The organism is Shinella zoogloeoides (genome assembly GCF_003574625.1).
GTDB classification, from domain to species: Bacteria; Pseudomonadota; Alphaproteobacteria; order Rhizobiales; family Rhizobiaceae; genus Shinella; species Shinella zoogloeoides_A.
Genome location: NZ_QNUJ01000009.1, coordinates 1 through 54,470, shown reverse-complemented (window position 1 = coordinate 54,470; position 54,470 = coordinate 1). Strand labels below are relative to the sequence as shown.

Below are 54,470 nucleotides of genomic sequence, written 5' to 3'. Positions count from 1 at the left end.
CGGAATTCTCCCCGGGCGACACCGTCCGCGTCAACGTGCGCGTCACGGAAGGCTCGCGTACCCGCGTTCAGGCCTATGAGGGCGTCTGCATCGCCCGTTCCGGCGGTGGCCTCAACGAGAGCTTCACCGTTCGCAAGATTTCCTACGGCGAAGGCGTCGAGCGCGTCTTCCCGATCTACTCGCCGCTCGTCGAAGGCGTCGAAGTCGTCCGCCGCGGTAAGGTCCGCCGCGCCAAGCTCTACTACCTGCGCGATCGTCGCGGCAAGTCGGCTCGTATCGTCGAGAACACCGGCACGCGCGCCCGCAAGCTGAATGACGCCGAGCGCCAGGCCATTGCCGAGGAAAAGGCACGTCTGGAAGCTGAAAAGGTTGCAGCCGCTCAGGCGCTTGCCGCCGAGAAGGCCGCCGCTGAAGCTGCCGAAGCCGCAAAGGCTGCGGAAGCCGCCGCCGAATAATCCGGCCGCGCATCCCGTCATGAAAGCCGTCGGCGCCAGCCGGCGGCTTTTTGTTTTACGGAGAAGCCTTAACGCGCAAGCGGCATGCTTGCCTGCCGCCCTGCACCTGTGACAGTGTTTCGCCGCCACAATTCAGGAGCGTATTTCGATGTTTTCCCGCCGCGCCGTTCTCGCAGGCCTTGCTGCCGTTGCCCTCGCGCCCGCCATGGCATGCGCTTCGGACCTTCCCGATCTCGGCGGCAGGACCGTCGTGGTCGTCACGGAAAACGCCTATCCGCCGCTGCAGTTCGTCGATCCCAAGAGCGGCGAGCAGATCGGCTGGGAATATGACGCGATGAACGAGATCGCCAGGCGCCTCGACTTCAAGGTCGAGTACCAGAACACCTCCTGGGACGCGATGATCCAGGCCGTCTCCGACAACCAGTACAATATCGGCATGACCGGCATCACCATCAAGGACGACCGCAAAGAGAAGGTGGACTTCTCCGATCCCTACATGCGCTCGCAGCAGTTCATGCTGGTGCGCGCCGACGAGAACCGCTTTTCCGACGCCAAGAGCTTCGCCGCGCTCAAGGACGGCCTGATCGCCGCCCAGCCCGGCACCTCGCCCTTCTACACCGCCGTCTACGAGATCCTCGACGGCAACGAGCAGAACCCGCGCATCAAGCTGTTCGAGACCTTCGGCGCGACGGTGCAGGCGTTGCAGGCCGGCGACGTCGACCTCGTCCTCACCGACAGCGTCGCGGCCAAGGGCTATGTCGATGCCTCGGGCGGCAAGCTCAAGGTGGTCGGCGAACCGCTCGGCACGGAGGATTTCGGCTTCATCTTCCCGAAGGGCTCCGACCTCGTCGCCCCGGTCAATGCGGCGATCGCCGCGCTCAAGGCCGACGGCACGCTGGGCGCGCTCGATAAGAAGTGGTTCCTCGACTACAAGATGGGGGAGTGACGGGCGGCCATGGCTCCCGTTTCCCCCGGCGCGGCGAAGGGTGACTATCCCTGGTGGCTGGTCGCGCTCGCCGTCATCGCGCTGGCGCTTGCGGGCGTCATCGTCGCGAACGATCTCTACCGGCAGGTCTTCGGCGTGGTGCTGAAGGGATTGTGGGTCACGATCTTCGTGACTCTCGTCGCCTTCCTGCTCGCAACGCTGCTCGGGCTCGGCGTCGCGCTGATGGCGCTCTCCGAAAGCAAGGCGCTGCGCCAGGTCGCGCGCTTCTACACGGAGGTGATCCGCGGGGTGCCGATCCTCGTCCTCCTGTTCTACATCGCCTTCGTCGGCGCACCGGCGCTGGTGGCTGCCGTCAATTTCATTCTCGGCCCGCTCGTTGCCGTCGGCACCATGGAGCCGGTGCAGGTGCGCGACCTCTCGCTGATGTGGCGGGCGATCATCGCGCTGATGATCGGCTATTCCGCCTTCATCGCCGAGGTTTTCCGCGCCGGCATCCAGTCCGTGGACAAGGGGCAGGTCGAGGCGGCCAAGGCCCTCGGCCTCTCGCGCTTCCAGCGCTTCCGCCTCGTCGTCTTCCCGCAGGCGATCCGCGTGATCCTGCCGCCGCTCGGCAACGATTTCGTGGCGATGGTGAAGGACTCGTCCCTCGTCTCCGTGCTCGGCGTCGCCGACATCACCCAGATGGGCAAGGTCTATGCCTCCGGCTCCTTCCGCTTCTTCGAGACCTATTCCATCGTCGCCTATGTCTATCTCTTCCTGACCATCGGCCTTTCGCTGGCGCTCCGGGCGCTGGAAAAGCGGCTTAGGCGCGGCATCGCGCCTTGATTCTTCGCAATTGCCGAAAGGCGCAAAAATCGCTATATGCGGGTTCATGGAATCCAAGTTCGGATGCACGGAAAAGCATGTCGTCGTGCTGCAGGATCACAAGCGCCTGCCGGCACGCTTCTTTGCGCGTGTCTTCGGGGCGCTCATCAGCCGCCTATCCTGATCGCCGCTTCCAGACGCGATCCCGCAGCCATGCGCTGCGGATTTCCAGAACCCCCTCAACATGCCAGCGGATGAAGAGCCATGAGCGCACCCCGTACCCTCTACGACAAGATTTTCGACGACCACATCGTCAGCCGCCAGGAAGACGGCACCTGTCTTCTCTACATCGACCGTCACCTCGTCCATGAAGTGACGTCTCCCCAGGCTTTCGAAGGCCTGCGCATGACCGGCCGCAAGGTTCGCGCGCCGGAGAAGACGCTCGCCGTCGTCGACCATAACGTCCCCACCTCGCCGGATCGCCACCAGGGCATCAAGAACGAGGAAAGCCGCATCCAGGTCGAGGCGCTTGCGAAGAACGCGGCCGATTTCGGCGTCGAATACTATTCGGAAAAGGATGTCCGCCAGGGCATCGTGCACATCGTCGGCCCCGAGCAGGGCTTCACGCTGCCCGGCATGACCATCGTCTGCGGTGACAGCCACACCTCCACGCACGGCGCCTTCGGCGCGCTGGCGCACGGCATCGGCACGTCGGAAGTGGAACACGTTCTGGCCACCCAGACGCTGATCCAGAAGAAGGCGAAGAACATGCTGGTGCGCGTCGACGGGAAGCTTCCCGAAGGCGTGACGGCGAAGGACATCATCCTCGCCATCATCGGCGAGATCGGCACGGCCGGCGGCACCGGCCACGTCATCGAATTCGCGGGCGAAGCCATCCGCTCGCTGTCGATGGAAGGCCGCATGACGATCTGCAACATGACGATCGAAGGCGGCGCCCGCGCCGGCCTCATCGCGCCGGACGAGAAGACCTTCGAATATATCAAGGACAAGCCGCGCGCGCCGAAGGGCAAGGCGCTTGAAATGGCGCTCGACTACTGGAAGACGCTCTACACCGAAGAAGGCGCGCATTTCGACCGCGTCGTCGTGCTCGACGCGGCCAACCTGCCGCCGATCGTCTCCTGGGGCTCCTCGCCCGAGGACGTCGTCTCCGTCGAAGGTGTCGTGCCGAACCCGGATGATATCGAGGACGAGACCAAGCGTTCGTCCAAGTGGCGCGCGCTGGACTATATGGGCCTGAAGCCGGGCACCAAGATCACCGACATCGCCATCGACCGCGTCTTCATCGGTTCGTGCACCAATGGCCGTATCGAGGACCTGCGTGCCGTCGCCGCCGTCGTCGAAGGCAGGCAAGTGGCCCCCACCGTCAATGCCATGATCGTTCCAGGCTCCGGCCTCGTGAAGGAACAGGCCGAGCGGGAAGGCCTCGACAGGATCTTCAAGGAAGCCGGCTTCGACTGGCGCGAGCCTGGTTGCTCCATGTGCCTCGCCATGAACGACGACCGCCTGAAGCCGGGCGAGCGCTGCGCCTCCACCTCGAACCGCAACTTCGAGGGCCGCCAGGGCTTCAAGGGCCGCACGCACCTCGTCTCCCCCGCCATGGCCGCCGCCGCCGCGATTGCCGGTCATTTCGTCGATATCCGCGACTGGCAGTAAATCCAGGCGTTTGCCGATATGCTGAAAGGCCGGGAGCATGCTCCCGGCCTTTTCCTTTTAGGAGTATCCCGATGAAGCAGCTTCTCCTGCTCCGCCACGCCAAGTCCGCCTGGCCGGACGGCGTCCCCGATCACGACCGCCCCCTCGCCGACCGTGGCCGCCGGGACGCTCCCCGCATGGGCGCCTACATGGCCGAAACGGGCCTCCAGCCGGATTTCGCGTTGATCTCCTCCGCACGGCGCACGCAGGAAACATGGGCGCTGGTGGAACCGGCCCTCGCGAAGCCATGCCCCTCCCGCACGGTGCCGTCGATCTACGAGGCCGAGCCGCAGGCGATCCTCACGGTGATCCGCGACGCGCCGCAGGAAAGCGAAAAGCTGCTCGTCATCGGCCACAATCCCGGTTTCGAGGATCTGGCAAAACTGCTGGCGCCGACAGGAGATGCGGATGCAATTAGCCGGCTAAGGATGAAATTCACAACGGCTGCTCTTGCCGTGATTGTGCTGAACATCGAACGCTGGGTCGAAGCCGCACCCGGCAAGGGCGGCCTCGAATCCTTCATTACGCCGAAGACGCTGCCATAAGGAGCGCCGCCATCTCGGGTATGGTGGAACGGGCGGCCAAGGCCACCCGCTTTCCGCCTCAGAACGTCGCCGTCATCGGGTCCGGCCCGATGCGCTTGCCGTCTTTTTCCAGCGTCGCGAAGGTCGCCATGTCCTCGGCGTCGAGCTTGAAGTCGAAGACCTTGAAGTTCTCGGCGATACGCGAGGGCGTCACCGATTTCGGGATGACCACCAGCCCGTTGTCGATGTGCCAGCGGGTGATGATCTGCGCGGGCGTGCGGCCATGCTTTGCGGCGACCTTGGCGACGACCGGGTTTTCCAGCAGCGTGCCCTGGCCGAGCGGGCTCCAGGACTGGGTGACGATGCGGTGCTTGTCGTGATAGGCGCGGGCCTCCTTCTGCGGGAAGTCGGGATGCAGTTCGATCTGGTTGATGACCGGAGTCACCCCCGTTTCGTCGATCAGGCGCTGAAGGTGCTCGGGATAGAAGTTGGAAACGCCGATGGAGCGGGCGCGGCCTTCCTTCTGGAGCTGGATGAAGGCCTTCCAGGTCGCCACATACTGGTCGCGCTTCGGCGCCGGCCAGTGGATGAGGTAGAGGTCGACATAGTCGGTGCCGAGGCGCTTGAGGCTGGCATCGAAGGCCTTCAGCGTCGCGTCATGGCCCTGGTCGGAATTCCAGAGCTTCGTCGTCAGGAAGATTTCGGAACGGTCGACGCCGGAGGCGCGGATACCCTCGCCGACACCTTCCTCGTTCTCGTAGATCGCCGCCGTGTCGACATGACGATAGCCGGTGGCGAGCGCCGCCTTGACGGCGGTCACGGCCGTCTCGTTCGGGGTCTGCCAGACGCCGAGGCCGACCTGGGGAATGCTGTTGCCGTCGTGAAACAGGATTGTCGGTTGATCGCTCATCAGAATGTCTCCATGAAAAGGGATGGCGTGCTTGAACCCGAAGGGCTTCCCGTGGCGCCTTGCAGCCCGGCGACGGTCGAGGCAGATATAGGCGCGCCGCACGTCATTTCAAAGAACGCGAAGAACGGTTCCGCGCCGGAGATAGGGAAGAATGCGCAGCATGTCGCGCCGGGCGATGGCGACGCACCCCGCCGTCGGCTCGTAGCCGGGACGGATGAGGTGGAAGAAGATCGCCGAACCGGCATTGCGCCGGCGCGCCGACACGTTCCAGTCGAGCACGAGGCAGATGTCGTAGAGCTCGTCCTTGCGTGCCAGTTCCTCGTGGCTCGGCCGGAAGGGCGCGTTGACAGGCCGGTTGTAGCTCGGATGCTTCGGTTCATCGCACCAGAGCATGGACGGGCGTATGCGCTTTATCGGCAGGCCGGTCTTCGGCAGGGACAGGCGGTCGCCGCGCATAAAACCGGAAAGAAGCGGCATGGCGGCAATGGGCGTCGCCCCGTCCCCCTCTCGCTTGCGGTTCGTGCGGCCCGAGCGGCCGATGGCGGCGGGGATGCGCAGCGGCCCCACCTGCACGATGGCACGGGTCTTGCTGCCCGGCGCGGGGCGCACGAGGATCGTCTTCACGCAATGTTCAGGAGATGTGATCCGGTTCATTTCCGTCCGCCATATTCGCGCCATGCGGCAACCTGATCGGCTAAGCCACAGGCGGGCTTGCCAAAAGCGCCAGTTCCCTTACTTTCCAGAGGAATGCCGAGAGGTAAAGCATGACATCCCGCACGATCCTACTTGTCGACGACGACAACGACCTTCGCGAGACGCTCGTCGAGCAGCTTTCGCTCTACGAGGAATTCGCGACGCTCGAGGAAACGACGGCCGGCAAGGGCATCCAGACGGCGCGCAGCAACCAGATCGACCTGCTCATCATGGATGTCGGCCTGCCCGACATGGATGGCCGCGAGGCGGTGAAGCTCTTGCGCAAGGGCGGCTTCAAGGCGCCGATCATCATGCTGACGGGCCATGACACCGATTCGGACACGATCCTCGGCCTGGAAGCCGGGGCCAACGACTATGTGACCAAGCCCTTCCGCTTCGCCGTGCTGCTCGCGCGTATCCGCGCACAGCTCCGCCAGCACGAGAGCAGCGAGGACGCTACCTTCACCGTCGGCCCCTATACGTTCAAGCCCGGCCAGAAGCTGCTGACGCTGGAGAACGGCCAGAAGATCCGCCTCACCGAGAAGGAGGCGGCAATCATCCGTTACCTCTACCGCGCCGACCAGAAGGTGGTGACGCGCGACGTGCTGCTGGAAGAGGTTTGGGGCTACAATTCCGGCGTCACGACCCATACGCTGGAGACCCATGTCTACCGCCTTCGCCAGAAGATCGAGCGGGACCCTTCCAATGCGGAGATTCTCGTGACAGAGAACGGCGGGTATAAAATCGTTCCGTAATCAGTAAGGAGCGCCCGACGTGGCTCTCAGCGACGACATCGCCCTTCTCTCCCGCGTGCCGCTCTTCGCCGGCCTTTCCGACGACAAGCTGCGGCTGATGGCCTTCGGCGCCGAGCGCCGGCGGCTGGTGGAAGGGCAGACGCTGTTTCGCGAGGGCACGTCCGCCGATTGCGGCTTCGTCGTCGCCTATGGCGCGTTCCAGCTGACATCCACGCTTCGGGACGGTTCGACGCGTAATGAAGGCACGGCGGGCGCCGGCACGCTTCTCTCGGAACTCGCCATGATCTCCGCCGTCGAGCGGAAATATACGGCGGTCGCGCTGGAGGACAGCGAGGTCATCCGCATCAACCGCCCGCTCTTCCGGCGCATGCTGGAGGAATATCCCGACGTCGCCGTGCTGGTCGATGCGCGCATCCGCGAGAACCTTGCGGCGATGATCACCCGGATGCGGGGGCTGGCGGGCCGCTTCGCCTGAAGCTCCGTAGCGGGCTGGATTGGCCGTTCACCCTAACCTCTCCCCGCAAGCGGGGAGAGGGGACTTGCCCCACGAACGGTTGCTGATTGGGGAAAACGGCGCGACATACCTCCTTCGCCCCGCTTGCGGGGAGAAGGTGGCCGGCAGGCCGGATGAGGGGCGGTTTCCGCAGGTGATCATCCTTGTCCGAAAGACGCCAGCGTGAAACCTCTCGCAAGCACCCTCAGAAATCGAATTCCGCGATAACCGGCACGTGGTCGGACGGCCGTTCCCAACCGCGGGCCTCGCGGATCACCGAGATGCTGGTAAGGTGCGGGTCGAGATCGGCGGAGGACCAGATATGGTCGAGGCGGCGGCCCTTGTTGGCGGCCTGCCAGTCGGCCGAGCGGTAGCTCCACCACGTATAGAGCTTTTCCTCCGCCGGCACCTTGCGGCGCATCAGGTCCACCCAGGCCCCCTTCGTCATCACGTCGATCAGCCCCTCGGTCTCGATGGGCGTATGGCTGACGATCTTCAGGAGCTGCTTGTGCGACCAGACGTCATGCTCCAGCGGCGCGATATTGAGGTCGCCGACGAGGATTGAGGAAATGCCCGCCTCGGCCTCCGCGTGCAGCAGCTTCATCTCCTCGATGAAATCGAGCTTGTGGCCGAATTTCGGATTGATCGTGCGGTCAGGCTCATCGCCGCCGGCCGGCACATAGAAATTGTGCAGGCGGATCGACTTGTTCCGGTGATGGAAGACCACCGAGACATGCCGCGCATCGCCGACGCCGCAATAGTCGCGCCGCTCGACGATCTCCGTCAGCGGCAGGCGCGAGACGGTGGCGACGCCGTGATAGCCCTTCTGGCCATGCATGACGATATGCTCGTAACCGAGCGCCTTCAGCGGCTTTGACGGGAACTGGTCGTTCGGACACTTCGTTTCCTGCAGGCACAGGACGTCCGGCGAATAGGTCTTCAGGAAATGCTCGACGAGCGGCATGCGCAGCCGCACCGAGTTGATGTTCCATGTCGCGATCGAAAGTGTCATGCCGGCCCCCGGGAAATCGTCCGGGGGTCTTAAAGCATTTTGCCGGCGAGTGGAACCACTTCACGGCGCGCAGGAAGGCTTTCGCGCCGTCAGTTGCGGCCGCGGTTGCGGATTTCATCGTAGGGGATCGAGAAGACCTTGTCGTCGAGCGGCACGCCGGTCTTGACGTTGAAGATCATCACGGACGTGTCCTTGCCCTGGGCGTCGGTGATCGTCCACTGGCGCAGGTCATAGGTCTTGGGATCGAACATCATGGTGATGGTCGAATCGCCGAACACGCTCTTGTCGCCGAGGACGATGGTCGTCAGGTCCGCCTCCTCCTTCACGCCGCGCACCATCTTGGAGGAAAGGTCGATCCTGTTGGCGAGCAGGAGGTTCAGCGGCGTCTTGGAGAGCGGGTAGATGTCCCAGGTCTTGAGCTTGCGGTTGCCGATGACGACGGACTTGCCGTCGGCAATCACGCGCATCGGCGAGGGATCCTCATAGTTGAAGCGGATCTTGCCGGGACGGTCGATATAGAACTTGCCGCCGGTCTGCTCGCCGCGCGGGCCGAACTGTACGAACTCGCCCATCATCGTCTTCACGGAGGCGAAGTGATCGGCGATCTTCTGCGCGGTGCCGCTCGCCTGCGCGGAGGCGGGCGCGGGTGCGAGCACCGAGAGGCCGGCCGCGAGCGTGAAGGCCAGAAGGCCGGTGAAGCCGCGGCGGGTCAGTGTGCCGGCCGGCCGGCCGTGTTCGGATCGGATCATGTCGGTCTCCTTCATGCGTCTGTCATGCGAGCCAAACGCGGCGCCATAATGGCACTGGCTCCTGACGTGAGACTTGCCGGAGAAAACGCCGCGGAAGGCCCCGCGTTCCCGGTCATCGTCCCGAAATTTCGTCTTCCGTCGGCACGAGGATCTCGCGCTTGCCGGCGTGGTTGGCGGGGCCGATCAGGCCCTCCTTCTCCATACGCTCGATCAGCGAGGCGGCGCGGTTGTAGCCGATGCCGAGGCGACGCTGGATATAGGAGGTGGAGGCCTTGCCGTCGCGCAGCACCACGGCCACCGCCTGGTCGTAGGGATCGTCCGAATCGTCGAGGTTGGCGGTGCCGGCCGGGCCGTGGCCGCCCTCGCCGTCCTCGTCGTCGTCCTCGGTGATGGCGTCGAGATATTGCGGCGCGCCCTGCGTCTTCAGATGGGCGACGACGGCCTCGACCTCGCCGTCCGAGACGAACGGGCCGTGCACGCGCTGGATGCGCCCGCCGCCGGCCATGTAGAGCATGTCGCCCATGCCGAGGAGTTGCTCTGCGCCCTGCTCGCCGAGGATGGTGCGGCTGTCGATTTTCGACGTCACCTGGAAGGAGATGCGCGTCGGGAAGTTCGCCTTGATCGTACCGGTAATGACGTCGACGGATGGACGCTGCGTCGCCATGATGACATGGATGCCGGCCGCGCGCGCCATCTGGGCGAGCCGCTGCACGGCGCCCTCGATATCCTTGCCGGCGACCATCATCAGGTCGGCCATCTCGTCGATGATGACGACGATATAGGGCATCGGCTGCAGATCGAATTCTTCCGTCTCGTAGATCGCCTCGCCGGTCTGGCGGTCGAAGCCGGTCTGCACGGTGCGGGTGATCGTCTCGCCCTTGGCGAGCGCCTGCTCGACGCGGCTGTTGAAGCCGTCGATGTTGCGCACGCCGATCTTCGACATCTTCTTGTAGCGCTCCTCCATCTCGCGCACCGTCCATTTGAGGGCGACGACGGCCTTCTTGGGATCGGTGACGACGGGGGAGAGAAGATGCGGGATGCCGTCATAGACGGAGAGTTCCAGCATCTTCGGGTCGATCATGATCAGGCGGCACTGCTCCGGCTTCAGACGGTAGAGCAGCGAGAGGATCATGGTGTTGATGGCGACCGACTTGCCCGAGCCGGTGGTACCGGCGACCAGCAGATGCGGCATCTTGGCGATGTCGGAGATGACCGGCTCGCCGCCGATCGTCTTGCCGAGCGCCATGGCGAGGCGGGCCTTCGAGGTCTCGAAATCACGGCTGGCGATGAGTTCGCGCAGGAAGACGGTCTCGCGGCTCTGGTTCGGCAATTCGATGCCGATGGCGTTGCGGCCCGGCACGACGGCGACGCGGGCGGCGATCGCGCTCATCGAGCGGGCGATGTCGTCGGCAAGGCCGATGACGCGGGAGGACTTGATGCCGGGCGCTGGCTCCAGCTCGTAGAGCGTGACGACCGGGCCGGGGCGAACATGGATGATCTCGCCCTTGACGCCGAAATCCTCCAGCACGCCTTCCAGCATGCGGGCGTTCTGCTCCAGCGCGTCGGCGGAAAGCGTCGCGTCGCGCACCTGGCCCCTCGGCTCGGCGAGCAGGTGGATCGGCGGAAGCTGGAAGCCGTCCGGGCCGACGAAGGAGGTCTGCGCTTCGCGGTCGGCGCGCTGGCCGGGCTTCGGCCGCGCGGCGGGGGCGACGACGCGGGCACCTGCGGCAGGTTCCGCCTGGCGGGCCGGCGCGCGGCGCGGCGCCCAGTCGGCGGCGATGTCGTCGGCGTCCTCGTCCGGCAGGATGCCGCTCGGGCGGGCGAGCGGCTCGTCGCCCATGTCGAAGGGCAGGTCGTCGTCGTCGAGCGAGATCGACGGTGCGGCGACGGCGCGGCGGCCGTCCATGGAGGGCTCCACGCGCTCGGCCGTGCGGCTTGCGGCGCGGGCGCGCACCGGCTCGTTCAGCGTGCCGAACTCGTCCTCGTTGAAATCGTAGGGCTGCTCGATGCCGCGCGCCCTGCGGCGCTGGTTCGAGAGGCCGAAGATGCGGCGCACGCGCGCCTGCCCGGTGTACCAGGCATGGGTCATCGCGCCGGCAAGCACGGTGAGCGGGCCTTCACGCTCGTCGTCCTCGTCGTCTTCCTCGGCCACCGCGCGGGCGCGGCTCTGGGCCGGAGCGGGCGCATGGTCGTCCTCGTCATCGGCCGGGACGGCGCCGACGAGGCCGGCGCTGAACACCATCAGCCAGGCGGCGGGTACGGCGACGATGCAGCCGATGACGGTCGCGAACACGCCGGTGGGATAGGCGCCGGTGAAGAGCGCGGGGAAGCGCAGGATCATGTCGCCGAAGACGCCGCCGAGGCCGGTCGGCAGCGGCCAGGTCACGGGCCCCGGCACGCAGGCGAGCGCGGCGGAGGCGAGGATCGCGCCGCCGAGCCAGGCGACCGCGCGCTGCGGAATGCGGTGGAAGCGCCGGCCGCTCACCATCGCCAGTCCCCAGGCGACGACCGGCAGCAGCGCGATGACGCTGGCAAGGCCGAAGAACTGCATGAAGAGATCGGCGAAGACGGCGCCCGGATAGCCGAGGATGTTCTTAGGCTCGCCTCCTGAAGCGTAGGAGAGGCTGGGATCGGAGACGTTCCAGGTGGATAGCGCGGCGATGGCGAGCGCGAGGCCGGCGAAGATGCCGAGCCCGGCGAGGACCTGTATCTGCCGCAAGACGAATGCCGACAGAACGAAACGGTCGTGACGGTTGTCCAGTCCTGCCGAAATGCTTCTGCTCATGGTTCCAGCCTGTGCCCACACAAGGAAAATCGCGACGATCCGCATGATTCGCGGAAGTGCCTGACTGCGAACCCTACGAAGGAAGGTTTAATGGCATGTTAACCATGCAGTGCCGCATCATGGTTTCCGCAGCGTAAACGAAAAAGACCCGGACCGAAGTCCGGGCCAGAGGCGGATATGGCAAGCCATGTCCGCGATGGATAGTTATGCGGCGGCCGGGCGGGCCGCCGCGGAGCTTACGCGTGATAGGCCGCTTCCCCGTGCGACGAGAGGTCGAGACCCTCGCGCTCGGCCTCGACGGAGACGCGAAGGCCCACGACCATGTCGACGATCTTGTAGAGGATCGCCGAGCCGACGGCGCACCAGACGATGGTGATGGCGACGGCAGTGAGCTGGGTCATGAACTGCGAGGCGATGGAAAAGTCCGCCGCGCCCGTGCCGCCGAGCGAGGGAGCGGTGAAGATGCCCGTGCCGAGCGCGCCGATGAGACCGCCGACGCCATGGACGCCGAAGACGTCCGCCGTATCGTCATAGCCGAACTTGTTCTTCACCACGGCGACGAAGAAGTAGCAGACCGGCGAGACGATGAGACCGAGCACGATGGCGCCGAACGGGCCGACGGAGCCGGCAGCCGGCGTGACGGCGACGAGGCCGGCGATCATGCCGGAGGCGGCGCCGAGCAACGAGGCCTTGCCGCGGGTGAAGGTCTCCACCACCGACCAGGCGAGGATCGCGGCGGCCGTCGCGACGAAGGTGTTGACGGTGGCGAGGACCGCGCCGCCCGAGGCCTCGAGGTTGGAGCCTGCGTTGAAGCCGAACCAGCCGAACCACAGCATGGCGGCGCCGACAAGGGTGAGCGTCATGGAGTGGGGCGCCATCATGTCCTTGCCGAAGCCGGTGCGCTTGCCGACCATGATCGCGCCGATGAGGCCGGCCACGCCCGCATTGATGTGCACGACGGTGCCGCCGGCGAAATCGAGCGCGCCCATCTTGAAGATCAGGCCGTTGCCGTCCCAGACCATGTGGGCGATCGGGAAGTAGACGAAGGTCGACCAGAGCAGCGTGAAGAGGATGACGGCCGAGAACTTGATGCGCTCGGCGAAGGCACCGACGATCAGCGCGGGCGTCAGCGCCGCGAAGGTCATCTGGAACAGCATGAAGATATATTCCGGAATGACGACGCCGTCCGTGAAGGTCGCGGCCGTGCTCTCGACGGTGACGCCCGTGAGGAACACCTTGGCGAAACCGCCGAAATAGGCGCTCGCCGAGCCGCCGAAGGCGAAGGAGTAGCCGTAGATCACCCAGACGATCATCATCATGGCGCCGATGACCGTGCATTGCATGAGGACGGACAGCATGTTCTTGGCGCGCACCAGGCCGCCGTAGAAGAGGGCAAGGCCCGGGATCAGCATGAAGAAGACGAGCAGCGTCGCGAGGAACATGAAGGCGGTGTCCGCCTTGTCCGGAACGGGCGCGGCGGCTGCGGCCTGCGTTGCGGCCGGGGCGGTTTCCTGCGCGAAGGCGGCAGCCGGCGCAAGCAGGGCCGCCGCGGCTGCGGCCGCGCGGGGAAGGATGCGGGTAAGCGTGAATGCAGACATGTTGAAAAGGCTCCCTGACAGGCCGTTTGCTTAAAGGGCTTCGGTATCGGTTTCGCCCGTGCGGATGCGCACGGCATGGTCGATCGAGTAGACGAAGATCTTGCCGTCCCCGATCTGGCCGGTCTTGGCGGCCGACGCGATCGCCTCGACGGCCTTGTCGACAACGTCGCCCGGCACGGCGATCTCGATCTTCAGTTTCGGCAGGAAGCTGACGGCATATTCGGTGCCGCGATAGATTTCCGTATGCCCTTTCTGGCGGCCGTAACCCTTCACCTCGGTCACGGTCAGGCCCTGGATGCCGACGGCGGTGAGGGCTTCGCGCACCTCGTCGAGTTTGAACGGCTTGATAATGGCCATTACGATTTTCATCTGGTTTCCCATCCTTCGTGCTTGTCCCCAGCCGGGGCCATCTCTCTGGCCGTTGGCAGCGCAACGACTGGAGATACACATTCAAGGGGCGTGCCAGATTCGAACGCCTTGGCTAAATGCCTGAAATCAAATCGATAAAAATCGCAGGCATGCTGCGGTGCAAAAATTCACCGCCGCACATGCTCAAAAAATAGTCGTCAATGGAATGGCGCGTAAAATTTAGGCGGTTGCCTTTTTCCGAATCAGCCCCTCCTGGGCGACCGAGGCAATGAGCGTGCCGGAGCGGGTGTAGATCGCGCCGCGCGTCATGCCGCGTGCGCCGAAGGCCGAAGGGCTGTCCTGGCTGTAGAGCAGCCAGTCATCGAGGACGGGCGGGCGGTGGAACCACATGGCATGGTCGAGGCTCGCCACCTGCAGCGAACGGTCGAGAACCGACGTGCCGTGGGCAAAGAGCGAGGTGTCGAGCAGCGTCATGTCGGAGAGATAGGCAAGCACGGCCGCCTGCAGATGACGGTCGGCGGGCACCGGCCCGGTGGTGCGCACCCAGATGTTCTGGTGCGGATCGAGCTTCTCCGAGGAAAGATAGTGTTTCAGCGAGACCGGGCGCAGCTCGATCGGTCGCGGGCGCTCCCAGTAGGCGCGGATATGCGGCGGCGCGGCGGCCATGAACTGCGCCTTCAGCTCCGCCTCGCCGATGAGCTTTTCCGGCGGCGGCACGTCGGGCATCGCCGTCTGGTGCTCGAAGCCGTCCTCGTCGTCCTGGAAGGAGGCGGTCATGAAATAGATCGGCCGGTCGTGCTGGATGGCGACGACGCGGCGCGTGGCGAAGGAGCCGCCGTCGCGGATGTTCTCCACGTCGTAGATGATCGGGATGGAGGGATCGCCCGGCCGCACGAAATAGGCGTGCAGCGAATGCACGAAGCGGTTTTCCTCCACCGTGCGCGTGGCGGCGACCAGCGCCTGGCCGATCACCTGCCCGCCGAACACCCGCTGCCAGCCGACCTGCGGGCTTTCTCCACGAAACAGGCGGGTTTCCAGCCGCTCGATATCGAGCGTCCGAAGGAGAACATCCATGGCGGGGTTGGCGGTCTGGCGCGACATTTGGACGTGGCTCCTCTCTTGGACCCGAGGTAGGAAAGCGTTTCCTCCTCCTCTATATAGGGGAAGGAAAGACCTCAAGCGCCGTGGAGACCGCCATGCCCGAAGCCCAGATGCTCGACGTCCTCGTCGCCGGCGGCGGCTATGTCGGCCTGTCGCTGGCCGTCGCCGTCAAGAAGGCCGCGCCGCACCTTGCCGTCGAGGTGGTGGATGCAGCGCCCGATCATGCCTGGCGCAAAGACGAGCGCGCCTTCGCCATCGTCGCCGCCGCGCGCAACCTGCTCGACGTGCTCGGTATCTGGAGCGAGATCGAGCCGGAGGCCGAGCCGATCCGCCGCATGGTGATCACCGATTCGCGCACGGCCGATCCCGTCCGCCCCGTCTTCCTCACCTTCGAGGGCGCCGGTTCCGGCGACGACGGCCAGCCCTTCGCCCATATGGTGCCGAACCGGGCGATCACCGCCGGCCTGCTGAAACAGGCGGAAGCCCTTGGCGTATCGATTCGCTGGTCGACCTCCGTGGAAGGATTTGCAACCGGCCAGCATTCCACCACCGTCACCCTTTCCGACGGCACGGAACGCCAGACGCGTCTCCTCGTCGCCTGCGACGGCGTCCGCTCGAAGCTGCGCGACATGGCCGGCATCAAGGTGGTGCGCTTCGACTACGGCCAGTCCGGCATCGTCACCACCGTCCAGCACGAGCGCCCGCACGAGGGCACGGCGGAAGAGCATTTCCTGCCCGCCGGCCCCTTCGCCACGCTGCCGCTCACCGGCAACCGCTCCTCGCTGGTCTGGACCGAGCGCACGGAGGATGCCCGCCGTCTCGTCGAGAGCGACGATCTCGTCTTCGAGGAAGAGCTGGAGCGCCGTTTCGGCCACAAGCTCGGTGCGCTGAAGGTCGTCGATGGCCGCCGCGCCTTCCCACTCGGCCTGACGCTCGCCCGCGCCTTCGTCGCCCCGCGCTTCGCGCTGGCGGGCGACGCCGCCCACGGCATCCACCCGATTTCCGGCCAGGGCCTCAATCTCGGCTTCAAGGACGTGGCGGCGCTGGCCGAGACCATCGTGGAAGCCGACCGCCTCGGCCTCGATATCGGCGCCGTCTCGGTGCTGGAGCGCTACGAGACCTGGCGCCGCTTCGACACGGTCCGCATGGGCATGACCACCGACGTCCTGAACCGCCTCTTCTCCAACGACGTGACGCCGCTGCGCGTGTTGCGCGACGTCGGCCTCGGCGTCGTCGACCGCCTGCCGGGCCTGAAGTCCTTCTTCATCCGGCAGGCCGAGGGCACCACCGGCAGCGGCCACCCGCGCATGCTGGTCGGGCAGAGGATCTAATCCTTGATCTCCCGCGCTTCCGAGATCAGCATGATCGGAATCCCGTCTCGGATCGGGTAGGCGAGCTTCGCCTTTTCGGAGACAAGCTCTCCGGCCTTGGCGTCGTAGACCAGCCGCCCCTTGGTCAGCGGGCAGACGAGGAGTTCGAGCAGCTTTGGATCGACGCGGCTGGTGCTGGCATCCATGGGGCGGGTCCTATTGCAGGCGGGTGTCGACGTCGCCGTAGCTGCGCGCCAGTACGATCTCGGTGATGGCGATCAGCGTTTCCGCCCGCGTCTTGAGGTCGGGAGCCTCCAGAAGCGCCTGCTTTTCCGCCGGGCCGTAGGGCGACATCATCGCCATGGAGTTGACCAGCGTCATGTTGCTGGCGCGCTCGACGCTCTCCCAGTCCGCCTCCAGCTTGTTGGCGTCGAGATAGGCCTTGAAGGCGGAAAGCAACGCCTCGCGATCGACGCTTTGTTCGTCGTCGCCGGCCGAAAGGTCAGTGATGAAGGGGGCGATGCGGAAGCTGCGGTAGGACTTGCCGCTCCGCACCTCCTCCAGCAACCTGTAGCGGCAGATGCCGGTGAGCGAGACGATGTAGCGTCCGTCGCCGGTCTCGGCGAAGGAGGTGATGCGGCCGAGGCAGCCGACCTGGCAGAGCGCGGGCGTCTCGCCCGCCGGCTCTTCCGCCCGGTGCTCGCCGAAGACCGGCTGCACCATGCCGACCAGCCGGTGCGAGGCGAGCGCATCGTCGAACATGGAAAGATAGCGCGGCTCGAAGATGTTGAGCGGAAGCTGGCCGCCGGGCAGGAGCAGCGCACCCGTCAGCGGAAAGACGGGAATGGCCTCGGGCAAATCCTCCGGCTTCAGATAACGCGCATTTCCCACCTGCATGGCATTGCCTTCCCAATTCGCAGCGCGGCGAAACATCTCCCGCCCCTCGTCAGCGCGCCCTTTCCCGAATGTGGGGTAGGCGCGGCGTTTCTCAAGGGACGCCGCGCCCGTGGCCCTGAAAAAAGGCTCAGGAGAACAGGATCGACGACAGCTTGCGGCGGGCGGCGATCGTCGCCGGGTCCTTGGGACCCCAGACGTCGAAGAACTGCAGCAGTTCGCGGCGCGCACCGTCGTCGTCGAAGGCGCGGTCGCGCTTCATGATATGGAGGAGATGGTCGGCCGCCGCCTGGCGGTCGCCTTCCACATTGCGGATCTTGGCAAGGTTGAGCCGCGCGGTGTGATCGTCCGGGTCCAGCGCAAGCGCCTGTTCGAGCGCGGCCGGATCGCCGAGCTTGCGGGCCTCCTCGATCTGGTCGAGCTTCCTGGCGACCGCCGCGATGGCCGGGTCGGCGGCAAGCGCTTCCGGCAGGTTGCTGAGCGCCTGGCGGGCATTGTCCGGCTGGCCGACGGCGATCATGCATTCGGCGATGCCGGCAAGCGCCGGGGCATTTTCCGGGTCGGCCTGCAGCAGCGCGCCGTAGAGATCGGCCGCGCCGGCAAGGTCGCCCGCGTCGAAGAGCGTCTTCGCTTCAGCGAGCATGGCCTCGATCTCGGCTTTCTCGTCGGCGCCCGCGGGGCCGGCCACCTTGTCGATGAACTCGCGAATCTGGCTTTCCGGCACCGCGCCCATGAAGCCGTCCACCGGCCGGCCGCCGACGAAGGCGATGACGGCGGGAATGGACTGGATGCCGAGCTGGCCGGGAATGGACGGATGGTCGTCGATGTTGAGCTTGACGAGCTTCACCCGGCCGGCGCCCTCGCGCACGACCTTCTCGATGAGCGGCTGGAGCTGCTTGCACGGGCCGCACCAGGGCGCCCAGAAATCGACGAGGACCGGCTGCTGGCGCGAGGCCTCCAGCACGTCGCGCGAGAAGTTCGCCGTCGTCGTGTCCTTGATCAGGTCATCCGCCGGTGCCGCCCCGCCATAGTTCGCCGAAACGTTCATCTGTCCGCCATAGGACGATGCATAGGGGTTGTCGCCTGCACTCATGGGTCTCTCCTGTGGCGCAAAGCGCCGTCAAACGCGTGTCTGTGCCCAAAATCGTATGTCAGGCCGTGACTTTCAAGACAAGCGGCTCGTGCCCCGTCGCCTCGATGAAGCGCAGCAGGTCCTTCGAGCCGATCGAGGTGGTGGCGTCGTTGCGCAGCGGGTGGCAGTTGATCGTGTCGAAGGCCATCAGGTCCTCGTCGATGATGATCTTCACGTTCTTCCCCGCGTCGTTGAAGACGCCGAAGGCGGTGACGGCGCCGGGAATGACGCCGAGATATTCCATCAGCTTCTCCGGCTTGCCGAAGGAGACGCGGCTTGCCGCGCCGATCACGGAATGGATGGTCTTCAGGTCCACCGTCGCATGTTCCTCAACGGTCATCAGGAAGTAATTGTCCTTCTTGTCCTTCACGAAGAGGTTTTTCGTGTGGCCGCCGGGAATCTCGTCGCGCAGCGCGACGGATTCGGCGACGGTGAAGACGGGGGCGTGTTCCTTCGTCGTGTGGACGATGCCCAGCCCGTCGAGAAACTGAAAGAGGTCCTTGTCCGTCTTCGGCTGCGCTTCGCTCATGTCCTGATTCCTGTCCCGAATAACTCCGCCCGCTGATTAGGACTTCGCCCGCCCGCGCGCAACCACCTGAGAAACCGGGGCCTGGCAAGGCGCTGCAATTTTTTCTTCAAAATCCGACATTTCCCTGTTGCATTTGAAAATGGCTTGGGCCATATACCGCCCGTCGCCGCAACGCAGCGACCTTCGGCCACAGACTACCCCAGGCCGTCGACGATGAGCGGGTGTAGCTCAGGGGTAGAGCACAACCTTGCCAAGGTTGGGGTCGAGCGTTCGAATCGCTTCACCCGCTCCATTCTCTCCAGACCTTCGAAGCCTCGGTTCGCCGGGGCTTTTGTGCGTTTTGGCACGGTTGAAATCGCGAGGCACGAGAGCGGGCGGAAAGATCGCGGTTACCGCAGGGTTACGTCATAGCCGACGCTAACAGCGTAGTTCCATGGTCGTAGATTTTCGATGGCTAAGTCGCGGATTATCAACCCAGCTGAATCCATCGAGTCGGCTGTTTTGAGACGAATGAGCTGAAACAAATGTCCATTGTTTTTTGGGCTCACTTTAGTTTGTGCAGTGGTGGCCCAAGCGTACACCAAAATCGCGAGCATGCTTGCAATCATCAAGCAAACAACGCGTTTAGTCCAAACGAAGGTCTTTTCTCCTCGCTTGACGCGGTTCCATTCAAATTTGAGTAGACCCTTGGAGGCTTCAACGAATGCCTGTTCAACCACCCGAATTCTATCCGGCGTCAAACTGGCATTGTCTGTAGAAAGGGCTTCGAAGTCTGTCATGGATTTCAGCAAGGCCTCCGCCGGGGCCTCCGCGGCGTTAACGCGTAAGCGAATTCCATGGTTCGCCTCATTGAGCAATTTGTAGTTTGCAAGCAGAGCGGCGTCATCGATCGATTTTCCTGCCTTTCGTAATCTCAAAGCATCGCAGATGGCGTTGATGTTTACCAAATAAGCAACAAGGCATTTTCGTAGCTCATCGACCCATGCCTGTCGGAATTCTGAAACCTTTTGCTCTTTTCCTATAATAAGCCCAAGCAGCGATACAAGGCCTGCTATCAGGGCTGCGCCAACGGCACCGATACTGATTTCGTTCATTTTTTCCGTTTCAGCTATTCTTGCTATTAAATTACGCAATAAGTGCGAGAAGGGTTTGTAAAGAACCGCACAAAGTGCAAATTGCAATCATGATTAGCAAGGATGTGGGCCGCATCCTAGAGGGGAATTTAATTGCTATGTCGGAGACATTGACTTTTCACTTTGAAGGCGCACTTGCCGATTCTCATAAAATGAACTTCTATGAATCTGCTCGCTTTCAATATGCTGCGGCTCGTTTAATGGTGAAATTGGCTCAATTTCGGCGAAGCGGAAAATTCTCTAAGAATATAACGTCGAAGTCAAACTTTGATATCAAATTAATAAGTCAATCTGATGGCTCTTTTAACATAAATGTTGAAGATCCGGGTCAGGAATCTTCCCAAGGAAACTTCATAAATATATCATTATCGGATTTGATTGCTTATGTCGGTGAGAGGGTTATCGAGAAAATAGACGAAGTTGCTATAGCTAGCGCCAACGTCCCAAATGATGGCGGCCAAGCTGTAGACGGCGGATTTAGCTCGGAGCCGATGTCGGTGCTGGATCAACTTGTAGCGGAAGTAGCCGCTAATGGTGCGTTGATTTTCAATCAGCCACCGCAAGTGCAAGAGTTAATTAGGCGGCGTACAGCGGAGATTGAGCGCGAGGCACGTTTAGCTGACAGTGGGGCTATGATAGCTCAAATAGATTCAGCACAGAGTCAGAAATTAATTGCGATGTCCGCACCACTTATGAACGAAATGGCAACGGCATTGCGAACGAGTGCTGATACGTTAGAAGTTAGGTCATCTAACGCAGGCCAAACGCGTTCTGTCCTGTTCCTAGATCGAAAGATGGCTGAGGACATAGAAACTGCCGTAGTTGACAAAAATCCAATAGCAATACTTGGAGACATTACACAGTTTAATAAAGATAATGGATGGGGGAAATTAAAAATAGAAGGTGGCGCGAAGATAGTTGGATTCAATATCCCTTACGATGTACTCCCATCTATCAAGCAAACACTCATCGACAACATGAAGCGCGATATGGTTTACCTGAAGGCGTATTTTGTTCGCGATAGAGCCGGTGAAGTGGTTCGGTTGATTGTGGATGGTATATTACCTACACCAACTCGGGTTTAGGTGATTACACATTGCCGGTGTCACTTTTTTCGCGACAATACAGACTTTTATGAGCAGTTCGCGAATTTCTTGGCACTCTTGCTATTCCGCCTTTTCTGACCGCTCCATTATCGAATAGGGATTGGCGCCAATAGCGCGAGCTATAACTACGAACTCAGCCGCGTCCAATCTCCGCTCGCCCAATTCATATTTTGACACGAAGGTTTGTCGTTGCCCAAGACGTTCCCCAACCTGCATTTGAGACAGGCCGGCGTCTTTTCGGGCTGCGATGAGCAGATCGATCATATGGCGGTAAAGATCGGAGCGAATTGAAGACAAAGGAAGCGCCAGTTCAAGGACCAGCTCTTCAATAAGACCCGATTTTGGAGTACCCCAAATTAGGGTATTCGAGGATACTGCACGCGCAATACGATTCGGAGGGGCGCGTGAAGGATCAGTACGTCGGGGACATCAACGATTACCGGAAATACGCACTGCTGCGGGCGCTGTCGTCGGGCGGCGCGAACCACATCGGCGTATGCTGGATGCTGACGGCTTCAGACGGTCGAACGGACGGCAACAAGCTAGCCTATTTGCAGCAGCCCGAGCGTCATCGCCATGTCGATCCGAAACTCTTTGACATATTGGCCGACGCGGCCGCCGAACCGGACCGCCGCCGTTTGGCAACGATAGAGGGCAGTGGGGCTGTCCCCAGTGCGATCTACCATAACGCGCTGCTGCCCGATGAACTTGCCGGTCGGCATGCCTTCATGGGGCGCTGCGCCTATGAATTCCGCGACGTTGATCTGATCTTCTTTGATCCCGACAACGGCCTTGAGGTGTCATCGCTGCCGAAGGGCCGCAAGAATTCGTCCAAGTACCTCTACCTTGACGAGGTGGCGGCGTTCTACGGCTCCGGCAAGTCGCTGCTCATCTATCAGCATTTTCCGAGGATCGAGCGGGCGGTGTTCCTAGCCCGCTGCGCCGAACGGCTACGTGCTGCCGCGCCCGGCGCGTCGCTGCGGGCGTTCAGCACCGCGCACGTCGTCTTCCTGCTGCTCCTACACCCGGACAGCCCGCCTCAGCTGCATTCTGCCGCAGATGTCGCCAGCACCAGATTTGCGCACGAGTTCATGTCCGGGAAGTTCTTAGGGATCGAACCGACGACCCCATGATTGACGGCGGCTTTCCCGCATGTTTCCATTTTCGCTTTTTTCTCAATTGGTTGGAGATTCCATGACCAAGAAATTGTTCACCCTCGCGGCATTGCCGCTTTCGCTGACGCTGGTTGCCTGCGCGCCTGTCGAAACAAAGACGACGCTGACGACGCCTAATGCCGGCAAGGTGCGCACGGCAGGCCCCGGCGATACGGTCATGTCGTTCCAATCGAAGCGCGCATTGCCCAATGCCTTCGGTCGCGCCGATCTGTTCGGCCGCACGACGAACGCCGGCAGGACCACGGTTCGCTATATCGGCATCCGGGGTTCCAAGGCCGTCTTCGAGCGGTCGGACATCATTGTCGACAGCAATGCTACGACGATGAGCGAGACGCCGCTGATCATTCCGCACACGACAAATACTAATATCGAAGGCTCCATCGGGAACGTGCCGGTGTCCGGCACGGCAACCTCGACCTCCTATCAGGTCATCGGGCCGCGTGGCTCGTCGCAATATGCATCGGCGCAGCGCCCTATCCAGCTTACGATTGGCACCGGGCAGAGCGTGACCGTGGAAGGCAAAACGCTTCGGGTCCTCCGTGTCGCACCGTCGTCGGTGAGCTACGTCATCGAATAGGGCGCGCGGCTATGTGTATTCAGGTTGGCGGAAAACGTTCGCAGCGACGAGTGGGTCCCCCGGCAGTATCACCCATATCTTGCTGAAAGGGGGGAGGGTTGAACACTTCCCCCGGAAACTGAGATACAAATTGAAGCGGGCGTCGGCATAACCGACGCCCTTGCTGTATCAGGACGATGGATCGCCGCTGCCGCCTATTCCGGGTCGAGTGCGATGAAGTCCTCGACCTCACATTCCCCGAACTCCTCCAGGGCAGCGTCGATGTCGTCGGCTTCCATCCCCATCAGCATCGCCGCGTGCTCAATTAGAATCCAGTCCTCGGCCCCGGTGCGCTTGTCTCTGACCAGAATGTGCATGGTGTTCTCCTTTGCCCAACAGGACAGGAAATCACGGCGAGAATCGACGCACAATTATTGGCGAGAAGGTAACGAAAGGGGCCGTTCTCAGGGCTGGCACCTGTCCCTGCCACGAGAAGTGTACGGGGACGCGCGCTGCGGTGTGGCGGGGCTGTGGGGCCGGCCCTATGGCCCGCGCGCGCGGACGTGCGGTCGGCGGGGCGCGGCGTGCCTATACCGCGCCCCGCTGCGGCCTACCGGGCGTAGGCGCGATCCAGCGCCTCGATTGCAACACTTCCGTCACGCACGGCCTGGGTGTAATGGCCAAGCGTCACCGTCGGGTTGGCATGGCCGGCGATCTGCGCGACCAGCCCCACCTCAATCCCCTGCGCCTGCAAGGTCGAGATGAAGGAATGGCGAGCAGAATGCGGTGTTACATAGGGGATACCGAGCCCCTTGAAAGCCGGAGCCCAATAACGCTTGCGGAAGTTCTGATAGAGGAGCGGCCCGCCGCCACCGAGGCGGGGAAGCGGCCACTCCTGAAGCCGGCCGGGACCGGGGAAGACGCGATGAAGCTCTTTACCCTTCCTCGGGCAACGCACGCGCCACGCCAGCAGCATCTCGCGCAGCGTCGCGCCCATCGGAATGTCGCGCGTGCCCGCTTCCGTCTTCGTCATCTCCGTCAGCGTGCCGTCACGCTCCTGGATGCGGCAGATACGGATGGTGTTCTTGTCGAAATCGACCTCGTTCCAAAGCAGGCCGAGCTGTTCGGACGGGCGCGTGCCGGCGAGGAAGGGGAAAGCGTAATAAATGCCGTGTTCCGGATCGTCCTTGGCGACGGCGATCAGCTTGGCGATGTGTTCCGGCGTCAGGATCGCCTTCTTCTGCTTATTCCGTATGCGGGGAAGCCCGGTCGGCATGGAGGGAGCGCGGACGCCGAAATCCTCCTCTGCCAAGGCGAGAATGGACTTGAGATGCGACTTCGCACGATTCGCCGTGTACTGGCCGCACTGTTCGATGACCGTCTTATGCCAGACGCGGATCATTGCCGTCGTCAGGTCGGTCAGCTTCACGTCACCGAGCATCTTGAGGAAACGAGCCCCCTTGGGAGCGACACCGGTTTCCGTGTAGTCAGCGCGTTCTTGCTTGGTGCCGATCAGCAGGGGGCCACGGATCGTGCCATTGACGACCACCTTATAGCCCTTGAGGGTCGAAGCCTTGACGCTGTCCTCCTTGGTGCCGAGCCAATGGTCGAGGGCCTTGCTGACGGTCGGCGCAGTGCGTTCATCGACATAGTTGCCCTCAGCGACCTTGAGCAGCAAAGCGTTACGGAAGGCTTCGGCATCCTTTTTGCGATTGAAGGCGCGGCGGCGTCGCTTACCCGTGGGGGGATCGCGATACTCGCAATAGTACTGCGGATAGGAGGCAATCGTGCCGCTGCTCAGCTTGCGGCGGCGCGTTGTGCTGGTGATGGAGACGTTGAAATCAGTCATCGGGTTTCCTGTGTCAGATGAAAAAATGGCGAGGAAAACACGGCGGCTGTAACCGGCACAATGAATCGTCAATTGTGCCTTGAAGCCCACTCTGCGGCCCGGATTTGTAACCGGCCGCGCAACCTTGCCATGTGTTGGGAGGCAGAGGCCCCGATGAAACGGGGCCTCGAAATGGTGCGGATTCCGCGACCGCCGAGGTTGAAATCGCGAGCAAGGAGCGTTCGGCGAATGACGGTTGCGGTGATAGCGGGGCGGCGCACGGTGTTCTGACGGAGGGCCGAGTGGCGGCGTGTACGCGGTGTGGGTGCCCTGCCGCCCCGTGCGCAGCGGCGCGGTCCCACCCTGCGCCGCACGCCGCCGCCTGCCATACCCCCCTAGGGGTGCAGGGCAGCGCCACCGGCACCACCGCCGCCACTCGCATCGCCTTATAGAAGCCGCTTGACCATTTCACTCGGTTCCGGCGTCAGACCGTTCGCCTCGATCCAAATGCGCACAGGGCGAGCCCGGTTGGTGCGCTGCTGCATCTCGACCTTGATGCCGATCTCCGCCATGCCATGCGCGAGGCGCTGGAGTGCGTTCGACAGGTGCGAGGCGGTCTGCGGCATTTGCGGTCCGAGCCGGCCGTACTCGTCCTTGAGTTTATCGTGCAACTCGCCCATGGAGCCCTCGAATACGCGTTCAGGGCCACCGTGATCGAGCAGCTTCAGGATCGCCAGCACGAGCGGATGGTTGATCGTGTTCTCAATGGTCACGTCCTTGACGCTCGCCTCAAGGGCACGCAGGAACGTGCCTTCAGGGAGGCCGGTAGCCGGCTCGGCTGCGATCAGCCACTGTGCCGCATCAGCCATTCTGACGGTCGTCGGCGACTCCACCTCGTCGAAACGGCGCAGCGCCACGCTGACGATGTCGAACAGGCAGCCGAGAACGCCGGGCAGGATCGCCTCGAAGCGCGCGTTGATCGCTTTCTCCGTCATCCGGGTCCCTGCCGGCATCGTCGGCAGCTTTATCGCGATCGCGCGGTCCAACAAGTCGTGCTGGCTGGCAAACTCGCCAATGCCGTTGATGATGGCGGGGCGAGCATTCTTGAACATGCGCTGCTCGTCGTCGGTGTAGTATTTGCGGATGCTGAAGCCACCGCCCGTCAGCATGGCGCAAAGCGCGTCCGACAGGTCCCAGCGTACGGACGAGGTGTTGTCGTAGACCAGCATCCGCACCATCGCCGCCTGGATGGCCAGGGTGTGTTCGTCCTTGGGAAGACGGAACTTTTCCAGCGCGTTCGGATCGATAATCCGCTTGACCAATTCGCTGATCTTGCTCTTGCCGCTCCCATGGCCGCCGCTTAGCAGAAGCGCCATATAGGGGTGGGTCGGCTTGAGCGAGATAATCAGGAAGGCGAGCAGCAGCACCCAGTTCTTCATATCGAGCTGGAGCAGCTCACGCAGATCATCGAGATTACCCCCACGGGCGGGCGTTACCTGAGCAGTGAAGCCATTGGGGCGGTGGAAACGAACCGGAGCTTCTCGCACCAACGTCCAACCTGCCGGAGTGCTCTTTACCATCGTGCCGTCAGACTGGCCGAGGTCATAATAGACATCGCCATCGTGCCCGGCGAGACGTATATGCACCTCTTCCTCGGGAGAGATGAACAGTGCCTCTGCTTCCAACTGATCGACAACTTCCGTCACGGCTTCGCGGCCAATCGTCTTGCCCGTTTTGTTGTAATAGCGGAGACGGACGAAGTTCTTCATCATGTCGGAGCGAATGGGAAGGCAGATCGTTCCATGCTCCGGCAGCGTGAGAGCAGCAAAGCCGACCTTTTGCGGCGTATGGAACAGCTCCATTTCGGGTTGGCGCACAATGTTCAGCCCGGTCTCCGCTGCCGATCCCTTCTTGCTTTTCGACGGCGCGCCGTAGCCCTTTTTGAGGCTATCCGAGATCATGCCGGGGATTTCGCCGAGCGTGTTGCCGGAGTAGTTGGTCGGAAGGCAGCCAGCGACGATCTCCAGTATCCAAGACTCGTCCGGCGTGAACGGTACGACCTCGCCGACGAAATGCAGCGCGGACATGTGCGTTTCGCCGCCAGCTATAAGGCCGGCGGCGTTGGGGGAATTCAGTACAGTTTCGATCAGGCCGATGGGGATTTTCGGTGCAGTGTCTTGCATGTTCATGCCTCAATAATGGGGAGTTCGCGGTAGTCGACCTCAAGCAGAGGGCGACCGACCCAGCGGTACGGTTGTCTGATGTCGGGATGGATGGTCGGGGGCAGGACAAGGAAGCGGTTGTCGCAAAGGATTTCACCGATCTTGGCCCCATTCTCGCCCTTCACTTTCAGGCCGCGATACTTGCCGTCGCCGCGCAGGCGAACGAGATAAGCGATACCCTTCGCACCGATCCGACCGCAGACCGGATTGCGCAGCAGCGCCTGCGTTACACGCACGTAAGCGCCATGGTCGATGTCAACAGCGGCAAGCTTGGTGCCATCCGGGAACGGCGAACCGAGGACAAGGCCGATGCCCCAATGACCATGGGTTTCCAGCCAGCCGTCCAGTTCCCCGAGCTTACGCTCGGGGTCCGGAAGGTTCCACTTCTTGAACGGGCAGGCTTTCGTGTCGGGACGAACCGGGCGCGGCCAGAAACCTGCCTTACGATAAAGCGGCGCAAGTTCGCCGAACGTATGGTCAGGTTTCGTCATCACACGTCTCCTGCGTGACAACGACAGCGAGGGAGCCGGTCTCACGGTCCATCGTCAGGGTGAACGTGACATCCGGCATGAACGGCATCACGTGCACACCGACCCGCAACGGTGCATGGTAGTACGTCGGCGGGGTCAGATATTCGACGGGGTCGTCATAGTTCGGCGGGGAATAGAACTTACGCATCGCCACCTCCCTGACGGCAGGAGTTGATGTAGGCGACGACCTCGGACAGTTTCACAAGCTTCCGGCCGAAAGGCGTATAGCTCGGGATCGCACCGCGTTTTACGGCGCGCTGAAGCTGCCAATAGTGGAGGCCAAGTGCCTCAGCGGCTTGATGGAGGGTGAGAAGGCGTTCAGCATGAACGCCGCCTGCGGAAGATTCAGGTATATGGAAAACAGCATCCATCTACGTATCCTTCGTAGAGGGAGCGGCTAACGCACAGGCAAAACGGCTCGCACGCCTCCGCCCCGATTAATATTCGGGTTTGAAAACGTGATTCAGCCGTAACGAGTAGCGTTAGGGTCTTAGTGCCGTATCTAGATTACGGTCCCGGTTTTGTGAGGTTAGCCACCTTTGCTCCCAGCAAGCTGGGCGGGCGCAACTCGAGCATCGGAACTGTCTAGAGCAATTCCTCACGAGAAGCCTCGTCCGTGATTTTCACAGCGCCACGTTAGCCGGGTCGGGGCAGCGTGTCCATCTCACATTCGTTCCGCTGAATAATACTAGGGGGCTGCATGCACGCCGCCCGCGTGTAGCTGCGCCGCTGGCGACCGCTGCCATATGTAGGAACGGTACCGCATGCGGGGTATGGCGTACCTACGGAAGCTGTTCGCAAACACCGTAGCGACCGAGAACACGGATTAAGACGTATTCCTGAAGGGCTTTCACAGGCTCTATCGCAATAGCTGCATATCTGCCCGAATTAATATGTTACGCCCTGGATATTAAAAATAAAATCCCATGGGAGATTTTTCTATTGACGAAACCCCTCCCATGGGCTTATTTCCAAGCATGCCAAGGGCGCTTACCGGCAAGCTAGCCGCTCTTAGCACGACAGAAACAAGGAAAAAGATATGTACCCTAAGTCCGGCGAGTTGCCCATCCCCCTCCAGACCGCCCGCGAGCTTGATACGCTTGATATCCTTGCCGATTCCGGCGACATCAACGAAACCCCGTTCAACGTCTTTATTGGCCACAATCTCGGCCATCGCGTTTTTACGATGTCTGTACCTTTCCGCAAATTCTACGATATTTCTGATGTCGCAAATGATCGCGAGAGCGGCCCGGTCGCGCAGCGTCCGCTGGACGAAGGGCACGCGCGCAAGCTCGCGGTTTACATGGTCAAAGGCCTCGTCTCCGCAGCAAAAATGCGCCGTATCGCACTGGGCAAGGACGTCCCTGACGCATTCGAGGGGGTGCTCCGCGCCCTGGGGGAACAGCCCTATTTCTCCCTGCAGCCACTTGTCTGTAACATCCGCAACGTACCGCCCGGCGGCACCGGTGCAGGCGGCATTCGCGGTATCCGTCTTGAGACCAAGCAGGATGAGACTGCTGGCTTCAAAGTCTTCCTCTCCGAACGACACATCCTGTGGGTGATCGATGGCCAGCATCGCCGCCACGCGGCTGAACTGGCGATGAACTTCCTCGACACCGTCCGTCAGACCGCCCGATATCCTGGCAAGGGGGCAGTACTGTTTGCCGAGAAGGGCAAGCCGGTTGCCGATGCCGACATGCAGGTCTGGACGGAGGCCTATGAGGCAGCTCGTGCCTATGCGACGCTCACGGTAGAGGTCCACCTCGGCTTGGACATCGACCAGGAGCGCCAGTTGTTCCACGATCTCAACCGGCTAGGCAAGAAGGTCGACGCTTCGCTTGCATTTCAGTTTGACGGTTCGAACCCTGTTACCCACTTCATCAAACGCCGGCTCAGCGAAGACCTGGGTCTGCGAATCATAGACTCCGAGGTGAAGGATTGGTCACAGGATACCGGCGCACTGGTGCTCAAGGATGTGGTAGCGATCAACGCCACGGCCTTTCTCAATAAGGGCAATGTCGCGGGCGCCACGCCTGCGATCATTGAGCCACGTGAGAACGCAATCTTCGAGCTATGGGGTCAGATTGTGCAGATTCCAGGCTTCGGCGACGACCGGGCGAAGGAGAAGACAGTAGCGGCGCAACCCGTCGTTCTAAAGGCGCTTGCCAAGATTGCTTATGATCTCAACTGGAACAATCGTCGGCCTGACAATGCTGAAGCCCTCTATGATCAGTTCCTCGTAGGTATTCCCGAGGTCGATTTCAGCCATGAAAATCCAATGTGGCGCTATTACGAGATGTCGGAAGGCGAGCGGCTGGATACGGGGCTCAATAGGCTGGCAAACTACCTGCCGGACGATGGTGGCACCGCCAATCGCGACATTGGTGCGATCCAAGGCAGCTTCTTCCGCTTCGGCGCAAAGCACAACGATATTTTCCCTATCCTCGCGGACATGATCCGCTGGAAGTTGGGCTTGCCGAGCCGGCGCGAAGCCTGAGGGTGCCAAGCCTCTACACAATCAGGGAGATCGGACGAAAGTCCGTTCTCCCTTTTTGATGTCATAGTAGCTCAGCCAGTTGGCACTGCGCCATCCATCCCAAGAATTTCGTCGGAGCCCATCCCATCAACAATCCAGGTACGAACAAGCCATTCTTCTCGCGAGCCAGTTAATTCGGAACTTGGCCCGTAGCATCGGTGCCAATTGCGGATTAATACACTACGCTTTATTCAATCGCTTCCTCGTCACGCTCCACTTCATGCAGGGCAGCTTTCCCTTCATCAAAGGTAATAATTGTGTCGGGCAATCCAATCAAAACCAGAGGGCAAGGATTCCCCACCCCTCGACGAAGTCGGTCATCGAGCTTCCGCCAATGAGTGGTCGCTTCCCCAAATTTGTCACCCACGAACTTATCAGTGAAGGCCTCTCGGAAAGTCAAAGGATTGCGTGCCCTCTGCATTCGCTCTGCAATCCCCTTACGTTGCCTGGAGGTTGGCTCATAGCCCCATTCAACAAGATCATCGATTCCCTGGATTTGCCGTTCATCCAAAAACCGTCGGACCAGCGACCGCATACTCTCATGCAGCGACCGCCCACGCGTAACAATCACTCCTATTGAGATCGCCCCGTCTGCATGAAGGCGTTTATAATTTTCGAGGTCGCGATCGTAAAAGGGGTCCTTATTGTTCCATTCGATTTCAAGGGCGACCCGGCCCACATCGGGAAACTCCTTCACATGATCTACCTCATGCGACTGGGCTTCGCTCGGGATTCCGTTGATCCTCTTTTCCACGATGAATTGCGTCTTTGTCCATCCCAACGCAGTCAAACCGCGACGTAGGCGTTGAGTACCTTTTGCCTCGCCACCTCCGCCCGCTATAATCTCCTCAATAGGGATGGTTGTCGCCAAAAGTGCCGCCTCGATTTCACCTGCAGCTTCAGGAAAATCCACGCTCAAGATGGCCTTGGCGTGTGAGCGAAACTCAACTTGGAAGCCCTTGCTTCTTAGATTGTCAAACAAATCTGCCATAATAACGATATGCTCCTACACCTTTGGGTTATAGGCATTGCCATGGAGACATGTACAGGGGAGTCGCGGTGAAGCCGACATCACATTTCGCGCTCTACGTGTTGACGGCGCTTCGCTGATCACGGCATTGATGGTTAGTGAGGCAAGCGATTCTAGGCAATGCGATATCAGATTTTCAGCTACAGATACGCTCAGGAAATATTAGAGCATCACACGAACAAAATGGCGTGGGATGAAATCACGAAGGTCGTGGCGGATACCCCAGTTTTCACATTTCCTGGGAAGAGCGAGAAAAATAGAAGGTTGGATGTTGTTCAGCAGTGCATGAACACATGGTTTGATCGAGTTCTCGCGGTTGAGAACGATTGGCTTTATCATCCGCTAGCTACCCTGATCCAACAATCAAAATTAGCAGCTGATTTTAGGAAGAGCTTTAGCAATGTGACCATTCAAGCTGAAGTGCAGTTCGGAAACATGAGTCGATGGTACTCGGATATCTTCAAGCTTCAGACTGCATATGCACAGTCTCTAGCACACATAGGACTATCGATAGTCCCAATGTGGTCCCTCGCGAGAAGGATAGATTCAAATGTCGTCAGCTATGAAAGAGTTATAAGGGAACTACCTTCTGCGAATCTCTCAATTACGATGCCAATACTTGTAATTGGAATCGAGCCGGATGAAACGACAACTGTAGTAGATTTGCGACAAACAAAAATCCCATGTAGGAGTTTCACCACACGGGGTTCTGAGAAGAATCGCTACCGCGTTGTAAACGCGGTACTGTCAGGCTCTGATCTCGCGATCCTGGATGACACCTGCGATACAGGCCCCATGGCAACGCCGATTGTTGACGTTTCCGATGACGATGAATAAGGCCTGTTTTGCTCAGGCACGGCTCAAGCTGCAGCTTTTTGTTCGCAGTGCCATACTAATGAATTGAACCATTCTCCAATCACTAATCCCGCAAGAATCGGAAGGGCGTACCGCTCTAGCTTACTCTGCCCCACAGCTCGAGCTGATGGATTTGATCCGCTGGCAACAGACAAGATGTATGCGCCTACAGTTGGCAGATCATCTGCATCAAGACGGGCAGTTAATCGATCATGTAGATCAGAAGCTAAGGAGCCAAGTCTATCCACAACTTCATATGGGTTAATCCCGTCAACCTTATGAGCCCATGCAAGCTGAAGCTTCGTAGGCGTGGTTCCTGCAAGGAATTGTGCGATCTTCGTAAGCTCACCTTTGAAGTCATTGAGCACAGAAGAGAATAGCGGATTGTGCTGAATCTCTTCAGTCACTTCTCCCAGAAGTTCAATCTCGCGGATATCCTTAGACGGCCCAAAGAAGAAGCGCATTCGCCATTCGGCGGTCTTCCCAGATGTGATGTTGGCCAATTCAAAGCGCATTCCACTCTTGAACCTCAACCCCGGTATCGCTGCACGGAAGCTTCGGGAAAGCGGATAGGTTTTCCCCTCTCCATCAGGAGACGTCTTGGGAGCAGGCTTAGCCGGCAATGCCAGATCGCCAGCGGCCGCTTTGAAGCCGTGGAAGTCTTCGGCCTTCTGGCCTTGAGCCACGAGAGCAAGAAGATAAGTGAATGTCGGGGGAATTGCGTTGCCGATCATCTTCGCCTTTTCGGAGAATGAACGAGCATAGAATTGGTACGTTATCGGGAAGCCTTGCAGAGATGCCCGTTCGCGGATTGTCAATCGACGGAACTGCTCCCTTGCATTAGGGTCGCGGATAACAATGCTTTCACGGGAAACGCGGGTACATGTGGCTGTCACTGTGCGCGCTGCTTCATCCATTGGATCGGGGAAGGCCATGTTGTTGTAGACAGGATGAAACTCCTTCGCCTCCCTGTTCATACGCAACTCCTCGGAATTTAGGGGAGCTTCGGCTTCGGTCTCCGTCAACTTCTCTGCGGCAATGGAGACGCCCCATACGGGATCGATAACATTCCCGTTCGATGAGGTTGCGCTAATAACATCTCCGAGAGTCCGGCCATCCACGCGCTCGCGATATGCCAGCAGATATTTTAAAGGTATATTTGTTGCTATGCATCGCCTCCTGGCTTGAGGGGTACCAAATTCGGAGAAGTCGATGATTGCTATCTCAGGGTTGAAGTGCCTGAAACGATAAAGCGCATGGTCGGATGTACTGAACCCGTGACGCAGAACTTCAGCAACTCTCGGCACATTCTCCATCGCCCAGAATTTCGGCTTCAGATAGTCAACCACCTCGAAGAATTTCACGAGGTCCTTCAAACCCTCAGCGATGTTCCCACTGCCTCCTCGATTAGCATATGAGAACTCAGTGCAGGGTGGGCTCCCAACCACCAGATCGATGTCTTGCGGAAGGCTACTAAGGTCGAGCTTCCTGATGTCAACAGGTTCGATGTCACCGCCTAGATTTCCGTTATGGGTATCAATAGCCGGCTTCCACCGCTCATAAGACGCAACCAAATCTGCGCCAGCCAATCGCAAGCCTAGGCCCCAACCGCCGATACCTGCATACAAATCTATTGCGCGCATTTGTGGTCCAATCGTCCTGTGAGAGGGCGTGAATCGATTTGACGCATAATAGCGATTGCCCCGACTCAGGCAAGATCCAAGGTCGCTGCCGAATGGCTTTTGTTCCTCGGTCCAACGAAATCAATCAATCGGCGCTCTAAAGATTGCTCATGCCGCGTTTCACATTCCCAAACGACCAGAGTCATCCATCCGTCTCGCTCCGCTTGAGCGAGATCGCGGGCATCCCGAGCTTTATTTCGTTTAAATTTTTCCTCCCAGAACAAACTCCTCGTCTCGGGCACTCTTGCTAGTTTGCAACCTTCATGTTGGTGCCAAAAACAGCCATGCACATAGATAACTTTTCGGCGGCCTGGAAAGGCTATATCCGGGCGACCAGGTGCGGGCTTCCACTGAAGGCGGAAACGATAGCCGAGGCGGTGCAGAAGCTGGCGCACAACTATTTCCGGCTTGGTGTCGGCTCGGCGTATCTTGCCCATATGGGCGCTACGCTGCTCAGGAGTGAGGAAATCTGGCAATGGACACTGCGATCTAGGTTGGGCCGCGTTGCGATCAACGACATCACTTTAATGCGACGACAGAAGGGCAGCCATCCCCGATTATAGGGATGGCGCACTTAGTACGGGACTACTCATTTTTCGCAATTCGCCGAACGTAGGCATTATCAAATCGATCGGAAACCTTCCCGCGTCATCATTGAACCCTGCGGTACCGCCCCTTTCGTCGGGAGCCGACATACACCAGTAGGCTTGCCTGCTGGAGGCCGCGAATATCACGCCGAGCGGTCTTCAGGCTAACCTTCCACATTGCCATGATCTCGGCGGCCCCGCATCGGCCACCTTCCGCCACGCGCGCTAGGAACCAGTGCTGCCGTTCGTTAAGCTCCGCAGTTTCAGGGTCATCTATTGGGTCACGATCAGGGTCATGTTCAGGGTCATTATTCCGATGTCCCTGATTTGGCAGGCTGAGAGCCGCTTCACCAACGGCATAGGCGTCCTTTGCCGCCGCCAGGGAATACCGATCCACCGGGTCAGGCCTCCGCCTCGACGCCGGGCCTTCGATCAGACCAAGAACGAATGCCCGGATGACGGGCGACGAAACCACGAGACGCAGGAAATACACGGTATCCGGCCCGTGCTGCCCTGAAAGCCAGTGCTTCACGGTCCTCTCGCTTGCATCCGTCTGGCGCATGAGCTGCTTGACCGCTCGATGGCTGTCGCCATGCTCCTTACGGAGCAACTCCGCGATTGTCTGGGCGTAAACCTCACGTCTGCTGAGGACGCCTTTCCAAGCTGGCAATCTCTTGCCCTTTTTCTGCAACATCTTCCGTTTTCTCCGCAATTAGACTGGCGACAGTGCGGAGTCACGGCAGAAGCCTGTCAGACGCTGCGGCGGTTGATCGCCATGATCACCGCAGTCAGAAAGAGAGAAGGGCGAACTTTGGCGAGCCGGAAACTTCACGACAACGATCGATCACAGCAGCCGGAACGTCCTGTTCGGGCTGCCGAATACGTCCGCATGTCGACGGACCATCAGAAGTATTCGACGGAAAACCAAGCCGACGCGATCAAGCGATATGCTGAAGAACGCGGAATCGAGATCGTCAGAACCTATGCCGATGAAGGCAAAAGCGGTCTCAGCGTTGATGGCCGCGATGCATTCAAGAGCCTGATTACAGACGTTTCGGAAGGCCGCGCCGATTTCGAGATGATCCTCGTCTATGACGTGAGCCGCTGGGGCCGCTTTCAGGATACGGACGAGAGCGCCTATTACGAATATATCTGCAAGCGTGCCGGCGTTCGCGTCCAATACTGCGCCGAGCAGTTCGAGAACGACGGCAGCCCGATCGCCGCCATCATCAAGGGCGTGAAGAGCGCCATGGCCGGCGAATATAGCCGCGAGCTTTCGGTCAAGGTGTTCGCCGGTCAGGGACGCTTGATCGAAAAGGGCTATCGCCAGGGAGGCCCGGCAGGCTTTGGTCTGCGGCGCACGCTGATCGACGAACACGGAACGATCAAAGGATACCTTGGGCGCGGGGAGCAGAAGAGCCTCCAGACTGATCGCGTGATCCTGACGTTGGGGCCGGACGAAGAGGTTGAGCTGGTCCGAGAAATCTATCGGACTTTCGTCCACGAAGGACGCAGCGAAAGCGAAATTGCCGCCGACCTCAATATGCGGGGTCTCACGACCGATCTTGACCGGCCCTGGACCAGAGGCACCATCCACCAACTGCTGATCAACGAGAAATACGCCGGCGACAATGTGTGGAACCGCCGCTCCTTCAAGCTGAAGAAGAAGCGTGTTCGCAACACCCCCGACAAGTGGATCAGGTCCAAGGGGGCATTTGTGGCCATTGTCGAGCGGGAGCTGTTCGAGGCGGCCAGAACGATCATCAATGCGCGCTCGTTCCGCCTGAGCGACGAAGAAATGCTTCTGGCCCTGCGGGAACTCTACCAGAAGCAAGGACTCCTGTCCGGCATCGTCATTGATGAATGCGACGATCTACCGTCAAGCAGCGCCTACGGCTCGCGCTTCGGTAGCCTGCTCAGAGCCTACAGCCTTGTCGGCTTCAAGCCGGAACGGGACTATCGTTATGTCGAAATCAACCGCGACCTGCGAAACCTCCACCCCGGTATCGTGCGGGATGTGCTCGATGGGCTGCGCACGGCGGGCAGCGATGCCTGGCAGGATCTCGAGACCGATCGGATGATCGTCAACGGCGAATTCAGTGTGTCGGTCGTTATCGCGCGCTGCTTCCAGACGCCGACCGGGCTCTTGCGCTGGAATATCCGCTTCGACACTTCCCTCATGCCCGATATCACCGTCGTCGTCCGCATGGACAGCCTCAATCGTACGCCGCTCGACTATTACCTGTTTCCGCGCATCGACAGGCTCTCCGAGAAGGTGCGGCTGGCGGAAGACAATGCCCTCGGTCTTGATGCTTACCGCTTCGACGATCTCGACCTTCTCTACGACATCGCCAGACCCATCCCTATTTGCGAGGCCGCCTGATGACCGCTGTTCGTCCCAACCGGATCGAAATGATTCCGATTTCCCGCATTACCGTCCTGAATCCTCGCGCGCGCAACAAGCGCCAGCACCGCGAGATCGTCAATAATATTGAGGCCGTTGGCCTGAAGCGCCCCATCACGGTCAGCCGTCATGATGGCCCCGGTGGGATGCGGTACGATCTTGTCTGCGGCGAAGGTCGGTTGGAAGCCTTCCAGATGCTCGGCCAGACCGAAATCCCCGCCGTAGTGATCGAAGCGAACGAAAATGAATGTCTGGTGATGAGCCTCGTCGAGAATATCGCGAGGCGTACACAGCGCCCCATCGACCTCATGCGGGAAATCAGCGCCCTGAGATCACGTGGTTTCAACGACGCGGCTATCGCTAAGAAAATCGGCGTCGGCGCCTCCTGGGTCAATATGATCGCCTCGCTGCTGGAACGCGGCGAAGAGCGGCTGGTGGCGGCGGTAGAGACCGGCTTGATACCAATCACGCTGGCGATGGAGATTTCCAAGGCGGAGACAGAAGAGGCGCAGAACCTGCTACTTGACGCCTATGAGACGGGTCAGCTCCGTGGCAAGAAACTAGCGGCTGTCCGGCGTATGCTCGACATGCGTATGCAGAGCCAACGCAAAGGAGCGCTGCCAATCGTACGTCTGGGGCGGAAGGGCTTCAGCCGTCGTCTGACCGCCAACGAACTCATGCAGGTGTATCAGCGCGAAGCAGAGAAGCAGCGGCTTCTGGTCAAGAAGTCAGATTTCACCCAGACGCGGCTTCTGTTCATTGTCGAGGCGCTAAAGGAGCTACTCACCGATGAAAGCTTCGTGAACCTGCTCAGGGCCGAAGGGCTCGCGTCCATGCCGAAGGCTCTCTCCGTACGGATTTCGGGAGAGAAAAATGGCTGACAGGTCCGAACATCACCACGAGAGCGATAGTCGCGTCCATCTCGCCTTCGATCAGAGTTTCGTGACTATTCCGGTTGCGGCGATCGTTCCCCTCAAGGTATTGCCGGAAGGAGCATGCGAAAGCCGGTCATATGCGCAGGTTCTCAGTTCGATCAAGGCGATCGGTCTGGTCGAAGCGCCCGTCGTCCTGCCCGATACCAAAAGCGCTGGCACATGGTTCCTGCTCGATGGCCACCTACGCCTAGAGGCATTGAAGGAACTCGGTATCGCCGAAGTCGAATGCCTGCTTGCGACCGACGATGATACCTACACCTACAACAAGCGGGTGAACCGCATTCCGCCGATCCAGGAGCACCGAATGATCGTTCGTGCCATGGAGCGAGGCGTCTCAGCCACCGAAATAGCCGAAGCCTTGAATCTTGAGGTTCAGTCCGTTCTCAGACGATTTCGGCTACTTGAAGGGATCAGTGCCGAGGCCGCCGAGATGCTCAAGGATACCCCGTGCTCGATGAAGGTGTTCGACATCCTGCGCCAGGTGTCTGCAGTTAGGCAGATCGAAGCCGCCGACCTGATGATCGGGCAGAACAACTTCTCGATCATGTTCGCGCGTGCAATCCGGGCCGCCACGCCTGAGAGCCAACTCGTCACCGCCAGGAAAGGGCGCGGTACGGGAACCCAAACCCCATCTGGGCAGCAGATTGCCCGAATGGAGCGAGAGTTGGCGGCACTCCAAACGCAGGTCAAGTCTGTCGATGAGACATATGGTATCGACAATCTGCACCTGACCGTGGCGCGAGGCTACATCGCCAAGCTTCTAGCCAACAGCCGCGTCGTCCGTTGGCTGACGAACCATCAGCAGGATTATCTCAGCGAATTTCAGAAGATCGCGGAAATCGACTCGCTTGGCCCTATCGCAGACGAGCCAAACGCTTGATCAGCGGATGGAATCTAGGCAGACAAGCGTGGGGAGGCACTGAACGGCGGGGAAATGAAGATTTGTTCTTGGCCAACAGTCGCCCTTTCTGCTGCTCCGGTCACTGCGAGGTCACCATTTCCCTGTTTCGCGACATTGCTCTCGAATTCACAGGGTTATTGCCCAATCCGATGCGCACGGACATAGCGATCTCCGACGAAACGCGCACTCTTGCGCACTCTAGTGGACTATGCGATATAGACGCGCAACGCGCGAACAATGAAATTCTTTGCTTGCCAAGGTTGGGGTCGAGCGTTCGAATCGCTTCACCCGCTCCATTCTCTCCAAAGTTTCGAAGCCTCGGTTCGCCGGGGCTTTTGTGCGTTTTGGCGCTGGGAAACCCGGGTGGGCGCTGGGGTTGGCCAGCGCTTTGGCTGTTTTAATACGGCTGTGATGATTTGCGTGGGAAGTCGCGGCCGGTTTTTCGCCCGGCCGCGATTCGGCAGGTGAGGCTCAGGCGGCGCGGCGATGCTGCATGGCGTGGGCGTGGCCCTCGCCGATATGGAACTGCGAGAGCGCCGTCTGGAGCTGGGCGGCCTCGCTGGCGAGAACCTGGCTCGCCGCGGTGGTTTCCTCTACCATGGCGGCGTTCTGCTGGGTCATCTGGTCCATCTGGTTGACGGCCGTGTTGATCTCGCCGAGCGCGGCGGACTGTTCCTGTGCCGCGCGGGTGATCGAGACGACATGGTCGTTGACGCGGTTCACGAGATCCTTGATCTCGGAGAGTACGTCACCGGTCGAGAGGACCAGCGAGACGCCGCCTTTCACTTCGCCAGCCGAGGCGTTGATCAGCGTCTTGATCTCCTTGGCCGCATTGGCCGAGCGCTGGGCAAGTTCGCGCACTTCCTGCGCCACCACGGCAAAGCCGCGCCCCGCCTCGCCTGCACGGGCAGCCTCGACGCCGGCATTCAGCGCCAGAAGGTTCGTCTGGAAGGCGATCTCGTCGATCACCGAGATGATCTGGCTGATCTTCTGCGAGGACTGCTCGATGCGGCCCATGGCGTCGATGGCGCTCTTCACGATGTCGCCGGATTTCTCGGCGCTTTCCTTGGTCTCGCGCACGATCTCCGAGGCTTCCACGGCGCGGGCCGTGGAGGTCTTCACGGTCGTGGTGATCTCCTCGAGCGCGGCGGCGGTCTCCTCCAGCGAGGCGGCCTGCTGCTCGGTGCGGTGGGCGAGCTGGTCGGCGGCGGCGGAAAGCTCGCGGGAATTGCCGGTGATGGTGCCGGCGGTCGAGAGAATGCCGCTCATCGTGCTGCGCAGCGTCAGCATGGCGCCGTTGACGTTGGCCTGAAGCTCGGCGAAGTCGCCCTGGAAATGGCCGGCCATTTCCTGCGTGAGGTCGGCATGCGACAGCGAGGCGATGACGCGGCGCACTTCGCTGACGCCCCGGTCGACATTGGCCACCAGTTCGTTGACGCTGCCGGCGAAGCGGCTGAGGTCCTCGTCCTCGTAGGACTTGGTGATGCGGCGGGAGAAATCGCCGGCCGCAGCGGCGGCGACGATGGTGCTGATGTTGGACTGCAGGTCCTTGCTCTGTGCCTGAAGGGCCGCTTCCTGCGCCTCCATTTCGCGCATCTGTATTTCGTTGGCGCGGAAGACGTCGAGCGTGCGCGCCATGGCGCCGATCTCGTCCTTGCGGTCGGTGCCGGGAATCTCGTCGTCCAGCTTGCCGGCGGCAAGGTTCGACATCACGCCGGTCAGGCGCTGGATCGGCCGCACGATGCCGTTGCGGGCGAAGAGCATGCTCAGCAGCATGCCCGCGACGATACAGATGAAGGCGGTGGCGAGCAGCAGGACCTGCGTGTTCGCGGAACGGGAGATCGCGACGGCGCGGGAGGCCGAAAGGGTCTCGGCGGAGTAGTTGGTGTATTCCTTCAGCGCCGCGGTGACGGCCTTCTGGCCTTCCAGCGCCTTGTCGAGCGCGGCGTGGATCGCGGCGCGGTCTGCACCGTTCTGCGAGGCGACGGCCACCATGGCGCGGATCTGGTCGAAATAGGGAACCAGCGCCGCGCGCACGCCTTCGAGCAGCTTCTGTTCGCTGGCATCGGCGGTCGAGGCGATCTTCGGCAGGCGGTCCAGCATTTCGCCGGCGCGCTTTTCCGTCTCGGCGGCAAAGTCCGCCGCCTTTTCCGGGGCGGTCGCGAGCTGGTAGGTCATGCGGCTGATGGCGATGACGTCGATGCGCAGGTCCATGGCTTCGCGGGCGACTTCCTCGCGCGTGCCGGTGTCCTGAAGGGCCGCGCCGAGCGAGGTGAGACCGCGGCTGCCGACGGTGGCAATGGTGCCGGCGGCGATGCCCATGAGGAGCACCAGGAAGCCGACTTTCCGGGAAATGGAGAGATCCGAGATTTTCATGGACAGGTGTCCCCTGGGGGCGACCGGCGCTGTCCTGGCGCGTTCAATCCCGCACGACCCGGCGTCATTTCGGGCCAATATGGCTCGGTTGTCCGCTACAAAAGTTTCGATTTCCTTGCGTTTTGCCAACCCGTTCGAGGTGGTCAACCCTTGCGGAAGACGTAGTCCGTTTCCTGCCGAAGAACTTCACCGGGGCGCAGGACCGCCTTCGGGAAGTTGCCGTGGTTGACCGCATCCGGCCAGATCTGCGTTTCGAGGCAGAAGCCGGCAAAGGGGCCGTAGCGGCGGCCATCGAGGCCGGGCACGGGTGAATCCACATAGGCGCCGGTATAGAGCTGCACGCCGGGTTCGGTGGTCAGGACCTCCAGCGAGACGCCGGATGCCGGGCTTCGCACGGCGCCGACGGGACGCTTGGCCTGCCGTTCGGGCGAGAGGCAGAAATTGTGGTCGAAGGCGACACCATCAGCCGCCTTCTGGCGGGAAAGCGGCGTCCAGCTCCTGAGATCGAAGGGCGTGCCGGCGACGGGGCGGACCTCGCCGGTCGGGATGAGATTCTCGTCGACGGGCAGGTAATGATCGGCGGCGAGGCGGATCTCGTGGCCGAAGGCGTCGGCGCTGCCGTCGAGGATGAAATAGCTGTGCTGGCAGAGATTGACGGGCGTCGGCGCATCCGTCGTCGCCTCGTAGACGATGGAGAGCACGCCGTCGCCGGTGAGGCGGTAGGTGCAGGTGATCGCGCAGGTGCCGGGATAGCCGGCGCGTCCGGCGGGATCCGTGACGGCCAGGGTGACGAAGTCTGCGCCCTGATCGGCAATCCGCCAGTTCTGCTGGCCGATACCGTCGCTGCCGCCGTGCAGATGTGTGATGCCGCGCTCGTTGCATTCGAGCTGGTAGGCGGTGTCGTCGATGGAGAAGCGGCCACCGGCGATGCGGTTGGCGCAGCGGCCGGGCGTCGCGCCGAAATAGGGGGAGTGGGCGCGGTAGGAGGGCAGGTCCGTGTAGCCCAGAACGAGTGGGGCGTCGTGGCCCTGAAGGCGCAGATCCTGAATGACGGCACCCCATGTGAGCACATGAGCCGTCAGCCCGCCGCCGGTGATCGTGATGCGCTCGACCGGCTCGCCGTTTTCCAGATGGCCGAAGATCCCGTTTCCTGCTCGCACCGCCCGTTTCCTCCGCGTTCAGCCTAGTGTGGCGGCAACGTGCCGTTATTTGCCGCCACCCGCAATCAAAAAGTCATACTTTTTGATACTGCCTCAGAAATTCTTCTGGTAGACGATGAAGGGCGTCTTGTCGGCGATGCGGTCGTAGAGCTTGCGGGCGGTGGCGTTGAAGTCCTGCGTCATCCAGTAGACCTCGGGCGCGCCCGCTTCCTCCGCCTTGGCATAGACGCCTTCGATCAGCGCCCGGCCGATGCCGCTGCCGCGCACCTCGGGATCGGCGAAGAGATCCTGCAGGTAGCAGATGCTGTTGATGGTCCAGCAGGAGCGGTGGAAGAGGTAATGCGCAAGGCCCACCGGCTTGCCGTCGAGCGTCGCCAGAAGACCGCGATACTCGCCCTCCGCCGCCTCGCGCGTCAACCGGGCGAAGGTGCTGGCGAAGATCTCCTCGGGCAGCACCGTCTCGTAGAAGGCGAGATAGGCGGTCCACAGGCGGCGCCATTCGCCTTCATCATCCTTGTGCAGAGGGCGAACGACGACACGGCTCATGGGTCAGGCTCCCGTTCCGATTTTCTCGAGGTCGTAGGGCGTGGTCTGGTAGATCTCGTTGATCCAATTGCCGAAGAGCAGATGCGCATGGCCCCGCCAGCGGTTCTGCGGCGGCAGGGATGGATCGTTGTGCGGGAAATAGTTCTTCGGCAGCTTGATCGGCACGCCGGCCGAGACATCGCGGAAATATTCATCGGCGAGCGAGGTCGAATCGTATTCGACATGGTTGAAGATATAGAGCCGGTTGCCGGCCTTCTCCTGGATGAGGCAGACGCCCGTCTCGTCGGAATCGAGCAGGATGTCGAGTTCCGCCACGCTTCGGATGTCCTCGATGCGGATCTCCGTCCAGCGCGAGACCGGAACCTCGAAATTGTCCGAGAAGCCGTTGAGATAGACCGAGGAGGGCTTTCGGTTGTGGTGCCGGTAGACGCCGAAGGCCTTTTCCTCCAGCGTGTGCTTGGGCACGCCGTGGAAATGGTAGATCGCCGCCATGGCGCCCCAGCAGACGTTCAGCGTCGAATGGACGTTGGTCTCGGTCCAGTCGAGGATCTGCTTCATCTCGTCCCAATAGGTGACGTCCTCGTAGTCGAGGGTTTCCACCGGCGCGCCGGTGATGATGAAGCCGTCGAACTTGCGGTGCTTCACCTCCTCCCACGTATCGTAGAAGGCGAGCAGGTGCTCTTCCGAGGTGTTCTTGGCGCGGTGGCCGCCGACGCGAATGAGAGACAATTCGACCTGCAGCGGCGAGGCGCCGACGAGGCGCGCCATCTGCACTTCCGTCTTGATCTTGTTCGGCATGAGGTTGAGCAGCCCGATCTGCAGCGGGCGGATATCCTGCCGGATCGCCATCGTTTCGGTCATCACCCGCACGCCCTCGTTGACGAGGGTCTGGAAGGCGGGGAGCGTATCGGGAATCTTGATGGGCATGTTTCAACTCGATCCAAAACAAAACCGGCCGCAACGATGTCGCAACCGGTCCACGTAAGGCTCTTCCTCGCGCGGCCCTTTAGCGACTTGTTTAACGTGGCTGCAAGCCGGCCGGCCAAATCACCACGGGAATATTGATAACGCCACTGCGGGCGCGAATCAATCCGGCGGTTTCCAGTCTACCGGAGGCCGGCCGGGCGGGGAAAATCGGCGGCGCTTTTTCGTCTTCTGAAGAGACGTCGTGGTCCGTGGCGTGGGTGGTCGGGTCAAGCCCGACCATGACGGAGGAGAGGTTGGCGGATGAGCGCGCGGATGCCTCAGCCTTCCAGCTCTTCCCGCAGCATTTCCAGCTCCAGCCATTCCTCTTCCATCTTCGTCAGGCTGTCGCGCAGCTTCTCCATCTCGGCGGCGAGCTTGTTGAAGGTGGTGGGGTCCTTGTTGAAGAGGTTCGGGTCGGCCATCTTCGCCTCGCGAGCGGCGATTTCCTTTTCGGCCTTCTCCATTTCCTTCGGCAGGTTTTCGAGCGCGAATTTCTGCTTGTAGGAGAGCTTTGCCTTGCCCTTGCCGTCCGCGGAGGCAGCGGAGGGCGTGTCGGCGGCCTTGGCCTTCTCGGCCTTTTCTGCCTTGCGCTTCTCCTCGATCGCGCCGCGGCGCTGGGCCATCATGTCGGTATAGCCGCCGGCATATTCGATCCAGCGTCCATCCGGGCTCTCCGGATCGGCCGGCGCGATGGTGGAGGTGACGGTGCGGTCGAGGAAGTCGCGGTCGTGGCTGACGAGCAGTACCGTGCCGGCAAAGCCAGCAACGATCTCCTGAAGGAGGTCCAGCGTCTCGATGTCGAGGTCGTTGGTCGGTTCGTCGAGGATGAGCAGGTTCGTCGGGCGCGAGAGGATGCGCGCCAGCATCAGCCGGGCGCGCTCACCGCCCGAAAGGTTGCGGATCGGCGTGCGGGACTGTTCCGGCTGGAAGAGGAATTCCTTCATGTAGCCGGTGACATGGCGCTGCTCGCCATTGACCAGCAGCGTCTCGCCGCGCCCGTCGGTGAGGTAGTGGGCGAGCGTGTCGTCGAGGTTGAGGTCCTCGCGGCGCTGGTCGAGCGTGGCGATCTCCAGGTTCGTGCCGAGCTTCACCGTGCCGCTGTCGGGTTCGAGCTGGCCGGTCAGCATCTTCAGCAGTGTCGTCTTGCCGGCGCCGTTCGGGCCGACGAGGCCGATGCAGTCGCCGCGATGCACGCGGATCGAGAAGGGGGCGACGATGGTGCGCTCGCCATAGGCCTTCGTGATCTTTTCCGCCTCGATGACCAGCTTGCCGGATTCCTGCGCGTCGGAGGCGCTGGCCTGTACCGAGCCCTGCGGGCCCTTGTGGCCGCGATAGCGGGCGCGCAGATCGTGCAGCGCGCCGAGGCGGCGCATGTTGCGCTTGCGGCGGGCCGTCACGCCGTAGCGCAGCCAGTGTTCCTCGCGCTCGATGGCCTTGCCGAGCTTGTGCTGCTCCAGTTCCTCGGCCTCCAGCACCTCGTCGCGCCAGGCTTCGAAATGGCCGAAGCCGCGATTGAGCCGGCGCGATTGGCCGCGATCGAGCCAGACGGTGGCGTTGGAGACCTTTTCGAGGAAGCGGCGGTCGTGCGAGATGACGACGAGGGCCGAGCGGGTCGATTGCAGCTCGCCTTCCAGCCATTCGATGGTGGGCAGGTCGAGATGGTTGGTCGGCTCGTCGAGGAGCAGGATATCCGGCTCCGGCGCCATGACGCGGGCGAGCGCCGCCCGGCGCGCCTCGCCGCCGGAGAGCGACTTCGGATCCTCGCTGCCGGAAAGGCCGAGATGTTCGAGCAGGTAGGTGACGCGGTACGGGTCGTCGCTCGGGCCGAGGCCCGCCTCGGCATAGGCGGCGACCGTGTCGTAGCCGTCGAAATCCGGGGCCTGGTGCAGGTAGCGGATCGTCGCGGAAGGATGGCGGAAGACCTCGCCGGACTGCGCCTCTGCGAGGCCGGCGGCGATCTTCATCAGCGTCGACTTGCCCGAGCCGTTGCGGCCGACGAGTGAGATACGGTCGCCGGGCTCCACCTGCAGGCTCGCGCCGGCAAGGAGCGGCGTGCCGCCGAAGCTGAGGAAGATGTCGTCGAGTTTGAGGATCGGCGGTGCCAAGGGTCAGGCTCCTGAAAGGTCATAGGGCCGGGCGATGAGGATCGCGCGGCCGGAGGCGAGCGAAAGGCGGATCGGGCCTTCCGCGACATTGGAAATGGTGCGGGACGCGCCGAAGGGCAACGTGAAATCGCTGAGCGGGTAACGCACATTGCCGAGCGAAAGGCCGGCGAGCGGAGAAAGGCCGAGCACGGAAAAGAGGCTGCCCTTCGGCAGGTCGATCTCGCGGCTGCCCGGCAGCAGCGGCCAGGCTTCCTCCTCGCCGGAGGTGAGCTTGATGGAAAAGCCCTCCTCTTCCAGCGAGACGGCGTGGATGAGGTGCATCAGCGCATGGTCGCTGCGCTCGCCGCCGAGCGCGCCGGCCAGCACGATGTTCTTCGCGCCCCGCTCCGCCGCGACGGAGACGGCGAGCGCGCCGTCGGTCTCGTTCTTGGCGGCGGGCCAGGGCTGGCGCTCTATTGCGGACCAGGCGGCGAGGAGCTCCGGCGGCGTGGAATCGAAATCGCCGACCCAGATTTCGGGCGTGAGGCCGAGCGCTGTGGCGTGCCGCATGCCGCCATCCGCCGCCACGGCCCGGGCCCCCGCGACATCCGCACGAAGACGCGGCGTCACGGTGAGCGCGCCGCCGAGAAGGACGACGAAAGTCTGGTCTGTGGGGGCCGGCTTGATCATGGCTGATGCCCTTAGCGCATGTTTTGGCGAAAGGGAAAGAATTTGCAGGCGGGCGGCCGCCGGCGCGACGATCCACACGATGAACATTCTTTCTCATTATGCCATTCGAAACTTGCCGGGCCGCATCCGCCTGCAACGAAACGTGACCTGCCTGTTCATTGACGATTATGCCTATTCATGCGTATTGACGCGTAATCGTGCATGATTTGGTTTGGTGATGTCAGTACAGGATCTTCTTCTTGGCGAGCGGCAGGCGCTCATTCGCGTGCGGCTCGACCTTTCGGGGCGGGTGATCGCGGCGGAGCTGGCGCAGGAGCTGGGCGTTTCCGAGGATACGATCCGGCGGGACCTGCGCGAGATGGCGGCATCCGGGCTTTGCCAGCGGGTCTATGGCGGGGCGCTGCGGATTTCGCCGGCTTCGACCACGATGAACGAGCGCATGGCTATCGGCGGCGCGCGCAAGGCGGCGCTGGCGCGGGCGGCGGCGACGCTGGTTCCCGCGGGCGCCACGGTCTTCCTCGATGCCGGCAGCACCAACCTTGCGCTCGCCCGCGCGCTGCCCGCCGGCCAAGGACTGACGGTCGCCACCAATGCGCCGGCCATCGCCGCCGCGCTCCTGGAGCGCGATCTTACAACCATCCAGCTCGGCGGCCTGATCGACGCCCGCCTGGGTGCTGCGATCGGCGCCAAGGCGATGCGCGATGCCGAGGCGCTGCGCCCGGATATCCTCGTCCTCGGCGTCTGCGGCATCGATCCGGAGGCGGGCGTGACCGCCGGGAGCTTCGAGGAGGCGGAGTTCAAGCGTTTCCTCGCCTCGCGCAGCCGCACCGTGATGGTCGTGGCGACCAATGACAAGCTTTCCACCGCAGCCCCCTATTCGGTCGTGCCGCTTTCCCGCGTGGCTCAGGTCGTGATCGAGGCGGATGCGGACGACGAGGAGGCGGCTGCGCTGAAGGTGGCCGGCATCGAAACCCTGCGGGCCGGCTGAGTCCGGCGCAATCCCGAAAGACCTTCCATGACGACGTCCGAAACCGCCCTTGCCGGCAAATCCTTCACCGGGACCTATTTTCCGCCGACGCGGCTCGCCGTGTCGGGCCTCTTCCTGCTGAACGGCACCTTCGCCGGCGCCTGGGCGCCGAAGATTCCGGAATTCGCCGCGCGCTTCGGGCTGACGGAGGCCGGGCTCGGCCTGATGATCATGTGCTTCGGCATCGGCTCGCTGATCCTGATGCCGATCGCCGGCGTTCTGATCGCCCATTTCGGCACGACGCGCACGGTGAAGGGCGCGACGATCCTCTTCCTTACCACCATGCTGCTGCTGTCTGCCGCGCCGACGATCCCGCTCGGCGCCATCGCCGTCTTTCTCTTCGGCGGGCTGATGGGCGGGATGGATGTCGCCATGAACGGCAATGCGGTCGAAGTGGAGAAATCCATGCACCGGGCGATCATGTCGTCCTGCCACGCGTTCTGGAGCCTCGGCGCCTTCATCGGCGCGGCAACCGGCGGCTTTCTCATGGAGGCGCTCGGGGTGATGGGCCATGCCGCCCTGCTCACCGTTGCCGGGGTGGCGATGCTGGTTCTCGTCTGGCCGCGCATCCTGCACGATGCGCGCCATCCGGGCGAGGAGCGCCAGAAGGTGCGCCTGCCGCTGACGCCGCTGCCCTGGCTGATCGGCCTGATGGCGCTGTTCTGCATGGTGCCGGAAGGGGCGATCCTCGACTGGGGCGCGCTCTACGTGCGCAACGAACTCGGCGCGTCGCTGGCGCTTTCGGGCTTCGCCTTCGGCACCTTCTCGCTGACCATGGCCGTCATGCGCTTTGCCGGCGATCATGTGCGCGACCGTTTCGGCGCGGTGAAGACGCTGCGCTTCTGCACGGTCATGGCGATCCTCGGCATGGTGGTGGCCGGCACGGCGCCGAACGCCTATGTGGCGATAGCCGGATTCGCGCTCTGCGGCGTCGGCATTTCCAACATGGTGCCCATCGCCTTTTCCGCCGCCGGCAACCTGCCGGGCTATGCGCAGGGCGTGGCGCTGTCGGTCGCGACGGTCATGGGCTATTCCGGCTCGCTCTTCGCGCCTTCCTTCATCGGCTTCATCGCCGAGCATGTCGGCTTCGCGATGATCTTCACGCTCCTGCCGCTCCTCTTCATCGTCGTGCTGGCGCTCTCGCACCACGCGGTGCATGCGGACGTGCACGAGCGGCACTGAAATTGCCCTGACGGTTGACAAGCCACATTTCCTGATCCACCTGAGGGCAAAGGCCGCGCCCGCGCGGCCGCTTTCGAGCAAGAGGCTCCAAAATGTCCTTTTCCTTCGATTTTGAACCGAAGCCGCGGCGCGTGTCCGTCGGCGTCGATGTCGGCGGCGTGCTCGTCGGCGGCGGGGCGCCCGTCGTCGTCCAGTCGATGACGAACACGGACACGGCCGATGTCGATGCGACGGTGGCGCAGGTCGCGGCCCTTCACCGGGCCGGCTCCGAGATCGTGCGCATCACGGTCGACCGCGACGAGAGCGCGGCGGCGGTGCCGAAGATCCGCGAGCGACTGCTGCGTCTCGGCCTGGATGTGCCGCTCGTCGGCGACTTCCACTATATCGGCCACAAGCTGCTGGCCGATCACCCGGCCTGCGCCGAGGCGCTGGCGAAGTACCGCATCAATCCCGGCAATGTCGGTTTCAAGGACAAGAAGGACCGCCAGTTCGCCGCCATCGTCGAGACGGCGATCCGCCACGACAAGCCGGTGCGTATCGGCGTCAACTGGGGCTCGCTCGACCAGGAGCTTTTGACCCGACTGATGGACGAGAACCAGGACAGGGGTTTCCCGCTCACCGCCCAGCAGGTGATGCGCGAGGCGATCTGCCAGTCGGCGCTGCTTTCCGCCGAGCTTGCCGAGGAGATCGGCTTGTCGCGCGACCACATCATCCTGTCGGCCAAGGTGTCCAACGTGCAGGACCTCATCGCCGTCTATGCGATGCTGTCGGCACGCTCCGACCATGCGCTGCATCTCGGCCTCACGGAAGCCGGCATGGGCACCAAGGGCGTCGTCGCCTCCTCGGCCTCGCTCGGCATCCTCATGCAGCAGGGCATCGGCGATACGATCCGTATCTCGCTGACGCCGGAGCCCGGTGGCGACCGCACCCGCGAGGTGCAGGTGGCGCAGGAGTTGCTGCAGGTCATGGGCTTCCGCCAGTTCATCCCCGTCGTCGCCGCATGTCCCGGCTGCGGGCGCACGACCTCGACGGTCTTCCAGGAACTCGCGCAGAAAATCCAGGACGACATCCGCAAGAACATGCCGGTCTGGCGTGAGAAGTATCCGGGTGTCGAAGGCCTCAAGGTCGCCGTCATGGGCTGCATCGTCAACGGGCCGGGCGAGAGCAAGCATGCCGATATCGGCATCTCGCTGCCGGGCACCGGAGAACTCCCCATCGCGCCCGTCTATGTCGACGGCAAGAAGGCGATGACGCTGCGCGGTACCGATATCGCGGGCGAGTTCGAGGCGCTGGTCAACGACTATATCGAGAAGCGTTACGGGCAGGGCCAGGCGGCGGCCGAGTAGTTACAGGCGCGTCGTCAGCAGCTTGAAGCCGGCAAAGGCGAAGAAGGCGGCCATCACGCCTTCGATGCCGCGGCGTGCCTTCAGGTAGGCGCGGTGGACCGGGCCGAGCGAAAACATCAGCGCGAAGCCGAGGAAGACGCAGACCCCCATCACCATGCAGCCGGCGATGAAGGTTGCCATGACGCCGCCCGGCGCACCCGGCGGCATGCCGAGCGATGTCAGCATGATCCAGTTGAAGATCGCCTTTGGATTGGTGAGGTGGATGCCGAGGCCCTTGAGATACTGCCGCCGCGGCGAAAGCGCCGGCAGCGCCGCCATCTGCGCGCGATAGGTTTCTTCGCTCTTGCGGGCCGCGCGATAGGCATTCCAGGCAAGCCACAGCAGATAGCAACCGCCGACGATCTTCAGCACGATGATCGCTTCGCCATAGGTGCGGATGAGGGCGGAAAGGCCTGATGCCGTGAGGATCGCCCAGATATAGGAACCCGTCAGCACGCCGGAGGCCAGCGTCAGTCCGGCGCGCCGGCCCTGACTGATGGATGTCGCGATGATGGCGATGATCGCCGGGCCGGGTGAGGCGGTGGCGATGAAATAGGCCGTCCAGGCGACGGCAAGCTGGGGCAGGTAGGGTGTAAGATCGGTCATGGGCCACCGCTGAATGTCGGTGGACGATAACGGAGCGTTTCGCACGCTCCAAGCCGGAGAATTGCACCACATGTCCCCCTTCCAGCCGCCGGGCCGGAAGGGGGGCGCTGTCGCGGTTTGCGATCCTAGAGGATGTCTTCCAGCGTTGCGATCAGCCGGTCGCATTCCTCGGGCGTGCCGATGGTGATGCGCAGGAAATCCGAGATGCGGGGCTTGGCGAAGTGGCGCACCAGAACGGCGCGCTCGCGCAGGCTTTTTGCAAGCGCCTCGCCGCTGTGCCCCGGGTGGCGGGCGAAGACGAAGTTCGCCTGCGAGGGCAGCACCTCGAAGCCGCGCTGGCGCAGCGCGCCCGTCACGCGCTCGCGCGATTCGATGACCTTGCCGCGCGTTGCGTCGAACCATTCCCGGTCGTCGATGGCCGCGGTCGCGCCGGCCTGAGCGACGCGGTCGAGCGGATAGGAGTTGAAGCTGTCCTTCACGCGCTCCAGCGCATCGATCAGCGGGCGCTGGCCGATGGCGTAGCCGACGCGCAGGCCCGCCAGCGAGCGGGACTTGGAGAGCGTGTGGATGACGAGGAGGTTGTCGTATTTCTTCGTCAGCGGGATCGCGCTCTCGCCGCCGAAATCGATATAGGCCTCGTCGATCACCACCGGCTGGTCCGGATGCGCGGCGACGAGCCTCTCGATGGCGGCGAGCGGCAGGCCGATGCCCGTGGGGGCATTCGGGTTCGGCAGGATGATCGCGCCTGCGGGGCGTTCGTAGTCCGCAAGATCGATGGTGAAATCGTCCTTCAGCGCAATCTCGACCGACTCGATGCCGAAGAGGCGGCAATAGGTCGGGTAGAAGCTGTAGGTGATGTCGGGATAGAGCAGCGGTTGCTCATGCTTGAGGAGGGCGACAAAGGCGTGCGCCAGCACCTCGTCCGAACCGTTGCCGACGAAGACCTCGTCGGCTTCCACGCCGTAGAAGCGGGCGATGGACTGGCGCAGCGCCAGCGCGCCCGGATCGGGGTAAAGCTTGAGGCTGTCGGCGACGGCGGCCTGCATGGCGGCGATGGCCTTGGGCGAGGGGCCGTAGGGGTTCTCGTTGGTGTTGAGCTTGGTGAGGTTTTGGATGCGCGGCTGTTCGCCAGCGACATAGGGCTTGAGCGTGGCGACGATCGGCGACCAGAATTTGCTCATGACGTCAGTTCCTGCGATTGGCGATGAAATGGGCGGTTTCGACAAGGATTCCGGCCCGATGGCTGAATGGCGCAAGAAGCGCCTCGGCCTCCGTGACAAGTTCCTTCAGGCGATTTTCCGCCCATGCCTGGCCGCGGCGGGAAACGAGCGTGGCCTTGCCGCGCTCGGCGTCCTTGCCGGTCGCCTTGCCCATGGTCTGCGCATCGGCGGTGAGGTCGAGCAGGTCGTCGGCGATCTGGAAGGCGAGGCCCACCGTCTCGCCGTAGCGGCGCAGCGTCCGGCGATCTTCCGCGGATGCGCCGGCGATGATCGCGCCAGCCTCGCAGGCGAAGCGCAGCAGCGCACCCGTCTTCATGGCCTGCAGCGTGACGATGCCGTCCTCGTCGGGTGCCTGCTTTTCAGCCGCAAGGTCTAGCACCTGTCCGCCGGCCATGCCGCCGATGCCGGCGGCGCGGGCGAGCGCCAGCACCAGCGCCGTCTTGGTGGCGTCGGGCAGATGCGTTTCGGGCGCAGCGACGATGTCGAAGGCGAGCGTCAGAAGGCTGTCGCCGGCAAGGATGGCCAAGGCCTCGTCGAAGGCGATGTGCACGGTCGGCTGGCCGCGGCGAAGGTCGTCGTCGTCCATTGCCGGCAGGTCGTCATGGACGAGCGAGTAGCAATGGATGCATTCGAGCGCCGCGCCGATGCGCAGGGCCGCCTCGCGCTCGACATTGGGGAAGAGCGCGGCGGACTCGACGACGAGGAAGGGACGCAGCCGCTTGCCGCCGTTCAGCACGCCGTGGCGCATGGCGGCAAGCAGGCGTTCCGGCCGGGCGATCTCGCCGGCCTCAATCTCGGCCGAGAGCAGTCGTTCGAGAAGGGCTTCCACCGCCTCGGCATTGCTCTTGAGAAGGGACTGGAATTCCTGGTGACGTTCGCTCATCGCCGCTCTTTGGCATGGGCTCCCCGGCGAAGCAACGGGAATGCCGGGATGGCGGCAAAGAATCGCGGCCCGGCGCTGGTTTTTGCCGAGCCGGGACGGTATGAAGGCGCAACGCGGGATGGATGGGCGCCGGCACTTGGACATCGTACCGGAAACACGGACAGACATGGAGGTTGAAACCGGTGAGAGGGACGGCTGGATGAGCCGGCTTCGCCGGAGCAGGCGCCGACTTGTCCTCGCCGTTGTGGCCCTGATCGCGCTGCCCTATGCGCTGATCCTCCTCTATACGCTCGCCTTCGTCCACCCCGTCTCCACGCTGATGCTGCGCGACCTCGTGCTGCTGCGCGGCTACGACCGGCAATGGGTTTCCTTCGAGGATATCTCGCCCAATCTCGTGCAGGCGGTGATGATGTCGGAGGACGGGCAGTTCTGCCGCCATTCCGGCGTCGACTGGGGCGAGATGCGCGCGGTGGTGAACGAGGCGCTGGCCGGCGAGCAGACGCGCGGGGCGAGCACCATCCCCATGCAGACGGCGAAGAACCTCTTCCTGTGGAACGGCCGCTCCTTCCTGCGCAAGGCGATGGAGGTGCCGCTGGCTGTGGCGGCGGATTTCGTCTGGAGCAAGCGGCGGCTGATGGAGATCTATCTCAACATCGCCGAATGGGGGCCGGGCATATACGGCATCGAGGCGGCGGCGCAGCACCATTTCAACGTGCCGGCCGCAAAGCTCTCGCGCCGGCAGGCCTCGCTTCTCGCCGTCTCGCTGCCCAACCCCTACGAGCGCAATGCCGGCAAGCCGGGCCGCGGCCTGCAGCGGCTGGCGCGGCTGATCGAGCATCGCGCAAACCGTTCCGGCGAATACATCAAGTGCCTTTATGAGTGAGTTCAGGGCTTTTCATTGGCGCTCGCGGTCCTGGGCGCCTAGGGTCCTGCCCGCTTAAAGGAGCCTGAAATGACAGACCTCGTCCTCTATGTCGGTAACAAGAACTATTCCTCCTGGTCGTTCCGGCCCTGGATCGCCATGGCGGCGGCGGGCGTGCCGTTCACCGACCGGGTGATCCCGTTCGATTTTGCCGCCGGCAACCCGGAAATCCGCAAGGTTTCGCCGACGGGCCGGGTGCCGCTGCTGCAGCACGGCGACGTCAAGGTCTGGGAATCGCTCGCCATCATCGAATATGTCGCCGAGCTCTTTCCGGATGCCGGCATCTGGCCGCAGGACCGGGTGGCGCGCGCCGAAGCGAGGGCGATCTCGATGGAGATGCTCTCCGGCTTCCGTGCGCTGCGCAATGCCTGCCCGATGAACATCCGCCGCACGCCCGGCAGCATCGACCTTGCCGATGGCGTGACGGAAGACGTCGCCCGCATCGAGACGATCTGGAAGGACGCGCTGGCGCGCTTGGGCGGGCCGTTCCTGTTCGGCGGCTTCTCGGCGGCCGACGCGATGTATGCGCCGGTGGTCAACCGGCTGGAGATCTATCGCCTGACGCGGGACGAGACGATCCTTGCCTATATGGCGCGCATGAAGGCGCATCCGGCCTGGCAGAGGTGGCAGGCGGCGGCGCTTGCCGAGCCCTGGATCGTGCCGGAAGACGAGGTCTGACGGCGGAGTCGAAAAAATCCGCACGGGGACTGGTCAAGCAGGGTTTTGCCATGTATAAGCCGGCCCAATTTCCGAGAAAAAGGCATGTCCTGTCGCCCATCCGGTGCCGTAGGGATGTGTTTGCCCGATAAGTGGAGTTAGTCAAATGGCTGTACCGAAAAGAAAAACGACCCCGTCCAAGCGCGGTATGCGCCGTTCCGCAGACGCTCTGAAGGGTTCGACCTACGTTGAAGACAAGAACTCGGGCGAACTGCGCCGTCCGCACCACATCGACCTGAAGACCGGTATGTACCGCGGTCGCCAGGTTCTGACGCCGAAGGAAAGCGCATAATCCGCTTTTCCGGCATCAGCCGAGATCAAGGCCCGGGAAACCGGGCCTTATACATTACGAGGCCGGATCATCGGTTATGATGATCCGGCCTCGTTTGTCATTTGGGTGATCGCAACACCTTGGTGACGATGCGCAGAGCGGTTGGTCCTTCCGGGCCTGAAC

Annotated in this window: 56 protein-coding genes, 1 tRNA gene and 1 riboswitch (1 of these 58 running past the window's edge); of the genes, 24 read left to right on the top strand and 33 right to left on the bottom strand. The window is 62.2% G+C overall.

All coding sequences use genetic code 11. The features are described 5' to 3' along the window. From rplS to DSD28_RS18090, 5 genes are all read left to right on the top strand, one after another. Positions 1-455: the 3' portion of a 50S ribosomal protein L19 gene (rplS, locus tag DSD28_RS18115; protein WP_119257827.1), read on the top strand. The gene continues 64 nt to the left of window position 1, outside the view; only the last 455 of its 519 coding nucleotides appear in the window; its start codon lies off the left edge, out of view; the stop codon is at positions 453-455. Positions 456-603: 148 nt separating this feature from the next. After that, complete coding sequence (locus tag DSD28_RS18110; protein ID WP_119257826.1) at positions 604-1,401, top strand: basic amino acid ABC transporter substrate-binding protein; 798 nt, start codon at positions 604-606, stop codon at positions 1,399-1,401. 9 nt (positions 1,402-1,410) lie between these two features. After that, the gene (locus DSD28_RS18105; RefSeq protein WP_119257825.1) at positions 1,411-2,226 is read left to right on the top strand and encodes an amino acid ABC transporter permease; all 816 of its coding nucleotides are present in this window, start codon (positions 1,411-1,413) and stop codon (positions 2,224-2,226) included. Positions 2,227-2,469: 243 nt separating this feature from the next. After that, positions 2,470-3,879, top strand: coding sequence for a 3-isopropylmalate dehydratase large subunit (leuC, locus tag DSD28_RS18095; RefSeq protein ID WP_119257824.1), 1,410 nt, complete (start codon positions 2,470-2,472; stop codon positions 3,877-3,879). Positions 3,880-3,950: 71 nt separating this feature from the next. Next, entirely contained in the window at positions 3,951-4,463 is a 513-nt protein-coding gene (locus tag DSD28_RS18090; RefSeq protein WP_119257823.1) for a SixA phosphatase family protein, read from the top strand. Positions 4,464-4,521: 58 nt separating this feature from the next. Here the strand turns inward: DSD28_RS18090 and DSD28_RS18085 are convergent, their stop codons facing one another. Next, positions 4,522-5,352: an aldo/keto reductase gene (locus tag DSD28_RS18085; protein WP_119257822.1), complete on the bottom strand. Its 831-nt coding sequence runs from the start codon at positions 5,350-5,352 to the stop codon at positions 4,522-4,524. A gap of 108 nt (positions 5,353-5,460) precedes the next feature. After that, a complete protein-coding gene (locus tag DSD28_RS18080; RefSeq protein ID WP_119257821.1) occupies positions 5,461-6,006 on the bottom strand; it encodes a L,D-transpeptidase family protein in 546 nt (181 codons plus the stop codon). Positions 6,007-6,116: 110 nt separating this feature from the next. Here DSD28_RS18080 and DSD28_RS18075 point away from each other — a divergent pair, with 110 nt between their 5' ends. Together DSD28_RS18075 and DSD28_RS18070 are read left to right on the top strand one after the other, a co-directional pair. After that, a complete protein-coding gene (locus DSD28_RS18075) occupies positions 6,117-6,800 on the top strand; it encodes a response regulator transcription factor (RefSeq protein WP_119257820.1) in 684 nt (227 codons plus the stop codon). Between the two features lie 19 nt (positions 6,801-6,819). Then, entirely contained in the window at positions 6,820-7,275 is a 456-nt protein-coding gene (locus tag DSD28_RS18070; protein WP_119257819.1) for a cyclic nucleotide-binding domain-containing protein, read from the top strand. A 223-nt stretch (positions 7,276-7,498) separates the two neighbouring features. Here the strand turns inward: DSD28_RS18070 and DSD28_RS18065 are convergent, their stop codons facing one another. From DSD28_RS18065 to tesB, 6 genes are all read right to left on the bottom strand, one after another. Next, positions 7,499-8,305, bottom strand: a complete 807-nt coding sequence (locus DSD28_RS18065) for an exodeoxyribonuclease III (RefSeq protein ID WP_119257818.1) — start codon at positions 8,303-8,305, stop codon at positions 7,499-7,501. An 89-nt stretch (positions 8,306-8,394) separates the two neighbouring features. Beyond that, positions 8,395-9,069 carry an outer membrane lipoprotein carrier protein LolA gene (locus DSD28_RS18060; protein WP_413251104.1) on the bottom strand — a complete coding sequence of 225 codons (675 nt, stop codon included), beginning with the start codon at positions 9,067-9,069 and terminating at the stop codon, positions 8,395-8,397. 97 nt (positions 9,070-9,166) lie between these two features. Continuing rightward, positions 9,167-11,839 carry a DNA translocase FtsK gene (locus DSD28_RS18055; RefSeq protein WP_119257817.1) on the bottom strand — a complete coding sequence of 891 codons (2,673 nt, stop codon included), beginning with the start codon at positions 11,837-11,839 and terminating at the stop codon, positions 9,167-9,169. Positions 11,840-12,075: 236 nt separating this feature from the next. After that, positions 12,076-13,437, bottom strand: a complete 1,362-nt coding sequence (locus DSD28_RS18050) for an ammonium transporter (protein ID WP_119257816.1) — start codon at positions 13,435-13,437, stop codon at positions 12,076-12,078. A 30-nt stretch (positions 13,438-13,467) separates the two neighbouring features. After that, positions 13,468-13,818, bottom strand: a complete 351-nt coding sequence (locus DSD28_RS18045) for a P-II family nitrogen regulator (RefSeq protein ID WP_162911452.1) — start codon at positions 13,816-13,818, stop codon at positions 13,468-13,470. Positions 13,819-14,025: 207 nt separating this feature from the next. Beyond that, entirely contained in the window at positions 14,026-14,907 is an 882-nt protein-coding gene (tesB, locus tag DSD28_RS18040) for an acyl-CoA thioesterase II (protein ID WP_119257814.1), read from the bottom strand. A gap of 110 nt (positions 14,908-15,017) precedes the next feature. On the opposite strand from tesB, the gene DSD28_RS18035 reads away from it, so the two are divergent. After that, complete coding sequence (locus DSD28_RS18035; protein ID WP_119258007.1) at positions 15,018-16,238, top strand: ubiquinone biosynthesis hydroxylase; 1,221 nt, start codon at positions 15,018-15,020, stop codon at positions 16,236-16,238. Here the strand turns inward: DSD28_RS18035 and DSD28_RS18030 are convergent. From DSD28_RS18030 to DSD28_RS18015, 4 genes are all read right to left on the bottom strand, one after another. Continuing rightward, complete coding sequence (locus DSD28_RS18030; RefSeq protein ID WP_119257813.1) at positions 16,235-16,423, bottom strand: Trm112 family protein; 189 nt, start codon at positions 16,421-16,423, stop codon at positions 16,235-16,237. The genes DSD28_RS18035 and DSD28_RS18030 overlap by 4 nt on opposite strands. A gap of 10 nt (positions 16,424-16,433) precedes the next feature. Then, complete coding sequence (locus DSD28_RS18025; RefSeq protein WP_119258006.1) at positions 16,434-17,114, bottom strand: LON peptidase substrate-binding domain-containing protein; 681 nt, start codon at positions 17,112-17,114, stop codon at positions 16,434-16,436. A gap of 127 nt (positions 17,115-17,241) precedes the next feature. Beyond that, on the bottom strand, positions 17,242-18,204 hold the full coding sequence (gene trxA, locus DSD28_RS18020; RefSeq protein WP_119257812.1) for a thioredoxin: 963 nt from the start codon (positions 18,202-18,204) through the stop codon (positions 17,242-17,244). 58 nt (positions 18,205-18,262) lie between these two features. Beyond that, complete coding sequence (locus DSD28_RS18015; protein WP_119257811.1) at positions 18,263-18,772, bottom strand: prolyl-tRNA synthetase associated domain-containing protein; 510 nt, start codon at positions 18,770-18,772, stop codon at positions 18,263-18,265. Positions 18,773-18,989: 217 nt separating this feature from the next. On the opposite strand from DSD28_RS18015, the gene DSD28_RS18010 reads away from it, so the two are divergent. Continuing rightward, positions 18,990-19,064 (top strand) — tRNA-Gly (locus tag DSD28_RS18010). A 97-nt stretch (positions 19,065-19,161) separates the two neighbouring features. On the opposite strand, the gene DSD28_RS18005 is transcribed toward DSD28_RS18010, so the two are convergent. Continuing rightward, a complete protein-coding gene (locus DSD28_RS18005) occupies positions 19,162-19,866 on the bottom strand; it encodes a hypothetical protein (protein WP_119257810.1) in 705 nt (234 codons plus the stop codon). A gap of 74 nt (positions 19,867-19,940) precedes the next feature. On the opposite strand from DSD28_RS18005, the gene DSD28_RS18000 reads away from it, so the two are divergent. Then, positions 19,941-20,990: a hypothetical protein gene (locus DSD28_RS18000; protein ID WP_245424871.1), complete on the top strand. Its 1,050-nt coding sequence runs from the start codon at positions 19,941-19,943 to the stop codon at positions 20,988-20,990. A gap of 81 nt (positions 20,991-21,071) precedes the next feature. Here DSD28_RS18000 and DSD28_RS17995 read toward each other — a convergent pair whose 3' ends face one another. Then, positions 21,072-21,275 (bottom strand): helix-turn-helix domain-containing protein, encoded by a 204-nt coding sequence (locus DSD28_RS17995; protein WP_119258004.1) that lies wholly within the window; start codon positions 21,273-21,275, stop codon positions 21,072-21,074. Between the two features lie 140 nt (positions 21,276-21,415). On the opposite strand from DSD28_RS17995, the gene DSD28_RS17990 reads away from it, so the two are divergent. Next, on the top strand, positions 21,416-22,144 hold the full coding sequence (locus DSD28_RS17990; RefSeq protein ID WP_119257809.1) for a hypothetical protein: 729 nt from the start codon (positions 21,416-21,418) through the stop codon (positions 22,142-22,144). Positions 22,145-22,205: 61 nt separating this feature from the next. Continuing rightward, positions 22,206-22,763 carry a hypothetical protein gene (locus tag DSD28_RS17985; protein ID WP_119257808.1) on the top strand — a complete coding sequence of 186 codons (558 nt, stop codon included), beginning with the start codon at positions 22,206-22,208 and terminating at the stop codon, positions 22,761-22,763. A 194-nt stretch (positions 22,764-22,957) separates the two neighbouring features. Here DSD28_RS17985 and DSD28_RS25980 read toward each other — a convergent pair whose 3' ends face one another. From DSD28_RS25980 to DSD28_RS25975, 6 genes are all read right to left on the bottom strand, one after another. Continuing rightward, positions 22,958-23,119: a hypothetical protein gene (locus DSD28_RS25980; RefSeq protein ID WP_162911451.1), complete on the bottom strand. Its 162-nt coding sequence runs from the start codon at positions 23,117-23,119 to the stop codon at positions 22,958-22,960. Between the two features lie 233 nt (positions 23,120-23,352). Next, positions 23,353-24,591: a site-specific integrase gene (locus tag DSD28_RS17980; RefSeq protein ID WP_119257807.1), complete on the bottom strand. Its 1,239-nt coding sequence runs from the start codon at positions 24,589-24,591 to the stop codon at positions 23,353-23,355. 425 nt (positions 24,592-25,016) lie between these two features. Next, positions 25,017-26,753, bottom strand: a complete 1,737-nt coding sequence (locus DSD28_RS17975) for a hypothetical protein (protein ID WP_162911450.1) — start codon at positions 26,751-26,753, stop codon at positions 25,017-25,019. A 2-nt stretch (positions 26,754-26,755) separates the two neighbouring features. Further along, a complete protein-coding gene (locus DSD28_RS17970) occupies positions 26,756-27,283 on the bottom strand; it encodes a bifunctional DNA primase/polymerase (RefSeq protein WP_119257805.1) in 528 nt (175 codons plus the stop codon). Beyond that, complete coding sequence (locus DSD28_RS17965) at positions 27,270-27,470, bottom strand: hypothetical protein (protein ID WP_119257804.1); 201 nt, start codon at positions 27,468-27,470, stop codon at positions 27,270-27,272. Before DSD28_RS17965 ends, DSD28_RS17970 begins: the two co-directional genes overlap by 14 nt. Beyond that, a complete protein-coding gene (locus tag DSD28_RS25975) occupies positions 27,463-27,693 on the bottom strand; it encodes a helix-turn-helix transcriptional regulator (protein WP_162911449.1) in 231 nt (76 codons plus the stop codon). Before DSD28_RS25975 ends, DSD28_RS17965 begins: the two co-directional genes overlap by 8 nt. A gap of 668 nt (positions 27,694-28,361) precedes the next feature. Here DSD28_RS25975 and DSD28_RS17960 point away from each other — a divergent pair. Further along, a complete protein-coding gene (locus DSD28_RS17960) occupies positions 28,362-29,819 on the top strand; it encodes a DNA sulfur modification protein DndB (RefSeq protein WP_119257803.1) in 1,458 nt (485 codons plus the stop codon). A gap of 226 nt (positions 29,820-30,045) precedes the next feature. Here DSD28_RS17960 and DSD28_RS17955 read toward each other — a convergent pair whose 3' ends face one another. Further along, positions 30,046-30,849 (bottom strand): BglII/BstYI family type II restriction endonuclease, encoded by an 804-nt coding sequence (locus DSD28_RS17955; protein WP_245424870.1) that lies wholly within the window; start codon positions 30,847-30,849, stop codon positions 30,046-30,048. Between the two features lie 159 nt (positions 30,850-31,008). Here DSD28_RS17955 and DSD28_RS17950 point away from each other — a divergent pair, with 159 nt between their 5' ends. Continuing rightward, positions 31,009-31,725 carry a BglII/BstYI family type II restriction endonuclease gene (locus DSD28_RS17950; protein WP_119257802.1) on the top strand — a complete coding sequence of 239 codons (717 nt, stop codon included), beginning with the start codon at positions 31,009-31,011 and terminating at the stop codon, positions 31,723-31,725. A 23-nt stretch (positions 31,726-31,748) separates the two neighbouring features. Here DSD28_RS17950 and DSD28_RS17945 read toward each other — a convergent pair whose 3' ends face one another. From DSD28_RS17945 to DSD28_RS17935, 3 genes are all read right to left on the bottom strand, one after another. Beyond that, complete coding sequence (locus DSD28_RS17945) at positions 31,749-33,386, bottom strand: DNA cytosine methyltransferase (RefSeq protein ID WP_119257801.1); 1,638 nt, start codon at positions 33,384-33,386, stop codon at positions 31,749-31,751. Between the two features lie 65 nt (positions 33,387-33,451). Next, positions 33,452-33,901, bottom strand: coding sequence for a very short patch repair endonuclease (locus DSD28_RS17940; RefSeq protein ID WP_119257800.1), 450 nt, complete (start codon positions 33,899-33,901; stop codon positions 33,452-33,454). A 175-nt stretch (positions 33,902-34,076) separates the two neighbouring features. Continuing rightward, entirely contained in the window at positions 34,077-34,706 is a 630-nt protein-coding gene (locus DSD28_RS17935) for a DeoR family transcriptional regulator (RefSeq protein WP_119257799.1), read from the bottom strand. 81 nt (positions 34,707-34,787) lie between these two features. On the opposite strand from DSD28_RS17935, the gene DSD28_RS17930 reads away from it, so the two are divergent. Genes DSD28_RS17930 through DSD28_RS17920 form a run of 3 tightly spaced genes read left to right on the top strand, consistent with a single transcriptional unit; the run spans position 34,788 to position 38,231 of the window. Further along, positions 34,788-36,395 carry a recombinase family protein gene (locus tag DSD28_RS17930; protein ID WP_281048105.1) on the top strand — a complete coding sequence of 536 codons (1,608 nt, stop codon included), beginning with the start codon at positions 34,788-34,790 and terminating at the stop codon, positions 36,393-36,395. Beyond that, positions 36,395-37,297 carry a plasmid partitioning protein RepB C-terminal domain-containing protein gene (locus tag DSD28_RS17925; protein ID WP_119257797.1) on the top strand — a complete coding sequence of 301 codons (903 nt, stop codon included), beginning with the start codon at positions 36,395-36,397 and terminating at the stop codon, positions 37,295-37,297. Before DSD28_RS17930 ends, DSD28_RS17925 begins: the two co-directional genes overlap by 1 nt. Then, on the top strand, positions 37,290-38,231 hold the full coding sequence (locus DSD28_RS17920) for a plasmid partitioning protein RepB C-terminal domain-containing protein (protein WP_119257796.1): 942 nt from the start codon (positions 37,290-37,292) through the stop codon (positions 38,229-38,231). Before DSD28_RS17925 ends, DSD28_RS17920 begins: the two co-directional genes overlap by 8 nt. Before the next feature lie 492 nt (positions 38,232-38,723). Here the strand turns inward: DSD28_RS17920 and DSD28_RS17915 are convergent, their stop codons facing one another. The 6 genes from DSD28_RS17915 to DSD28_RS17890 form a co-directional block, all read right to left on the bottom strand. Then, on the bottom strand, positions 38,724-40,628 hold the full coding sequence (locus tag DSD28_RS17915) for a methyl-accepting chemotaxis protein (RefSeq protein ID WP_119257795.1): 1,905 nt from the start codon (positions 40,626-40,628) through the stop codon (positions 38,724-38,726). A 143-nt stretch (positions 40,629-40,771) separates the two neighbouring features. Beyond that, the gene (locus DSD28_RS17910) at positions 40,772-41,788 is read right to left on the bottom strand and encodes an aldose epimerase family protein (protein WP_119257794.1); all 1,017 of its coding nucleotides are present in this window, start codon (positions 41,786-41,788) and stop codon (positions 40,772-40,774) included. Between the two features lie 93 nt (positions 41,789-41,881). Further along, positions 41,882-42,334, bottom strand: coding sequence for a GNAT family N-acetyltransferase (locus DSD28_RS17905; RefSeq protein ID WP_119257793.1), 453 nt, complete (start codon positions 42,332-42,334; stop codon positions 41,882-41,884). A gap of 3 nt (positions 42,335-42,337) precedes the next feature. Further along, on the bottom strand, positions 42,338-43,261 hold the full coding sequence (metA, locus tag DSD28_RS17900; protein WP_119257792.1) for a homoserine O-acetyltransferase MetA: 924 nt from the start codon (positions 43,259-43,261) through the stop codon (positions 42,338-42,340). 59 nt (positions 43,262-43,320) lie between these two features. Further along, a riboswitch (SAM riboswitch) is annotated at positions 43,321-43,398 on the bottom strand. 180 nt (positions 43,399-43,578) lie between these two features. Beyond that, positions 43,579-45,405, bottom strand: a complete 1,827-nt coding sequence (locus DSD28_RS17895; RefSeq protein WP_119257791.1) for an ABC-F family ATP-binding cassette domain-containing protein — start codon at positions 45,403-45,405, stop codon at positions 43,579-43,581. A gap of 3 nt (positions 45,406-45,408) precedes the next feature. Continuing rightward, on the bottom strand, positions 45,409-46,074 hold the full coding sequence (locus DSD28_RS17890) for a thiamine diphosphokinase (protein WP_119258002.1): 666 nt from the start codon (positions 46,072-46,074) through the stop codon (positions 45,409-45,411). On the opposite strand from DSD28_RS17890, the gene DSD28_RS25970 reads away from it, so the two are divergent. The 4 genes from DSD28_RS25970 (at position 46,073) to ispG (ending at position 49,629) form a co-directional block, all read left to right on the top strand. Then, the gene (locus DSD28_RS25970; protein ID WP_162911448.1) at positions 46,073-46,279 is read left to right on the top strand and encodes a hypothetical protein; all 207 of its coding nucleotides are present in this window, start codon (positions 46,073-46,075) and stop codon (positions 46,277-46,279) included. The two genes, DSD28_RS17890 and DSD28_RS25970, sit on opposite strands and share 2 nt — an antisense overlap. 12 nt (positions 46,280-46,291) lie before the next feature. Beyond that, on the top strand, positions 46,292-47,062 hold the full coding sequence (locus tag DSD28_RS17885) for a DeoR/GlpR family DNA-binding transcription regulator (protein ID WP_119257790.1): 771 nt from the start codon (positions 46,292-46,294) through the stop codon (positions 47,060-47,062). A 27-nt stretch (positions 47,063-47,089) separates the two neighbouring features. After that, positions 47,090-48,283, top strand: coding sequence for an MFS transporter (locus DSD28_RS17880; RefSeq protein ID WP_119257789.1), 1,194 nt, complete (start codon positions 47,090-47,092; stop codon positions 48,281-48,283). Between the two features lie 92 nt (positions 48,284-48,375). Next, on the top strand, positions 48,376-49,629 hold the full coding sequence (gene ispG, locus DSD28_RS17875; RefSeq protein WP_119257788.1) for a flavodoxin-dependent (E)-4-hydroxy-3-methylbut-2-enyl-diphosphate synthase: 1,254 nt from the start codon (positions 48,376-48,378) through the stop codon (positions 49,627-49,629). Here ispG and DSD28_RS17870 read toward each other — a convergent pair whose 3' ends face one another. The 3 genes from DSD28_RS17870 to DSD28_RS17860 all read right to left on the bottom strand — a co-directional run bounded on the left by DSD28_RS17870 (position 49,630) and on the right by DSD28_RS17860 (position 52,377). Further along, positions 49,630-50,274: a LysE family translocator gene (locus DSD28_RS17870; protein ID WP_119257787.1), complete on the bottom strand. Its 645-nt coding sequence runs from the start codon at positions 50,272-50,274 to the stop codon at positions 49,630-49,632. A gap of 125 nt (positions 50,275-50,399) precedes the next feature. Then, the gene (hisC, locus tag DSD28_RS17865) at positions 50,400-51,455 is read right to left on the bottom strand and encodes a histidinol-phosphate transaminase (protein ID WP_119257786.1); all 1,056 of its coding nucleotides are present in this window, start codon (positions 51,453-51,455) and stop codon (positions 50,400-50,402) included. Between the two features lie 4 nt (positions 51,456-51,459). Beyond that, positions 51,460-52,377 carry a polyprenyl synthetase family protein gene (locus DSD28_RS17860; protein ID WP_119257785.1) on the bottom strand — a complete coding sequence of 306 codons (918 nt, stop codon included), beginning with the start codon at positions 52,375-52,377 and terminating at the stop codon, positions 51,460-51,462. Positions 52,378-52,477: 100 nt separating this feature from the next. Between DSD28_RS17860 and mtgA the strand changes: the two genes are divergently transcribed. The 3 genes from mtgA to rpmF all read left to right on the top strand — a co-directional run bounded on the left by mtgA (position 52,478) and on the right by rpmF (position 54,308). Further along, on the top strand, positions 52,478-53,260 hold the full coding sequence (gene mtgA / locus DSD28_RS17855) for a monofunctional biosynthetic peptidoglycan transglycosylase (protein WP_413251102.1): 783 nt from the start codon (positions 52,478-52,480) through the stop codon (positions 53,258-53,260). A 69-nt stretch (positions 53,261-53,329) separates the two neighbouring features. Then, positions 53,330-53,977: a glutathione S-transferase family protein gene (locus tag DSD28_RS17850; protein ID WP_119257783.1), complete on the top strand. Its 648-nt coding sequence runs from the start codon at positions 53,330-53,332 to the stop codon at positions 53,975-53,977. A gap of 145 nt (positions 53,978-54,122) precedes the next feature. Continuing rightward, positions 54,123-54,308: a 50S ribosomal protein L32 gene (gene rpmF / locus DSD28_RS17845; protein WP_119257782.1), complete on the top strand. Its 186-nt coding sequence runs from the start codon at positions 54,123-54,125 to the stop codon at positions 54,306-54,308. Positions 54,309-54,470: the final 162 nt, after the last annotated feature.

What these genes read in the sequence shown, in the direction of transcription:
- DSD28_RS18110 (WP_119257826.1), top strand. Translation starts at nt 604, where the DNA reads ATGTTTTCCCGCCGCGCCGTTCTCGCAGGCCTTGCTGCCGTTGCCCTC.
- DSD28_RS18105 (WP_119257825.1), top strand. Translation starts at nt 1,411, where the DNA reads ATGGCTCCCGTTTCCCCCGGCGCGGCGAAGGGTGACTATCCCTGGTGG.
- leuC (WP_119257824.1), top strand. Translation starts at nt 2,470, where the DNA reads ATGAGCGCACCCCGTACCCTCTACGACAAGATTTTCGACGACCACATC.
- DSD28_RS18090 (WP_119257823.1), top strand. Translation starts at nt 3,951, where the DNA reads ATGAAGCAGCTTCTCCTGCTCCGCCACGCCAAGTCCGCCTGGCCGGAC.
- DSD28_RS18085 (WP_119257822.1), bottom strand. Translation starts at nt 5,352, where the DNA reads ATGAGCGATCAACCGACAATCCTGTTTCACGACGGCAACAGCATTCCC.
- DSD28_RS18080 (WP_119257821.1), bottom strand. Translation starts at nt 6,006, where the DNA reads ATGAACCGGATCACATCTCCTGAACATTGCGTGAAGACGATCCTCGTG.
- DSD28_RS18075 (WP_119257820.1), top strand. Translation starts at nt 6,117, where the DNA reads ATGACATCCCGCACGATCCTACTTGTCGACGACGACAACGACCTTCGC.
- DSD28_RS18065 (WP_119257818.1), bottom strand. Translation starts at nt 8,305, where the DNA reads ATGACACTTTCGATCGCGACATGGAACATCAACTCGGTGCGGCTGCGC.
- DSD28_RS18060 (WP_413251104.1), bottom strand. Translation starts at nt 9,069, where the DNA reads ATGAAGGAGACCGACATGATCCGATCCGAACACGGCCGGCCGGCCGGC.
- DSD28_RS18055 (WP_119257817.1), bottom strand. Translation starts at nt 11,839, where the DNA reads ATGAGCAGAAGCATTTCGGCAGGACTGGACAACCGTCACGACCGTTTC.
- DSD28_RS18050 (WP_119257816.1), bottom strand. Translation starts at nt 13,437, where the DNA reads ATGTCTGCATTCACGCTTACCCGCATCCTTCCCCGCGCGGCCGCAGCC.
- DSD28_RS18045 (WP_162911452.1), bottom strand. Translation starts at nt 13,818, where the DNA reads ATGGGAAACCAGATGAAAATCGTAATGGCCATTATCAAGCCGTTCAAA.
- tesB (WP_119257814.1), bottom strand. Translation starts at nt 14,907, where the DNA reads ATGTCGCGCCAGACCGCCAACCCCGCCATGGATGTTCTCCTTCGGACG.
- DSD28_RS18035 (WP_119258007.1), top strand. Translation starts at nt 15,018, where the DNA reads ATGCTCGACGTCCTCGTCGCCGGCGGCGGCTATGTCGGCCTGTCGCTG.
- DSD28_RS18030 (WP_119257813.1), bottom strand. Translation starts at nt 16,423, where the DNA reads ATGGATGCCAGCACCAGCCGCGTCGATCCAAAGCTGCTCGAACTCCTC.
- DSD28_RS18025 (WP_119258006.1), bottom strand. Translation starts at nt 17,114, where the DNA reads ATGCAGGTGGGAAATGCGCGTTATCTGAAGCCGGAGGATTTGCCCGAG.
- trxA (WP_119257812.1), bottom strand. Translation starts at nt 18,204, where the DNA reads ATGAGTGCAGGCGACAACCCCTATGCATCGTCCTATGGCGGACAGATG.
- DSD28_RS18015 (WP_119257811.1), bottom strand. Translation starts at nt 18,772, where the DNA reads ATGAGCGAAGCGCAGCCGAAGACGGACAAGGACCTCTTTCAGTTTCTC.
- DSD28_RS18005 (WP_119257810.1), bottom strand. Translation starts at nt 19,866, where the DNA reads ATGAACGAAATCAGTATCGGTGCCGTTGGCGCAGCCCTGATAGCAGGC.
- DSD28_RS17995 (WP_119258004.1), bottom strand. Translation starts at nt 21,275, where the DNA reads ATGATCGATCTGCTCATCGCAGCCCGAAAAGACGCCGGCCTGTCTCAA.
- DSD28_RS17985 (WP_119257808.1), top strand. Translation starts at nt 22,206, where the DNA reads ATGACCAAGAAATTGTTCACCCTCGCGGCATTGCCGCTTTCGCTGACG.
- DSD28_RS25980 (WP_162911451.1), bottom strand. Translation starts at nt 23,119, where the DNA reads ATGCACATTCTGGTCAGAGACAAGCGCACCGGGGCCGAGGACTGGATT.
- DSD28_RS17980 (WP_119257807.1), bottom strand. Translation starts at nt 24,591, where the DNA reads ATGACTGATTTCAACGTCTCCATCACCAGCACAACGCGCCGCCGCAAG.
- DSD28_RS17975 (WP_162911450.1), bottom strand. Translation starts at nt 26,753, where the DNA reads ATGCAAGACACTGCACCGAAAATCCCCATCGGCCTGATCGAAACTGTA.
- DSD28_RS17970 (WP_119257805.1), bottom strand. Translation starts at nt 27,283, where the DNA reads ATGACGAAACCTGACCATACGTTCGGCGAACTTGCGCCGCTTTATCGT.
- DSD28_RS17965 (WP_119257804.1), bottom strand. Translation starts at nt 27,470, where the DNA reads ATGCGTAAGTTCTATTCCCCGCCGAACTATGACGACCCCGTCGAATAT.
- DSD28_RS25975 (WP_162911449.1), bottom strand. Translation starts at nt 27,693, where the DNA reads ATGGATGCTGTTTTCCATATACCTGAATCTTCCGCAGGCGGCGTTCAT.
- DSD28_RS17960 (WP_119257803.1), top strand. Translation starts at nt 28,362, where the DNA reads ATGTACCCTAAGTCCGGCGAGTTGCCCATCCCCCTCCAGACCGCCCGC.
- DSD28_RS17955 (WP_245424870.1), bottom strand. Translation starts at nt 30,849, where the DNA reads ATGGCAGATTTGTTTGACAATCTAAGAAGCAAGGGCTTCCAAGTTGAG.
- DSD28_RS17950 (WP_119257802.1), top strand. Translation starts at nt 31,009, where the DNA reads ATGCGATATCAGATTTTCAGCTACAGATACGCTCAGGAAATATTAGAG.
- DSD28_RS17945 (WP_119257801.1), bottom strand. Translation starts at nt 33,386, where the DNA reads ATGCGCGCAATAGATTTGTATGCAGGTATCGGCGGTTGGGGCCTAGGC.
- DSD28_RS17935 (WP_119257799.1), bottom strand. Translation starts at nt 34,706, where the DNA reads ATGTTGCAGAAAAAGGGCAAGAGATTGCCAGCTTGGAAAGGCGTCCTC.
- DSD28_RS17930 (WP_281048105.1), top strand. Translation starts at nt 34,788, where the DNA reads ATGATCACCGCAGTCAGAAAGAGAGAAGGGCGAACTTTGGCGAGCCGG.
- DSD28_RS17925 (WP_119257797.1), top strand. Translation starts at nt 36,395, where the DNA reads ATGACCGCTGTTCGTCCCAACCGGATCGAAATGATTCCGATTTCCCGC.
- DSD28_RS17920 (WP_119257796.1), top strand. Translation starts at nt 37,290, where the DNA reads ATGGCTGACAGGTCCGAACATCACCACGAGAGCGATAGTCGCGTCCAT.
- DSD28_RS17915 (WP_119257795.1), bottom strand. Translation starts at nt 40,628, where the DNA reads ATGAAAATCTCGGATCTCTCCATTTCCCGGAAAGTCGGCTTCCTGGTG.
- DSD28_RS17905 (WP_119257793.1), bottom strand. Translation starts at nt 42,334, where the DNA reads ATGAGCCGTGTCGTCGTTCGCCCTCTGCACAAGGATGATGAAGGCGAA.
- metA (WP_119257792.1), bottom strand. Translation starts at nt 43,261, where the DNA reads ATGCCCATCAAGATTCCCGATACGCTCCCCGCCTTCCAGACCCTCGTC.
- DSD28_RS25970 (WP_162911448.1), top strand. Translation starts at nt 46,073, where the DNA reads ATGGCTGATGCCCTTAGCGCATGTTTTGGCGAAAGGGAAAGAATTTGC.
- DSD28_RS17890 (WP_119258002.1), bottom strand. Translation starts at nt 46,074, where the DNA reads ATGATCAAGCCGGCCCCCACAGACCAGACTTTCGTCGTCCTTCTCGGC.
- DSD28_RS17885 (WP_119257790.1), top strand. Translation starts at nt 46,292, where the DNA reads ATGTCAGTACAGGATCTTCTTCTTGGCGAGCGGCAGGCGCTCATTCGC.
- DSD28_RS17880 (WP_119257789.1), top strand. Translation starts at nt 47,090, where the DNA reads ATGACGACGTCCGAAACCGCCCTTGCCGGCAAATCCTTCACCGGGACC.
- ispG (WP_119257788.1), top strand. Translation starts at nt 48,376, where the DNA reads ATGTCCTTTTCCTTCGATTTTGAACCGAAGCCGCGGCGCGTGTCCGTC.
- DSD28_RS17870 (WP_119257787.1), bottom strand. Translation starts at nt 50,274, where the DNA reads ATGACCGATCTTACACCCTACCTGCCCCAGCTTGCCGTCGCCTGGACG.
- hisC (WP_119257786.1), bottom strand. Translation starts at nt 51,455, where the DNA reads ATGAGCAAATTCTGGTCGCCGATCGTCGCCACGCTCAAGCCCTATGTC.
- DSD28_RS17860 (WP_119257785.1), bottom strand. Translation starts at nt 52,377, where the DNA reads ATGAGCGAACGTCACCAGGAATTCCAGTCCCTTCTCAAGAGCAATGCC.
- mtgA (WP_413251102.1), top strand. Translation starts at nt 52,478, where the DNA reads ATGAAGGCGCAACGCGGGATGGATGGGCGCCGGCACTTGGACATCGTA.
- DSD28_RS17850 (WP_119257783.1), top strand. Translation starts at nt 53,330, where the DNA reads ATGACAGACCTCGTCCTCTATGTCGGTAACAAGAACTATTCCTCCTGG.
- rpmF (WP_119257782.1), top strand. Translation starts at nt 54,123, where the DNA reads ATGGCTGTACCGAAAAGAAAAACGACCCCGTCCAAGCGCGGTATGCGC.